The sequence below is a fragment of the Alteromonas sp. S167 genome (assembly GCF_036864375.1).
GTDB lineage: Bacteria > Pseudomonadota > Gammaproteobacteria > Enterobacterales > Alteromonadaceae > Alteromonas.
Map to the genome: position 1 here is coordinate 115343 of NZ_JAZETR010000009.1, position 57671 is coordinate 173013.

Sequence of the window (57671 nt, forward strand, 5' to 3'; positions counted from 1 at the left end):
TTTCTGATGAAGATTGGTCGGTAACCTTGTATATAGACAACTTGTTCGACAAGTATGCCTTTACATCAACTCGCCGTAATGTGGGCGATATTGGGTTAGGTCAGTTTAATGACGAACTGCAGCCTAACGGTATTGAGCTACAGCGTAACTATGGCCATTACGTGCTAACGCCACGCACAATTGGCTTGATGTTTAAGTATCAGTTCGGCATGTAATCGAGTATTTAGCTTAGGCTAAAGGCTACATATTACTTGTGATAGTATGGTGTTTTACGACATCGTACACGTAGAAATAAAAGATACGCGCAATAATAAAAGGCGCTTATGCAGTATGTATAAGCGCCTTTTTTGTCGCTACAGCACTACCGAAGAAAGTTTCTACAATATTACCCATTGAATACAAAAGCGGCTCTACAATGAATTCAAACGATACGCGTTTAAACAAGGCGGTTGAATGCCTTGCTAAGCGTGACTACAAGCAAGCTCACCAATACTGTGTTCAGGTTATCCAACAGTTTGGGCCTCATGCACATGCTTATTTTTTGCTTGGCATCATACACATTGAAATTGGGCAAATAGACAAAGCCATTACGTTGTTTGAAACGTCTAATGATGTTGAGAAAAGGCCAATTACTTTTGCCTATATGGCAAAGGGCTATGCCCTTAAAGGCGACATGCAACAAGCGCTAGATTGCGTACAAATGGCACCTGTCGATTCTCTAACTAGAGCATTAGATCTTGATACCGTAGGTGTCTCGCTTTCTCGTGTGGGCTTACATGACAATGCAAAAGCCTACTTTGAAAAAGCATTAGCGCTTTCACCTAATAACCCTCAGTACAATTACAACTATGCGGTCAGCTGTAAATTTGCAGGAAAGTTTAAGTTAGCTCGCGCTCATTTTGAAAAGGCCATAAGTATTGCGCCTGACTTTCATCAAGCCCATTTTGCCCTGTCTGATTTAGGCACTTCAGATGCCGATAAACACGATGGCGATGAAAGCACATTATCGAAGGAGCGACTACAACAGCTTACTGCACTTGCTGAAAAGGTGGAAAATAACCCAGAAGGCCGCCTTCATATTGGTCATGCACTTGCGAAAGAATATGATTTGCTGGGTGATTATGAACGCGCTTTTAAGTCGCTTCAGCATGCTAAGGCGCCGCATCACCAGCGTAGCGTTGCTGCATTAAAAGACTACCAGTCAATTTTTGAAACGCTTAAACGCAATTTACACATTCAAACACCGAAGAGTTCACAAACAAATGATGCGCCTATCTTTGTTGTAGGCATGCCGCGAAGTGGCACCACATTGGTTGAGCGTATTCTAAGTCACCACTCTACAGTGGCATCGGGCGGCGAACTCCAAGATTTCGGTGTAGCGGTAAAACAAATTGCAGGTACTGACAGTCAGCTAGTACTCGACAAGCCGACTATTGAAAAAGCCTACCGCAGTAACTTAAGCGCCATAGGCGAACGTTACTTAAAACGAACAGCATTTTTGCGGCAAGGGCACAAACACTTAGTGGATAAACTGCCTTTTAACTTCTTCTACATTGATTTAATTCGACGGGCATTACCTAACGCAAAAATTGTATGCTTACAGCGTAATGCTATGGACACCTGCGTGGGTAACTTTCGACAGCTATTTTCAATTCACAGTCCGTACTATGCATATGCCTATGATTTAGAAGTAATAGGCCAACTTTATTTAGGGTTTAATGAGTGGATAAATCTTTTTGCAGAAGCTTATCCTGAGTCAATTCATGTACAGTCGTATGAACGTTTAGCAGAAAACCCTGGGCAAGAAGTTAAATCAATGCTCGCGTTCTGCGGTTTATCTTGGGAAGCACAATGTCTTCAAGTACAAGACAATACACTACCTGTATCTACCGCAAGTAAGGTTCAAGTGCGCGAACCCATTAACACAAAGTCGATTGGGCGATGGAGACGATACGAATCACAGCTTCATCCACTAAAAGCAATTATCGGTTAGTTTAACTCAATGCATACGTATTCATTCGGCATTACATACGTATGCACCTTTAACAAGAATTAAACATCTGCCTTACTTCCTGTTCACATAATAAACAGGGAAACGCAGATGAAACCATCATCAATTACCGCAGCTGTTGCGCTTGCGTCATCGCTTATGATGAATGCCAATGCTAACGCCGCACCAACCACTTTTGTTCATTTATTTGAATGGAATTGGCAAGACATCGCCACCGAATGTGAAACATTCCTAGGCCCTGAAGGCTACGCAGCCGTTCAGGTGTCGCCACCCAACGAGCATATTACCGTGTCTAACTGGTGGGCACGCTACCAACCCGTAAGCTATGAGCTGACCAGCCGTGGTGGTAACCGAGCGCAATTCGCCGATATGGTACAGCGCTGTAAAGCCGCTGGCGTTGATATTTATGTTGATGCCGTAATTAATCATATGGCTGCGGGCAGTGGTAATGGCACAGCGGGTAACACCTTCGGTGCAAAACAATACCCCATTTATTCACCTAATGATTTTCATCCAACTTGCGCTATTAGCAGCTACAACAACCGTTATGAAGTACAGCATTGTGAGCTAGTAGGCTTAGCCGATTTAGACACCGATAGCAGCTACGTACAAGACACCATAGTAAATTATCTTAACGACCTTATTGGTCTAGGCGTTGCGGGATTTCGTTTTGATGCCAGTAAACATATGCCTAGCGGCGATATTAACAGCATTGTAAATCGTTTAAACAATTCGCCATTGGTTTTCCAAGAGGTGATTGATCAAGGCGGTGAAGCTGTTGGTGCCAACGAGTATTTTGGCAATGGACTGGTTACCGAATTTAAGTACAGCGTTGAAATTGGCAATACCTTTAGAAACGGTAGATTAGCGTGGCTAAGCAACTTCGGCGAAGGCTGGGGCTTTATGCCTAGCTCGCAAGCTGTGGTATTTGTAGATAACCACGATAATCAGCGCGGGCACGGTGGTGGCGGTAATGTTATTACCTTTGAAGACGGCAGACTTTACGACCTAGCAAACGTGTTTATGTTGGCTTATCCCTACGGCTATCCGAAGGTGATGTCGAGCTTTGATTTTGGCGGCGATACGGAAAGAGGCGGCCCAAGTGTACCGGTGCACAATAACGGTACGTTGGAATGTTTTGGCACTAACTGGAAGTGTGAACATCGTTGGTCATACATTGCTGGTGCCATGGCATTTAGAAACGCAACAGCATCGAATTTTTCACTTACTAACTGGTGGTCTAATGGCAATAACCAAATAGCATTTGGCCGAGGTGATAGAGGTTTTGTTGCCATCAATAAAGAAGACAGTGTGTTATACACGTCACTCACCTCAAGCATGCAGCCAGGTACTTATTGCAACGTGTTAAAGGGAAAGCTAAGTGCAGATGGTAGTTCGTGTTCAGGTGAGAGCGTTACGGTAAATGCCGATGGGTCGGTGAATGTAGATTTAGCGCCTTGGGATGCGATGGCTATTCATCACGAAAGCCGTGTGAATGCTACGGATAACACAGATGCAGATTGGCAGCGAACCGTCATCTTTATTGAGGCAGAGACGCAAAGTGGACAAGATATGTTTGTTCGCGGTGGTATCGATCACGGCTATGCAGCATCAGTGTTTGGTAAAACATGTACTGCTAGCAATTACGAATGTGCCATTCCTGTAAGACACAATAACTTACGCAACGCCACAACAGCACCATGGAAGCAGGGCGATAACTTCCTTGACTGGTATGGCGTTGAGTCTGCACAAAGTACTGATGCAGAGGGTAGCGCAATGGATTGGACAACCAATAACTGGCCAGCACAGTGGGGCGCAACAAAAACAGTCGCTGCAGACGGCTTTGGGCTTGAGCCATTAAATGTGTGGGGCCCGCATCAGTGGATGCTAGACGTAGAGATGGATTGCAGTAAAACGGTAAACGGTTGGTTTGAATTAAAAGCGTTTGTTAAAAATGGCCAAGGCTGGGAAGCAGATGTGAACCAAGCAAATACACCGTATTCATCGGGTAATCACTTTGCGCAGTGTGGCAAAGTAAACCGCTTTGTGTTTGGCAACAGCGCGCATACCGTTCAAAACTTCTAAGTGTTCTTATTTTAGTGTGCTTAGTACGTGAGCGCAGCGCCAACATAGCAACACGAATGTAAAAGCAGCACTTAGTGCTGCTTTTTTCGTTTACTCCATTCATTTGTTGCAACTGTGTTAAACAACGATTATGTTTATAGGTATGCAACTGGTCTAACCAGATTGGGCGGCGCCTTTTTACTTCAACGTTATTAATCACGTTATACATCAGGGTGCTTAAGCAAATTTTTGTAAGACTTCGAAAAGTCAGCGTGGACACTATGTCAAAGAACTATGTATTAAACACCTACAATAAATTTATGAAACTGCCGTTTGGGCAAAAGCTATTTAGCTGGTACTCGGCGCGAAGAGCACCCTACTTTTCAACGGTTTCACCACTTATTACTGACATTAAACCCAACTACTGCGAAGTGCTTATTAACAAACGCAAAGCAGTGCAAAACCATATTGGTACGGTTCACGTTATCGCTATTTGTAACGGTTTGGAAATGGCAATGGGCTTTATGTGTGAGGCGTCTATTCCAAAAAATTTGCGCTGGATCCCTAAAGGCATGGAAGTGAAATATCCTGCAAAAGCTGATTCAGATATTCGCTGCGTGGCCGAAGTGCCTGAAGATGCATGGAAACCTGGCGATCTGCCAATTTCGGTAAAAGCGTACAATGCTGAAGGTACGGTAGTTGTCGACGGTACTATTACCGTATGGGTAAGCGAAAAACGCAAATCTTAAATAGAAAGTCTATATTCAAAAATGGCCGCTTCGCGGCCTTTTTTATACCTTTCAATAATGATTATTTTGTTAAGTTTTTACTACCTTCACTTAATTCTTTGACAGCCTTTAAAAACCCAACTAAGAATAACGTGTACAGCGATAAGCACGCTATATCGGAAGTCTATTTCACCAAGGTTTGTTGTGGGTTATTTCTAAAGCAACGTTCGTCTTTTACCGCTTTAGCCATCAATTAATCTTGCTTGTATTACAAACATTTTGTGTTGTGGAAGAGGTTAAGATGTCAGTGATCACCAAAGAGCAAGTTACTAGAAAGCCGTTTGCTGATAAAAAGCATTATCCCTATGGCTTTGCACGTTCTGGCGATTTCTCAATAAACGAAAGTAAGCTATTGCAGGCTCACGGCAGCCTTTTCGCGGCGTTGGTCGACGGAAAGATAACGCCAGAAAACGATGAAGAGCAACAGTACTTAGAGTCGGCGTTAGGGCATCGCGAACCGTCAACGCCCCAAGAAAAAGCGTGGTTAAAGTATCAAGCACGTATCAATCGCCCTAAAACTGCCAGTATTTATGGTTCGAAGCGTGGTGCTGCGGAAGAGGTTGACGATGATGACGATATAAGCGATAACAGTGACCTCGACATCGATCTCGATGACTAAGCCTACCTACACCAAGTTACTGCCTTATTATGTTAACTTGGTGTAAATTCCTATCCTAATAAATGTAAAATACATATCTTAATCGAAAGATTTATCCTAATTATTGCGAATATTGGGATATATATCTCACTTTTGCGCGATTTGGTGTTTTATCTTCCTATTACCTTAGATATAGTCGGGGCATCGTCAACGTACGCTGACAAACACCCCAACCCATTACAGGAGATAGCACTGTGAAAATGATGTCGGGCGCAGCCATGGTGGTTGAAGCGCTAAAAGATGTAGGAGTGACACACTTGTTCGGTTACCCAGGTGGTGCCGTACTAGACATTTATGATGCGTTATTTGCGCAAGATGATGTCAAACACGTCCTCGTGCGTCATGAACAGGCAGCCGCACATATGGCGGATGGTTATGCACGTTCAACTGGCAAAACCGGCACAGTGCTCGTCACATCAGGTCCGGGTGCAACCAATACTATTACGGGTATTGCCACTGCTTACATGGACTCTATCCCAATGGTGGTACTGTCAGGTCAGGTACCGTCAATGCACATCGGTGAAGATGCGTTCCAAGAAACCGATATGGTAGGTTGTTCGCGTCCTATCGTTAAACACAGTTTCTTAGTTAAGCGTGCGGTTGATATTCCTGAAGCGATTGCGAAAGCGTATTACATTGCCAATACCGGCCGACCTGGCCCGGTAGTGGTTGATTTACCGAAAGACATCGTAAACGTAGCAGAAGAGCATCCGTATGTGTTCCCAAGCGATGTAACCATGCGCTCTTACAACCCTACAGAAAAGGGCCACCCAAAGCAGGTTAAGAAAGCGGTTGAATCGCTTCTTAAAGCGGAACGCCCTGTACTTTATGTAGGTGGTGGTGCAGTAGCCTGTGATGCATCTGAAAAAGTTATTCAGCTAGCGGAAACGCTTAACGCGCCAGTAACCTGCACCCTAATGGGCTTAGGCGCAATGCCGGGTACTCATAAGCAATTTATAGGTATGCTGGGTATGCACGGTACCCTTGAAGCGAATAAAACTATGCATAATGCCGACTGCATTATTGCACTAGGTGCTCGCTTTGACGACCGCGTAACCAACAATGTAGACAAGTTCTGCCCACATGCCGATATTATTCATGTTGATATCGACCCAGCGTCTATTTCTAAGACCGTTAACGCACACATTCCTGTGGTTGGCTCGGTTGATAAAGTGCTCGACCAAATTTTAGGTCAGGTAGAAAAGAAAGACTTGTCGGGTCAAAAAGACAAGCTAAGCGACTGGTGGCAGCAAATAGAAACATGGCGTACGCGCAAGTGCTTAAACTACAACCAAGGTGAAGAGGTTATTAAGCCTCAGCGGGTTATCGAAGCGCTTTACAAGCATACCGATGGTAAGGCCTACGTAAGCTCTGACGTAGGTCAGCACCAAATGTTTGCTGCATTGTATTACCCTTACGATAAGCCTCGCCAGTGGATTAACTCTGGTGGTCTAGGCACCATGGGCTTCGGTTTGCCTGCCGCAATGGGCGTGCAGTTTGCGCACCCAAATTCAACGTCGGTAGTGGTAACGGGTGACGGCAGTATTCAAATGAATATTCAAGAGCTGTCTACCTGCCTGCAGTACAACCTGCCAATAAAAATTATCTCGCTAAACAACCGTGCATTGGGCATGGTTCGCCAATGGCAAGACATGATTTATAAAGGCCGTCATTCGCACTCTTATATGGACTCAATGCCAGATTTTGTGAAGCTGGCTGAAGCGTACGGTCACGTGGGCATTAAGGTAGATAAACTCGACGAATTAGATGCCGCAATGGAGAAATGTTTTAGTTACACAGATCGCTTGGTGTTCATGGACATCGCAGTAGACCAAAACGAACACGTATATCCTATGCAAATTAAGTACGGCGCAATGGATGACATGCGCTTAAGCAAGACGGAGCGAACCTGATGAAACGTATTATTTCTGTATTAATGGAAAACGCCCCCGGCGCACTTTCAAGAATTGTAGGTGTATTTTCTCAGCGTGGTTACAACGTGGACTCGCTTTGCGTAGCACCTACAGATGACGAAAGCTTATCTCGTCTTACTATCATCACGCATGGCGATGACAAAGTTATCGAGCAAATTACCAAACAAGTTAATAAGCTCATTGACGTGCTTAAAGTGGTAGATTTAAGCGAAGGTGCACATATCGAGCGCGAGCTTATGCTTATCAAAGTGGCTACGCGCACCGAGTCGGTGCGCTCTGAAGTAAAGCGTAATGCTGATATCTTCCGCGCACGTATTGTTGATGTGAACGTGAATAACTACACCATTGAGATTACGGGCACTACCGATAAGCTTGACGCCTTTGCCAGCACCATGGGGCAATGTGCGGAAATTATTGAGTCATCGCGCACCGGTGTGTGCGGACTTGCTCGAGGTGATAGAGCGCTGCGACCTTAATAGTCTTAGGCGTTAAAAGGCGCATTCAAGTTAATAAAAAAGGGCGCAACGCGCCCTTTTTTAATTCTGTGACCCTTTCTAAATAGAATTGGCGTTTATTCGAATGTACCTTTAACCACAGCAATACTGTCTTTCACTAATTGTTTGCCTTTCGCCAGCACATGCACAATGTCTAGCGACGCTTTATCGCAAAGTACTAAATCGGCATCACAGCCTACTTTAATTTTGCCCTTGTGGTGCAGTTTAAGCTTGCTCGCAGGGGTAGTACTTACTACTGAAATAGCGTTTTTCAGCGACACATTGTGTTCAAGAACAAGCGCTTTAAATGCTGCAAATAAACTTCCTACTTTACCCACTTCTAAACCAACAAGCGCCCCATTTTCGTTAAACACAGGCAAACTTGCGTTGCCATCAGAGCTCATACTAAGTTGTGAAGCTGGCACACCTTGCGATAAACAATAGGCAATGGCCTGCGCCGCAGGAATTTCACCTTCTTCAATAAACTGTTCATTGGTGCTGGTGGTCATATCAATAACTCCTCCTGCACGGGTCCACGTAATTCCCGCATCAAGAAGGCTTTGATTGCGATTAATGTGCGTTGGAAAGAACTGGCTAGCAGGTATGTCGGTTTCATTAACCACATCGTGCAACACAGAAAGCTGGCGCTTTCCATCGCCTGTGTGAATGTAAACTATACCGGCTTTCCCTGAAATCATACCGCCGGTACGCGCCTGCGCAGCAACTTCAGCGAGTGCTTGAACCGTGGGTTCTGCGGCTCTATGGTCGGCAATGGCCACTTCACCAACCCCAATCATACAATCAATAAGTGCAATATCGTCTGTTACGCTACCTGTAATTGTGCGAGCGGGTAAGTGATACGAACCGGTATAGCAATACGCACTTATCCCTTCTATATTCAGCCCTTTGGCTTTAGCTAATAAGTCGGGCAAAGTACGGGTGGTTGCATCTGTTCCCAGTGCACCAATTACCGTAGTCACACCGTGAAGTGATGCCTCTGTTAACGACATCTGTGGCGTACGTGTGTGAAAGCCGCCTTCACCGCCGCCGCCAGAAATGTGCACTAAACTATCTACAAGCCCTGGAAGCGCAATTAAACCACTGCCGTCAATAACGTCTACTAGAGATTCATTAATAGCTATGTTTGCATCAATACATGCAATGGCATTGTTGGCAATAAGAATATCTACGGTGCCCATTGGCGAGGGTGCGTAGCATTCCACATTTTTAATAAGCGTAAGCATTTAAGAAAAACCTATAAGAACGGCAGTGACAACGGTAAGTGAAGCAAGCGCAAAAAGACTAGCGCAAAACTTTGCGATGAATTTTACCCATGTCGTCCAACTAACACCAGCCACGCCTAAACAGCCTATTAATGAAGCAGAGGTTGGAATAATTAAATTAGTCAGTCCGTCGCCTAATTGAAAAGCCAATACTGCTACTTGGCGAGTCACGCCAACAAGGTCAGACAGCGGTGCCATTAACGGCATAGTAATAGCCGCTTGCCCAGAACCTGAAGCAATAAAGAAATTAAACACACTTTGGAATAAAAGCATTAGCCATGCGCTCACTACCGAGCCCGTTTGCGCTAACGCCGTGCCTGTGTGATGTAACAGGGTGTTTAATACCGACGGCGAGGTTACATCGTCACCGCCAAGTACTAGCACAATACCTTTTGCCATGCCTACAATTAATGCTGCTGGCAAAAGCGACTGCGCGCCGCTTACAAATGCTGCGCTGATGTCATTCATACGCATTCGCCCGCCAAACCAAGCGATAGCACCAATAACAATGCCCATGCAGAAAAACTGTGATGCAATTTGCGGAATATAGTAAGCGTGCACGATCACACCCCACATCACCCAACAAATACTGGCAAAAAAAGCCACAAGAATAAGCTTGTCGGTAACGCTAAACGTGTGCGCAAGTTCAGTGTCTTCTTGTGGTGACTCAATCTTTGTATTAAATGTAGAAGGCGAACTATCACCTGTTTGGGGGTGAGCCTTCAGTTGTTTGGCATAGCGTAGAGTGAATACGAGCCCAAACGCCGTAAATAAAGCCCAAATTGCCATACGGAACGACTGACCTGACATGAGTGGCACGTCGGCAATGCCTTGGGCAATAGCCACCGAAAAGGGGTTCATCCAGCTGGTGGCAAAGCCTATTTGCGTAGCCACATAAGTAACAAGCACGGCCATGATGCCGTTGTAACCCATTGCCGTCATTAGGGGGACAAGCACAATACAAAACGCAATGGCTTCTTCACCCATGCCGAAAATGGCGCCGCCGAGTGAAAACAATAGAAACAAAGCGGGAAGCAGCAAGTTGTCGGCATGCTGAAAGCGGTTTATCAACGCCATAATGCCGTTATTAATGGCACCGGTTTGCATGACAATGCCAAATGCGCCGCCCACAATAAGAATAAAAGCGATTACGCCTACTGCTGCGCCCCATTTATCGCCCGACACCATACCGTCGAACGCATAGTTAGCAATACCTGTAGAGTTGCCAGTGCCGTCAAACAGCACAAAACCATGGCTCTCTTCTACGTAAGTAAAGCTATCAGCATCTAACACAGTTTTTACTGCGCCGTTCGATGTCACTATTTCTTTTGTTTCAAATGTACCTGCTGGCACAAGCCACGCCACTAGACCAGCAAGCAGTATTACAAAAAACAAGATAACGAATGCATCGGGCATTCGCGATGTTGAAGGTGAATGTTGCATTCGTTCCTCGACAATAAAAGGGGGCGTTAGGCCCCCTGTGTTGAGAGTATTCTACTTAATCAAAGTAGTAGCTGAACGATAACGTGTAGTTAGTGCCATAAGGGTCATGATTGAAGGCGTCAAACCCTCTAGCTGTTCCATATGCAACAGGGGCGTCACGGTCGAACAGGTTATCTACAGTCAAGCGAAGCTCAGCATTGTCAAAGTAATAGCCTGCGCTTAAAGTAACAGTTGTCCAACTACTTATATCTCGTTCTTGATTTTCTTCGGTTATCACGCCGTTGTCGATTAATTCATCGATTTCACGGGCACGTAGTCGAATAATATCGTCTTGATAGCTGCTTGTGAAAAACACATAGGTACCTACGTACCAGTCTTCTGCAACATAGAATAATTCAAAATTCGCGATAGTTTCAGGGTAACGGAATTGACCTGCAAGAGATTCAATTTCATCAGAGCCAGGTCTGTTGCGTTCGTACTCTAGGTAATGTGTCCCAGAGAACCCAAGCTCAACAACGCTGCTCTCTAATTCAATATCATGTGTAATATTCCAATCAAGGCCTTTGAGTTCTTGCGTGCCGGTATTATCTAATAAAATAATGTGGTCTCTGAAAAGGGGGAGGTCAACAACACGAGGCTGGATGACTCTGTCCCATTCGGCAAGAATCTCTGTTAGGTTTGCTCCGTCATCAGTGATGATCAAACCATTTGAGTCTTCGATAAATGTAAATACACGGTCGCCATTTGCATCTAGTAAGAAGTCACCGTTTTCATCTCTATCAGGGTGATCAAGGCATAGGTCTTCATCGAAAGATATACCTTGGCTTCCTTCTGGGATTACACCGCAATGACGAAGTGTCACATCATCTATAGAGCGTGCAAGCACGTCTGTCATGTTAGTGTCGACAATATCTTCGTGGTCAAACTGCCAAAAATCTAATGTAATCGTGGTATTTTCAGTTGGACTATAAGCAAGCCCTACTGATAGCGCTTCAGATTCCTCCGCTCGCAGTGCAGGGTTACCTAGTTCTAATACATTGGCTGACCTAATACGCCCTTCATTCTCACAGAAAAGCTGAGATACTGCAGCATTAGCCGAGCAGTCAAACTGTGCATTGGTTGTGCGAAGTTGAACACCTGCTTGCGTTAAAGATGGTGCACGGAAGGCGGTAGACCAAGAACCTCGAAGAACCAAGTTATCTATTGGGCGATATGTCAACCCAACTTTTGGATTGAATGTACTGCCAAAATCATTGTAGTCGTCATATCGACCAGCTAAGCTTAAGTCTACTTGATCATTTATTGGCACTAACAACTCAGCAAATATGCCTGCTTGGTTTCTATCTGCGGCGGATGCGCTAGAGCCAAAACCAAATACATCAACTAAATAATCATTTTCGGCACGAGCGCGCGCTTCTATTGAAGGATCGTCGATTATCTCTTCGCGTCTAAACTCAACACCCGCTGCTAGCATTACAGGGTTACCATTCCATTGAGTTAGTTCGCCATTAATTTTTGCATCAATGCCGAAAACTTCACTGGTGCCAGCTCTAGTTGGTTGTGCTTGAGCAAGCGCAAGGGTTGCATCATTTTGTGCATCGCCTTGTAAAAACGGATTATAAGCTGCAAGTAATTCACCGCCAGAGCAAGACAGAGTGTCAGTCGATGCATCATATTGCGCTATTGTGCCATTTGAACAGAGCTCGCCATGTGCCGCTGCCGTATAGCGATAACGATTGTAAATCCCAGCACTCGCGATTTGATCTGACTCACTTCGAGAATACAAAGCTCCAGCTTCCCATTCCCAATCATTGATATATCCAATTACCGATGAAACAAGGCGAATTGCATCGGTTTCGATATCTACTGTTCTTGGAGTGCCGAATCTTGCATCATATCTGAAGCCATCAAGCTCCCGACCAGCAACAGTGTCAAATGGGTCGATATAAATTTCATCTAGAAGAAAATTGCGTGTTTCGTCATCGAAAACGTCGAGTGCGTCAACACCAATCCATGCCCCCTCGCGATCGTCAACCTGATTGATTGGTGCGGGTGTCGAAAATGAAGTAGATTCTGTACGAGACATGAGTACATCAGTCCGCCAGGTCAAGTCGTCAAGCTCAAGTGTATAAGTTAGTCCGCCCGACAACGTCTCAAGAGGCGTTTCAAAGAAATCATCTTCATTGCCGTAGTAAGCACAAATTTCTTCACCAAACTCTGTTGTGGTCAGCTCGGTTGCACAGTTTGGTGCTCCAATTTCGTCACCGCTTTGTGTACTTCTAAAATAAATGTTTGGCGTATTTTTAGGAAGATAAGAGTAACCATTAGTAAGAATTGGATCGCGGGTTTGCGAGAAGTCAGTAGCGCGAATTTCTTTTCTGTCGTAGTAGTCGAAAAACGCCGTTAAGTTACTTCCGTTATCGAAATTCTTACCCCACAGCATTTGCACATTAAACGCACCATGGTCGTTGCTGTTGGTTGTATTTTCGTAGTTAGTTTGAAGCTCTAAGCCCTCATAATCATTTTTCAGAATGTAGTTGATTACACCGGCTACGGCATCTGCACCGTAAATAGCAGATGCGCCGGTTGCTAGAATTTCAACACGCTCAACGGCAGAAGCAGGAATGCTGTTGATATCGAAAAAGTTTTCAGTGCCAGAAGCAAAAGAACTTGCTGCAATGCGTCGTCCGTTAACCAACGTTAGGGTAGACGAAGGGCCGATACCGCGTAGCGAGGCCGCAGCTTGCCCTGGAGGGGTAGAAGTAGATGTTGCACCACTTTGTGTAGTGTCAAATGTTCCTACGCCACCGCGTGCTTGCGTTACCGTGCGCATTAATTCTGAAATGGTAGAGGCACCGGTACGTGCAATGTCTTCTGAAGTCAGTACCGTTAGCGGCTGTGAGCCTTCTAGGTTGGCACCGCGAATGTTACTTCCGGTCACTTGTATGCGTTCAACGGTCTCTTCTTCTGTGGCTTCTTGAGCGAATACAGCCCCAGAAATACAAAGAGATAGATAACTTAGCGTGCCAATAGACACACCCATTTTGTGCATTAACGTCGATTTTTTCATTGTTATGATCCCATAGCGCGCACGGTCTAATGCCGCTTCTAGCGCAATTCAACACCTGTTGTAGTTTAAGAGTTTGCTGCAGGGCGCAGCTGTGCCGCTTCAATGAATTGAAGGGCGAAGGAGCTACTCGTCGAACCACTCCGACAAGTAAAAGTTTTGATAGCGATAGTTGCCTAAATTGGCAGCTTTCTTGATCATCTAATAAACCAGTGTTGTGACGAATTATGCATTTCGTCTGAATCAAATAGCGTTGTTCGGTACTAACTTTACCGTTGACATTAATAACTTGTTAACACTACCGTGAATGAAAGTCAATCAATTAAGTGTTCTGCTGGTGCTAATGAAAGAAGTCACTTTTTGTCTAAAAAATATTCGTTTTAACGTAAGCCTTAGAATACCGATTTCTGTATTTTTTTGTTTTTATATGTCTGTATTTTATAGTTTTTCTTTTGCTTCTGCCGACTTGGTGTTGGCCGGTGGCGCTTTGAAAACATGCTCGAGTATGTCGACGAAAAACTGTTCATCGACGATGGATTTTAACAACGCAAAAGCGACTATTTTGTACGAGGTTAATCAAGAGTCGTTAGCGCGATATAAAGCATTGATGGAAATGCACGCAGTAAATAATGATTTTTTATATTCAAAATTACTGCATATAAATTCAATTGCGACTGGGCTTACAAAAAATGAATTGTTTGATGCGTTAAACGACGAAGGATTTTCAAACAGCGATATTCGAGGGCTTTCAGACGCAGAATATTTCATATTGTTAGATGCACTTGAAATGCAGCAACTAGATGAAAACGGCGCGCGTTTACAAGAAAAAGTATCGCTAGCGAGTACAAAAGAAAAAGCATCGGTTGATGTTTACACGGCTTTTATAGAAGGCGCTCGCGTAAAACATGCTTTTAAACAAGAAACTGCTGTAGATAACGCGCAAAACACACCAATAAAAATTGGTGTTGTTACCGCTTCATCTCGCGATCCATTTGAGGCGGTCGATTTTTATATTGGCGTATTTCAACAACCCAATGTAGAAGTGGTATGGCTTCCTCTTTCGCCAGCCTTTCAAAAAGCGGCGTTTGTTGAAAGTATGGGAGGCAATGGTTGTGAGCAGCTCGAAGCTTTTAGAGCACAAAACCATTTATACGACAAAGCGCGCCTTTATCCGCAGCGTACCGACATGCAGCGTCAATGGTGTGAAGATAGCAGCGTAGCTATTAATACTTTGTCTAACCTTGACGGCATTTTCTTTAACGGCGGCGATCAAAGTAAAACATTGGCAGCGCTAAGTACGCCAACGGGTCAGCCGACGCCGTTCCTCACCACATTGCGCTCAATGTGGCGTAACGATCAGATTATTGTGGGCGGTACTAGTGCAGGCACCGCAGTGCAGGCTGGCGGATACGCCAATGGTCGTCCAGTGCCAATGTTAACCAGTGGAAGCTCAAAAGGCGTACTGTCTAGCGGTGTATTTTCGGTTCCACCGGTATCAGAGCGCTGTGAAGATGAAGGCTGTGAGCAGGTTCTTGTTGATAATGCAGTAACCGTTAATCCAACCGGCGGTTTGGGTCTTTTCAACTTTGGCTTACTCGATACCCACTTTTCAGAGCGCGATAGGGAAGTGCGTCTTATTGCAGCCACTGCACAAAGCTTGCAGCAGTTTGGTTTTGGCGTTGATGAAACCACAGCATTGGTGGTCGACATGCACAATAATCAACACAATAACCAACATGGCGCAGATTTTACTGTTGTTGGAAAGTCTGGGGTGTTTATTGTCGACCTTGGTCAGGGGCGTGTGGAAGAGTTAAGAAACGGTGCTGCAGGCAATAAAGTAATCGCGGGCTCGGCAAGCTATGTTCCAACGGGCGCAAAGGGCACTATTGTTGGTGAAAAACTCACAATAGACTTAACGGCCACAACCGAGCGAACAAGTACTCAGCACAAACGCAAAAATGACGATGGCGTTTGGCGAGAGCAATCAATGCGCTTATGTCGCGATGGAATCGATGCAGCTTGGGAATTAGAGGGCACGCAGCATGTATTGAAAAAATCTGCCGACTCGGCAGTGTTGCGAAGTCATTATTGTGGCTATAGCAATGTGCCGTTTCTGGTTTATGAGCCCCAATAATAAGGATTCGAAGTGAATAACGGCCTGTCGAGGCCGTTATCGATTATGCCCGTAATACACTTCAACACGCATGGCGACCCCAAAAGAGGTATTAAAATCTTCGTCTCTTAACCAAAGTACAAAAGGTTCAACTTCAAAGAAAAGCCAGTCTCTAAGCGTGTTGTTCCGCCACCGTATTCCTGCATATACCTCTTCAATGCGATAGTTTGGTCGGCTTAGCCCCTCAACCATGGCTCGGGAAACTATGGCGTTTTGGTCATCAATGGCATAAAGGTGATTTATTTCATGGCGCCACAGCCAGTCGTTAGTGTCATCTCTGAAATAAAGTCGGTTGTTTTGTCTTATAAGGTGCTTTCTGTCTATATCGTATTGAATAGCCAGCCCAACTTCTGCGCCTAATCGGTCTCGTGAGTAGTAATACAGTTCACTATCGTATAGCGCTGACAGTTTATCGGTAAACGCGGTCGCGTCGCGATAGCGTCCTCTTACATAAAGCTGATCTCGTCTTCCTGCGCCTACGCGAAAAGAATAGTGAGAGTCTTGTTCTGGCCTAAATCGCAAAGCAATAGTGGCCTGATCCCGATCATTATTATCCGTATTTCGGGCGGCGCGAATGGTATTGTCTTGGGTTTCATCTTCGTTGTCACTTAGTAGCAAATCGACTTTGTCTTCAAGTGCTGGCAGTTTTACGCGAATTCTAAAGCGCAAATCCGTGTCGGTAAGCATGCCGTCTCGGGGTTCCCATGCAAACTGGATGCGACCTTCTGCCCTTGCTTCTTCATTACTGAAGCTACGCTCATCGTCAGAGCGAAAAAGACCATCTAATTGGCGTACAGTGAAATCCATCGAGTCAGTAAAGCTGCGCTGCCACACATCGAACCATTCATTGTGTTGATGTAAGCTGGAAGAAGTCTTTTCAGCTTTTAGTGACGTAACAGCAGTATTAGTGTTTACAGGAAGCGTGCGCGTGTCTATTTGTGGCTCAAGTGAAATGAGCATAACGGCGTAGCAGATTGTGGAAATGCACGGCAAGCTCACTAACTCCTTGTTTAAATAAGACGTATTGAGCACAATTGATTTATACTCAACGGTTAATAGAAGCATGGATTGGTGATAATGAAACGTCAATCATTATTCACCGTCACAAATATTCAGGTGAAAGCAGCGCCGCGCAATGGCATACTGTGGTAACAGATGTAAGGGAGAAAGAATTTATGGGTGGTATTAGTATTTGGCAGCTATTGATTATCTTAGTGATCGTAGTGCTACTTTTTGGTACAAAACGTTTGAAAGGAATCGGTACTGATTTAGGCGGCGCCATTAAAGGCTTTAAAAAAGCCGTTAGTGAAGAAGAGAAAGACGCTGACTTTGAACAGAAAAAGCAAGTAGAAGAGAAATCTACCGCTGACACTGTTTCAACAAAAACGCAGAGTGATGTAAAAGAAAACTCCTAATGTTTGATATTGGCTTTTGGGAGCTATTGGTCATTGGCGTGTTGGCACTTCTTATATTGGGGCCAGAAAGACTGCCAGGAGCAATGCGCTCTACCATTAACACAATTCGCAGCGTGCGCAATGTGGCAACCGGCTTTAAGCAGGAGGTTGAGCATCAGTTGCGCGTGCACGAATTGCATGAGAATTTAAAAAAAGCCGAACAGCAAGGGCTTAAAGATCTTTCACCTGAACTTGAACAAAGCGTCGACGAATTAAAAAAAGCGGCCGAATCTGTTCAAGAACCCTATAAAAAACAATAAATGTCTGACGCTAACAACTTAATATCTCACCTTATCGAGCTTCGCAGTCGCATACTTAAAGCATTATTAAGTGTGCTTATTGTGTTCTTATGCCTCGCAGCATTTGCTCAAGACTTGTATCAGCTGCTAGCAAGGCCGCTGTTAGAGGCATTGCCAGAAAACGCCAGTATGATAGCCACTGATGTGGCATCGCCGTTCTTCGCACCCTTTAAATTAACGCTAGTACTGTCGTTTTTTATCGCCATTCCTTATGTACTTTATCAAGTTTGGGGCTTCGTGGCTCCTGGGTTGTATCGTAACGAAAAGCGTTTGGTAGCACCTTTACTGCTGTCTAGTACTTTGTTGTTTTATGCAGGAATGGCGTTTGCGTACTTTGTGGTATTCCCCATCGCGTTTGCATTTTTTACCAGCGTTGCGCCGGAAGGGGTTACGGTAAGTACCGATATATCGAGCTATCTTAATTTTGTTCTGAAACTGTTTTTTGCTTTTGGGGTCTCATTCGAGATACCTATTGCCATTATTCTTATGTGTTGGACCGGCGTAACAGACGCCAAATCGCTGCGCGCCAAGCGCCCATATGTTGTTGTTGGTGCGTTTGTGGTTGGCATGTTGCTTACACCGCCTGACGTTATTTCACAAACCCTATTGGCTATTCCAATGTGGTTGTTGTTTGAAGTAGGCGTCATCATTGGTGGGCTTTACGCAAAGCGTTCAGAACGCGCAGCAGAACAACAGTCTGAAAGCTCAGACAACACATAACAGCTATAACAAAGGAATTAAAATGAAAAAACGCGCTGTTTCTCTTATTGCCCTAATATGCGCTTTAGGTGCTTCGTCAGTTCAGGCCGAGACCGTTGCGCAAGCCATTGAAAAATGCCGAAACACAGATAACAGCCTAAAACGCCTAGTGTGTTACGACAACGTAGCTAAGTCGTTGCGCCAATACGAGGGCGCTGATAGCGAGCTAAGCCAACTTCCTGCGCTTACGGTAAAGCGCCCAGCCTCTGTACCTTCAACAGCAGCACAGCCTGCTCAGCCAGTAGCGCGTAATGCAGAGCCTGAAAATGAATTCGGTTTAGAGCATAAACGCGACCTATCTAAAGAAGCTTCTGAGCTTCAAGTGACCATTGCAGAGCTATCTAAAACTGTGCGTGGAAAGCATAAACTTACTTTCAGCGATGGCTCGGTGTGGCAACAAACCGACGAAACTTACCTTAAGTTTGAAAAAGGGCAGGTTGTTACCGTTGAGCGTGGCTTGTTAGGTTCATTTTATTTGAGCGTTGAAGGCCTAAATAAGCGCATGAAAGTAAAGCGCCTAAAATAGATGGCGTGGTTTGATGCTGGCGTTAACCTTCTTGATAGTCGGTTTGACGCCAACGACATCATAGCCCGTGCCCAGCAGGCCGGTGTGAGCAAGCTTTGTGTTATTACTACGCATCCTAATGAATGGAAAAGCGCGGTTGCACTTCACAAAGCGTTCCCTGATACCTGCTGCTACACCATTGGTGTTCACCCCCACAATGCAAAAGATGTGTTGCCAGAGCATTATGACATGCTGCGCGAAATGGCAACGCAACCAGGGTGTGTGGCAATAGGCGAGTGTGGTTTAGATTTCAATCGCAACTTTTCTGCGCCTGAAATACAGCTTACTGTGTTCGAAGCACAGCTAAAATTAGCAAGCGAGCTTGAGCTGCCAGTTTATCTTCACGAACGCGACGCATTCGAGCAGCAGTTATCGTTGTTAAAACGTTACATGCCATCGCTCACCGGCGGCATAGCACATTGTTTTACGGGAACTAAAGAGCAAGTAGAAGCATACGTGGCGCTGGGGTTGTACATTGGTGTAACTGGGTGGGTGTGCGACGAAAAGCGTGGCGGCGATTTGCGAGAGGCTGTTCACAGCATCCCATTAAATAAATTGGTGTTGGAAACCGATGCTCCTTACCTTTTCCCCAAATCATTAAGACCGCGTAAGCGCAACAACGAGCCTGCATATCTTCCTCACATTGGGCAGTACCTTAGCGAGCATTTAGGCGAAACAACAGAAACTTTGCGCGATTGTAGCTATGCTAACACGTGCACTTTATTCTCACTCGGCGAGTAGCGCGTTAGATGCAAATTAATTCGAAGGTACTGAAAAATTACGATGCGGGGTTAATATTAATTACCGCTGTTGCGGTAGTGTCATTTATTTTGTTTTCGCTTAGCCTTACACCCAACAAAGGGGCTGCACCACAATACTCGCAGTTAATGTACACCATAGATAAAGATGAATCCCTTTCCTTCGACAATATCACCCGTTTAGATACCGACAAATGGCTCCCCACCACCTCGCCTGTAAATTTGGGCATGAATAAGGCTGTGCATTGGTTTTCGTTTGTCATTCCTCCAACGCAAAGCGCAAGTGATAGCTTCTTATTTCATATCGATTATCCGCTGCTAGATTACCTTGATGTAGGTGTTTACAGCCGAGTAGGCAGTACGCCCATTACACAGTTTTCCGCTGGCGATGCACAAATGCTATCAAAGCGCCCCATTGTGCATACCAAGCCCTTATTCCCACTGCCATCAAGTGCTGAATCGCAGCGAGTTATTGTGCGCGTGCAAACTTCAGGCACTATTAGGTTGCCAGTGCGTATTTGGGAAGAAAAAGCGTTCTTAAGCTTCAGTACTAGTCGCAACCTTGCGTTGGGGTTATTTTTTGGTGTGTTGGTTGCCATGGGGGTAAGCAATGCGTTTTTGACGGTTACGTCGCGCAGTACTTCTTTTATGTTTTATTCAGGGTACGTGCTAAGTTTGGCGCTTACGCTGGCAACGCTACACGGTTTTGGGTTTACCTATTTATGGGCTGACAATACGTGGTTTCAAAGTAAAGCGATTATTGTTTTTGCAAACGCAACCATCATGTTTGCCACGCTGTTTACACGAAGTTTATTGCCCGTAAAAGAGCACAGCGTTTTACTGGATAAAATTACGCTTATTGCTAGTGGTGTGTGCGCGTTAAGCATTGTGCTTGGCTTATTTTTACCCTACTACTTCATGATAAAAGCTTATTTACTGTTGCTAAGCCTTATCGTTATCTACACGCTCGCACTAGGTGTCTGGCTGTCATTAAAACGTGTTGCCGTAGCGCGTTACTTCACTATTGCATGGGCCTTTTTGTTAATAAGCGGGCTAAGCGCAAGCTTAGATAATGTAAATCTTATAAACCTGCCCATTTCTTCTAATAACCTGCTGATTATTGGTGGCGCTGTTGAAACGCTAATTTTGGCGCTCATTCTTTCTATAAGCTACAGCCACAGCCGAGACGACTTAATTGAAGCGCAGCAATTTGCACTAGAACAGGAAAAACAAGCCAACACAGCAAAGGAAAACCTGCTAAGTGTGCAGCAGCGTTATCAAGACGATCTTGAATACAAGGTGCAAGAGCGCACGCTAGAGTTAGAAATTACGCTTCGCGAGCTTTCCGAAGTAAATCAGGAGCTAGAGCGGTTAAACGCCATCGACCCGCTTACTGGCGTGCACAACCGAAGGCACTTTGATAAGCGTCTGCGAAATGAAGGGCGTCGTAGCCGCCGAGAAGAAACTCCGCTGTCATTAGCCATTATTGACGTTGACTACTTCAAGCAAATTAACGACAAATATGGTCACGACGGAGGTGATGCGTGTTTGATTCACGTTACCAAAGTCTTTCAAAAACTTATTCAGCGCCCTACAGATGACTTGTGTCGTATTGGTGGTGAAGAATTTGCCATTATATTGCCTAATACCGACTTAAACGGCGCGTATCACGTGGCCGAGAGTATGCGTGCTTCACTGGAACAATCGCCAATGACCTACGACGGTGAGCAAATACAGCTTACGGTGAGCGCTGGGGTGTCTACTACTGTTATTCAAAGTGAAGAGCACGCACAAACACTATTTCGCTATGCCGATGAGTTGCTTTATCAAGCCAAAGCGGCTGGGCGAAATATCGTAATTCACCAAAATTTACAGGACAAATCATGACGTCTTCTTCTTTTCCTCTTCGCAGAATGCGCCGCCTCCGTGCAAAAGACGCCTTACGTGGCTTGGTGGCTGAGCACGCGCTGACTACTGATGATTTGATTTACCCGGTTTTTGTATTGCCGGGTGAAAATGCACGTGAAGCCGTACCGTCGATGCAAGGTGTTGAGCGTCTGTCTATTGATTTACTCATTCAAGAAGCGGCGCGTTGGGTTGAACTAGGTATTCGTACATTTGCACTGTTTCCTGTTACCCCTATGTCGTTAAAGTCGGACTGTGCCAGTGAAGCATTTAATCCAGAAGGGTTAGCACAACAGGCTATGCGTGCAATGAAAAAGGCTTATCCTGACGTTATGCTTATGTCTGATATTGCGCTGGATCCTTTCACGTCACACGGCCAAGACGGCTTAATTGATGAGAATGGCTATGTGATGAACGATGAAACGGTAGACGTGCTAATAAAGCAAGCATTATCACATGCAGAGGCCGGCGCTGATATCGTTGCGCCTTCAGATATGATGGATGGGCGTATAGGAAGTATTCGTAAAGCCCTTGAGGACGCTGGCCACGTTAACACGTGCATTATGGCCTACTCAGCGAAATACGCCTCAGCTTACTATGGCCCGTTTAGGGATGCGGTCGGCTCAGCAGCCAATATAAAAGGCGGCAACAAGAAAACGTATCAAATGGACCCTGCTAATACTGATGAGGCTTTGCACGAAATAGCGCTGGATATAGATGAAGGTGCAGATATGGTCATGGTGAAACCTGGTATGCCGTATCTAGATGTAGTACGACGCTGCAAAGAAACGTTTAAAGTGCCTACCTTTGCCTATCAAGTAAGTGGTGAATACGCAATGCATCAGGCAGCATTCGCCAATGGCTGGCTTAATGAAGATGCAGTAGTGTTAGAGTCGCTTCTAGCGTTTAAGCGCGCAGGAGCAGACGGTATTTTAACGTATTTTGCACCTAAGGCTGCTGAACTACTTCAAACGCAAACATAGCCTAACAAGAGGTTATTTACAAATTAATTCACAGCCCGCTTTGTGCTGTAACCAGCACTCGTTGGCAAGTTCTGCATTAATTAACGGGTGCGACTTCAACCATCCCTCTGGAAAGGTAAGTGTCCAGCGGTCATCTTCACACAGCAAAGACACCTCTGGAATGTGTTTGTTCTGACGGCGAAGGCATAGCACTACTGAAATACGCAGCACGCGCATTAAGCCCTTAAGCATAGGGCGGTAGTCTTCGTGATACTTGTCGAATACGCTGGCCTTAATGTCTAGCCTGTGCTGCGCAACCAAGTCGCGTATAGCGGCACGCTGAAGCCGCGTAAAACCTGGTAGGTCAATATGGCTAAGAATGTACTCGCCGTGTTCGTGGTGTTTTTTATATTCTATATGCAGCCCAATTTCGTGTAGCTGAGCTGCTGCGCCCAATATGGTTTCTGTGTCTAAGTGGCAGATGTTGCGCTGCGCGCACAGCTGGTGGCATAGTCCAAGCGCCACCTGACGTACAGCATTGGCGTGGTTATTATCAATGTGGTAGCGCTGCTTAGCTTGGTTTAGTGTTTGTTGACGACGATCATTGTCGGTCACATTATCAAGCATGCCGTAAATGAGGCCTTCACGTAGAGCGCCACCTGAAATGTTCATGTTTTTAATTTGTAGCGCTTCAAACAAACAAATTAAAATGGCTAAACCCGATGGGAATATCGCTTTTCTATTGTCTTCAAGGCCATCTATATCAAGCGTGCTGATGTGACCGCAGTCAATGCACTGCTGTTGAAGATGATATAAATAATCTAGGCGAATGGCGTCGCTAATACCCTGAGCAACCAAAATCTCAGTAATAGCCTGTGGCGTACCTGACGCGCCCAAACAGTTTTCCCAATCGAAGCATAGAAAGGTGTCAGACACATCTTTGATAAGTGCATGGGCAGCCGCTTTTGCATTATCGAAGTTAGCTTGTGTTATTTCGCCGCCTTCAAAGTAGCGCTCCATAAAGGTAACGCAACCCATATCCAAGCTTTTCAGATGAATGGGCTGCATATCATTACCGATAATGATCTCGGTACTGGCGCCGCCAATGTCAATCACCAAGCTGTTGCCTTGGTTTGCCGACGTGTATGCTACGCCTAAGTAAATTTGGCGCGCTTCTTCTTCACCACTTATTACGTTGAGTTTGTGATTTAGAATGGCTTCAGCTTTTTTGATAAATTCGTGAGCGTTGGTAGCAAGTCGCAGCGTGGCTGTTGCTACAATTTTGATATTAGAAGGTGGGATGTCTTGTAAACGTTCTGAGAATACTTGCAGGCATTGCCAGCCGCGTTCCATGCTTTCAGTATCAAGTGCAAAATGCTCATCCAAACCGGCGGCTAATCGCACTTTCTGTTTTATCTTCCCGATAATCTGCACACTGCCGTTTACCACATGCACAATAACCATGTGAAAGCTGTTCGAGCCCAAGTCTATGGCGGCGTAATACTCGCCATAGGTTTGCGCATCGTGCTGTAATTCTGCCTGCATAGTTTCTCGTTCTTGCTATTACCGTTATGCTTTATTTTTTCGCTACGTTTTGTTCGCTATGGCATTACGCCCTGTTATTTCGATTTTGGGGCTTGCCTCGGCCTCTACCATTACCGCGACGTGAAGAGTTACGATTGTTTGGTGCACGTCTTCTGCGTGGCTTCGGCGGCGTTACGTCTTCAAGCAGAGCGCTGCGATCGTAGTCGGTCACAGGGATTGCTTGCTGAATATATTGTTCAATCGCCGGTAAGTTAAGCGCGTATTTTTCACAAGCAAAACTAATTGCAATACCGCTTTGTCCTGCTCGACCAGTGCGACCAATTCGGTGAACATAGTCTTCTGCATCGTCAGGTAAATCGTAGTTAAATACGTGCGTTACCGCATCGATATGCAAACCGCGAGCGGCGACATCTGTAGCCACTAATATGTCTGAATTACCTTTGGTAAAGTCTTCCAATATGCTTAGGCGCTTCTTCTGAGGTACATCGCCACTTAGCAAGCCTACGCGATGACCATCAGCAGTTAGCCAGTCGGTAACTTTCTCGCAGCTGTTTTTAGTGTTCGCAAAAACAATCGCTTTTTCTGGCCATTCTTCTTCCAGTAACGTTAATAGAAGCAGCATTTTATCGTCGTCAGACGGATAGAAAAGTTCTTGCGTTACACGCGTCGCTGTTGTTTGCTCGGGCGCAACCTGAACATGCGTCGGGTTATTCATGTGCTCGTAAGCCAGTTCTTGAACGCGATAGCTCAAGGTGGCCGAGAACAACATGCTTAAACGTTCTGCGGCTGGTGGCATACGGCGGAATAAGAAGCGGATATCCTTTATAAAGCCCAAATCGAACATACGATCGGCTTCATCAAGTACGGCAACCTGAATATTTTTCAGAGTAAACACGTTCTGTTTGTAGTAATCCAGAATGCGTCCTGTCGTACCAATAATAATATCTACACCTTCTTCTAACGTTTCCCGTTGACTTTGGTAACCTTCGCCCCCATAAATCAAACCAAGCGTTAAACCGGTATGTTCACTAAGCAGTTTTGCATCGTTGTAAATCTGAACAGCAAGCTCTCGGGTCGGTGCCATTATTATTGCACGCGGACCATTTGATTTGCTGTTACCTGTGTTTTCTGCTTTGCTTAGCAAATAGTGAAATGTAGCCACCAAGAAGGCAATGGTTTTGCCTGTACCCGTTTGGGCTTGACCTGCAATGTCGTGACCTTCTAATAAAGGAGGCAGTGCAAGGGCTTGTATTGGTGTACAATGTGAAAAATTAGCTGCCGTCAAGGCGTCAACAACCTTGCCGTTAATCGGCAGGTCGGAAAAATGAGTATCAGTTAAGTGAGTAGGCATAGCTTATAGCTTATCAGTGCTTGCATTAAAAAACAGTTTCTATATAACACTTATGGTCGGGCTGAGACAAATCAGCAACAGTCCAAAAATGGAGAAAAGAATGAGCGACAAAATTATCCAGTTATCTGACGATAAATTCGAAGCAGATGTTATCAATGCTGAAGGTCCTGTACTGGTTGACTTCTGGGCTGAATGGTGTGGCCCGTGTAAAATGATCGCACCAATCTTAGAAGAAGTTGCGACCGAGTTTGATGGCAAGTTAACAGTTGGCAAGTTGAATGTCGATGAAAATAACGAAACTCCGCCTAAATATGGCATTCGTGGCATTCCTACATTGTTACTTTTCAAAAACGGCAATGTAGCGGCAACTAAAGTTGGTGCGTTATCAAAAGCACAACTAACAGAGTTCCTTAACGAGAACCTGTAATCGATACACGTCAAAACCGGTGCATTTTTGCGCCGGTTTTTTCGTTTTACCTTTTCTAATAACTACGCTTTGCTTTTTTATCATCAAACGCACGCTCCAAATTATTTAACAATTCAGCAGTAAAACGCTGGACGTTGTCTAAATATAGTGCTAACTTTTGTTTAGCGCTCATCCGAGCAGCATTCTGCTTACGCCCACATCCGGGTGAAATCAAATCTAAACTAGAACAGAGTGACTATAAGTCCTGTAAGCGAAGTTCAAGCACAAAGACCCACCAGTATGAATTTAACTGAATTAAAGAACAAACCAATAAGCGAGTTGGTTGCCCTGGCCGAGGAAATGGGCCTGGAGAACATGGCGCGCGCCAGAAAACAAGACATCATTTTCTCAATCCTAAAGACGCACGCAAAAAGCGGCGAAGATATCTTTGGTGATGGGGTACTAGAAATTTTACAGGACGGCTTCGGCTTTTTGCGTTCAGCTGACTCTTCGTATCTTGCTGGTCCAGACGATATTTACGTCTCTCCAAGTCAGATTCGACGTTTCAACCTTCGCACAGGTGACACCATTGCCGGGAAGATTCGCCCGCCGAAAGACAGCGAACGTTATTTCGCTCTGTTAAAAATTCGTGAAGTAAACTTCGACAAGCCAGAAAACTCACGTAATAAAATTCTTTTCGAAAACCTTACGCCGCTTCACGCAGCAGACCGTCTTCGCATGGAACGTGGTAATGGCTCTACTGAAGACATTACTGCACGTGTACTCGACTTGGCCTCACCTATTGGTAAAGGTCAGCGTGGTCTTATTGTTGCACCACCGAAAGCGGGTAAAACGCTTCTACTTCAAAACATTGCACAGTCGATTGCCGCTAATCACCCAGAGTGTGAGTTAATGGTCCTGCTTATTGACGAGCGTCCAGAAGAAGTAACTGAAATGCACCGCCTTGTACAAGGTGAAGTCGTTGCATCAACGTTCGACGAGCCAGCAAGCCGTCACGTACAAGTTGCTGAAATGGTTATCGAGAAAGCAAAGCGCCTTGTTGAACATAAAAAAGACGTGGTTATCTTGCTTGACTCAATTACGCGTCTAGCCCGTGCATATAACACCGTTATCCCATCGTCAGGTAAAGTACTTACCGGTGGTGTTGACGCCAACGCTCTGCACAAGCCAAAGCGCTTCTTCGGTGCCGCGCGTAACGTTGAAGAAGGTGGCAGCTTAACAATTATTGCTACTGCACTTATCGATACCGGCTCTAAAATGGATGAAGTTATCTACGAAGAGTTTAAAGGTACAGGTAACATGGAATTACACCTTAACCGCAAAATTGCAGAAAAGCGTGTATTCCCAGCTATCGACTTCAACCGTTCGGGTACCCGTCGTGAAGAGCTACTTACAGCTCAGGATGAACTACAAAAAATGTGGATCCTTCGTAAAATTGTTCACGAAATGTCAGAAATTGACGCTATGGAATTCCTTATCAGTAAGCTTTCGATGACGAAAACTAACGATGAGTTCTTCGATGCAATGCGCAGACAGAAAAGCTAAGTAATTTTCTGATATTTATAAGAAAGGCACCCGTAGGTGCCTTTTTTGTTTACTTGAGAAAAAGCGGTTGTTCGCCATATACTTTAGTCTAATATTCACTGTGATGTGAATGGGGTATTTTCTGCAAACAACTAGTTTTGTGCTGCAGTGTTAGCACGCCCACCAAACGCTCTACTCTGTTCACAGCTTTAAAGGAAGATAAACCATGCACTACAACGTGTTCCGCAAATTTTTATCACTTACCTTTGTTGGAGCTGCACTCTTAAGCGCCTCTACTATCGCGAGCGCGAGTAATGCTGATGTAGAAGCGCTGGCTACAGCAGTAGAGCCAGATGTCATTAAATGGCGTCATCATTTCCACGAGTTTCCTGAATTATCTAACCGCGAGTTTAAGACCGCCGAATACGTTGCAAATTATCTAAAAAGCCTAGGGCTTGAGGTGCAAACAGGCGTAGCTAAAACGGGTGTAGTGGCTATTCTCGACTCAGGTAAACCTGGTCCCGTTGTGGCGCTTCGCGCTGATATGGACGGCTTGCCAGTAAAAGAACAAAACGATTTGCCGTATCGCTCAACACAAATAGGTGAATACAACGGCAATGAAGTGCCTGTTATGCACGCCTGTGGTCACGACACGCACATGGCTATGTTGATGGGGGCTGCAACCATACTAACCGAGATAAAAAGTGAGCTGAAAGGCAAAGTTAAGTTTATCTTTCAGCCCGCTGAAGAGGGCGCTCCGGCTGGTGAAAAAGGTGGCGCTGAAGTTATGGTACAAGAAGGCGTTTTAAAGAACCCAGACGTAGATGCTATTTTCGGTTTGCACATTAATGCCAATACTGATGTGGGCTCTGTTCGCTACAATGCAGGAGGCACAATGGCAGCGGTAGACCCGTTTAAAATTGTGATACACGGTAAACAAGCCCATGGTGCTTATCCATGGAAAAGCGTAGACCCTGTAGTTACTGCCGCACAAATGATCATGTCTATACAAACTATCGTTAGTCGCGAGCTAAAGCTAATTGACGACGCGGCGGTGGTTTCAATTGGCTCAATCCATGGCGGTAATCGTTCAAATATTATTCCTAATGAAGTGGAAATGGTGGGTACCATTCGCACCTTAAACAAGGCTGCACGTGAGCATATTTATGAAGCATTGCCACGAAAAGTAAAAGCCATTGCTGAAAGCATGGGCGCCGAGGCCGAACTTACGCTTCCGCTTGATTACTATTACCCTATTACCTACAACGACCCAGAACTTACACAAGCTATGCTACCTACCATGCAGCGTACCGCAGGTGCTGATAAAACCTTGTTATCTAAGCCTGTAACCGGTGCCGAGGACTTTTCGTTCTTTCAGGAAAAAGTACCTGGTCTTTATGTATGGGTAGGTGGCAAGCCACTTGATGTGAGTGAAGAAGATAGCCCTGCTCACCATACGCCTGAATTTTACGTTGATGATGCGGGTATGAAGCTCGGCGTTAAGCTTCTTACCAACTTTACGCTCGATTACATGGCTCAACATTAAGCGCAACCTTAGGCTAAACAGCAAGCCCGTTAGTTATGAAAAGGGCTAGGTAACTATTTTGAAATTAGGCAGTACTACTATTACGCTATCATGGGCCTTGGTTTTTCAAGCCATTCTTACGTGCTTGCTCGGCGTGGGGCTTAACGCGCTTGAAGCACCCTTTGATAGCTCCGGTATTGCTATTTTCGGCGTAAGCGCGGCTGTTTACGCGGCCATGCGCTTCCATCCTGTTATTGCTATCCCTATTACGCTTATTATTAGTGTCCCACTTTGGTTAAACGAAGGCAGTATTGTTGGTAAAGAAAGCCTCACTTTGTTGCCTATTGTATTAAGCCTTTTTGGTTATCAAAAATCGCTTAAGCAAGTGATTAAAGTTGGTGCGGGCTTTTGGTCAATTGTTTTCCTACCTATATTGCTGCTGGAGCACTCTTTAGATAATAGCGATAACATCAATATGGTGTTTTCAGGTGTGTTGGTAACCTGGGTAAGCGGTGTGTTTGGCTTGGTCACTGGGCACTTTGCCTATCTTGCAGTTCACGGCCTAAGACGCCAGACATCGTCTAAGTCAGAGCGCATTTCGCTGCATTTCTTGTTTGGCTATTTCTTTTCGGGCTGCTTTTTCGTAGCGTCTATGGCGGTTATTTATTTGTCAATAAGCCTGTTTCAGCAGCAGCAAGAGCGCCAAATTCACAGCTACATGAAACAGCGGGTGAAAGTACTTGAATTCCAGCTTTCCGACTTTATTCGCCGACATCAAAATGCCATAGCAGGCGCTGCCCAAATGCTTTCAAGTGACGTGGTAAAAAACAACAAAGATGCTGCTGCAAATACACAGTTAACAATACTGGCTACGCGTTACCCCGAATTTTTAACCTTTCTTGTGGCCGACAAACAAGGCGAGATAAAACAAGCATACCCACCCACCATGCTGGAAAAAGCGCGGGAAAGCGGTATGCTCAATGTTGCCTACCGCCCATACTTTTATGAAGTAATGCAAAGCGGTCAGCCTTTCTTATCGAACGTGTTTCAAGGCAGAGGGTTTGGAAATGATCCAATAATTGCGTTATCGGCACCAATTGTAGACGTCAACGGCGTGCCCGTTGGTATTGTGGAAGGGTCACTGTCTTTAAATAGTTTTGCCGCGGTCGATAACTTGAGCTTAGGCGGCTTCTCGATGCTGATAGAAGATCAGAAAGGCGAGGTAATCTACGCGTCAGAGCGTCTTCAAATGCAACCGTTAACAAAAGCGCCCTTTTATGGATGTGAGCCTACCTGTCCTATAGAAGTAAAAGATGTTAACGATGATAGAACGTGGCTGCGCTTTGCAGAGCCTTTATCCTTTGCCAACTGGACAGTGAGCTATTACTTCGACAAACGCCTAGTCATGGTGTTGATGAGCAGCTACTTGCTTAAAGATCTGCTTTTGCTTTTGGTCTTGTCTTTGTTTGGTAGTTTTACAGGTTATGTAGTAGCTAAAATGGTGGGAGCTCCAATACGTAGACTCGTGCGTTATATTGCAGAGTTTGACCCCAAACAGAAAGACACCGCCAAGCTTTCTCAGCGCACGTTACATATCCAAGAATTGTCATCACTAAGCGATGAATTCATGAGCCTTGAGCGCCGTTTAATGAAGGCGTTTGACGACTTAGAAGCCGCTCGTGAAACCGAGCAAAGCTTGAACGTAGAGCTGAGCGATTTGAACCAGTCGCTTGAACATCGTATAGAAGAAAAAACGCATCACCTTGCAAGCGCGTTAAAAGAAGCGGAAGCTGCAAACATAGCAAAAACGCAGTTCTTAGCTAATATGAGCCACGAAATTCGCACGCCGATGAATGGCATCATAGGGTCATGCGAGCTTATGCTAGAGAATAAGCTACCATCACGCATAGAAGCACGTGCTAAAACCATTTCTAGGTCGGCCACTAACTTACTAATGATCCTAGATAGTATTCTCGACTGGTCTAAAATTGAGTCGGGTAAAATGCTTGTCGATACCCATAACACCGATGTTAGCGAGTTAATTGACGCATCTTGCGAACTTTACCGCTATATCAGTGAAGCAAAGGGCATTGAAATTATTACTAAGATGTCTGACAACTTGCCTACGCACCTGTACTTAGACGCAGGCAAGATAAGTCAGATAGTGAATAACCTAATCAGCAATGCCATTAAATTTACCAATGAAGGTAACGTTCAAGTACTTACAGACTACGACGGCAGTGCGCTTACTGTGTCGGTCGTAGATACAGGTATAGGCATTGAAGCAGACAAGCTTGGTAGAATTTTCGAAAAGTTTGAGCAAGCAGATGCGTCTACAACGCGCCATTTTGGCGGCACGGGATTAGGGTTAGCTATCTCTAAAGGGTTAGTAGAGCTAATGGGCGGCGAACTGCATGTTGAAAGCGAAGTAGGGCAGGGCACAACGTTCCGCTTCTATATTCCATGCACAGTTGGCGATAGCGATACCGCCAATGGTGATGACACCATAGTGGCATTGCCTGACAAATTACGTGTGCTGTTGGCAGAAGATAACGATATAAACGCTGAAATCGTTATTGATATGTTTGCTTCGGAGAACATTACATGTATTCGCACTAAAAACGGCAAAGATACCGTTGAAGCCGAGAAACGTTACGATTTCGATATTATTTTGATGGACTGTCAAATGCCGGTGATGGACGGGTTTACTGCCGCGTCGATTATTCGCAAAGAAGGCAGAAATAAACAGAACATTAAAATAATTGCGTTAACGGCCAACGCGTTTACCGAAGACAAAAATGCCTGCATAGAAGCAGGCATGAATGCGCATTTAAGTAAGCCTATTCGCAAAAAAGTGTTATTTGACAGTATTGCCCGTGAACTTAGTCGCGTTTAGTGCAACGCCTTTATCATTATTCTTACCGTCACTTACAATACGCAGCACCAGATAACCTAGGCAGGCCGACACCAACGAGCCTGCTAAAATACCCACTCGCTCATCAAATATCTGATTAATGCCCGTTTGTTCGAATGCCAGACCACCTATGAATAAACTCATGGTAAACCCTACACCGCATAAAAGGGCACAGCCATAAATGTGCTTTAAGTTTAGGTCATGAGGTAACGAGGCTAGTTTCAGTTTTACCATTAGTAAACAACAGCCAAATACGCCCAGCTGTTTACCTACGACAAGGCCTAAAAAGATACCAAAGGTCACTGGATGAAAAATACCCTCTGGGCTGATATTGCCAAAGCTAATACCGGCATTTGCAAAGGCAAACAACGGCAAAATGGCAAAGCTCACCGACCCATTTAGACTGTGCTCTAATCGGGTGACAGGGGAATAAGTCGTATCGTTAGGGTCACGCATGGGTATAAATGCCGCTAAAACAACGCCGGCTAACGTTGCATGCACGCCCGACTTCAGCATAGCTACCCATAATACTATGCCCACAAGTACGTAAGCAGGTATATCTACTACGTTGCGTTTATTCATTTGCCATAACAGCAGTAAGCATGCAGCAGCTATGTAAAGCGCACCAGCTGTGATGTTATCCGTATAAAACAGCGCAATAATTACAATAGCGCCGATATCGTCAATGATGGCAAGGGTAACAAGGAACACCTTCAAGCTCGTGGGCACACGGCTACCTAACAGTGCAAGCACACCAAGTGCAAAGGCAATGTCGGTTGCCGCGGGAATAGCCCAGCCAGCCACTGCCACGGGGTTGTCCCAATTAATACTTACGTAAATAAGCGCAGGGACTACCATGCCGCCAATGGCCCCGCTAGTGGGCAGTATAATATTACTAGGGTTTGATAACTCGCCTTCGCAAATTTCACGTTTCAACTCTAGTCCTACGTGAAAAAAGAAAATCGCCATTAGACCATCGTTTATCCAAAGCAAAAGCGGTTTATCAATTGCCCAAGAGCCAGCGGAAATTTGTACCGGCATAGTAATAAGCTGGTCGTAAACGGTATCAAGCGGTGAATTTGCAATAATAAGTGCCAGCACGGTCGCTAACATTAACAATATACCGGGCGCCGCTTGGCGATTGAGAAAGTCTGAAACAACGTCATGAACCTCTTCAATCACGTCATCGATGACATCGGGTTCGTGCTTGTGTGTCATGGTTATTCTCCTGCGTCCGTTATAAAAAGCCATTTTCCATGGCGGCTTTATGTTCTTTATTTATAGGCCCTTATTACCTTGCGATAAAATATTTAAAGGCTGTATTGAAGACACTATATCGTCTTAAAAATAGTTTATTAATTTTAGTTCATACGGCTGTTTTGCGAGTCGAAGATCACATTAAGGCATAAGCGGTATATTGGCTGAAAGGGGTATTTAAGTGGGTTTTGCGGTGGGATTTTAAACTGTTTTAGGCTACAATCGCGGCCTTTCCAAGGTTGTCCACTTTACCTACCCCGAGGATCTCTAGATGGCAAAAGTCGCGATTGTAATGGGTTCAACTTCAGACTGGCCTACCATGCAGCAGGCCGCGAAAATGCTGAAGTCGTTTGGTGTTGAATTTGAAGCGAAGGTGGTGTCGGCACACCGCACACCTAACTTGCTAGTAGAGTTTGCCGAGCAAGCCGCAGATGAAGGCTTCAGCGCCATTATTGCAGGTGCTGGCGGCGCAGCGCATTTGCCAGGAATGATTGCAGCCCACACACACCTACCAGTGTTCGGTTGCCCGGTTAAATCCAAAGCGTTAAATGGTTTAGATTCACTGTTGTCTATTGTACAAATGCCAAAAGGCGTAGCAGTTGGTACGCTAGCTATTGGTGAGGCGGGTGCAGCAAATGCAGGCCTTCTTGCTGCGCAGGTTGTTGCCCTTCAAGACGAAAGTGTTCGCAACGCTGTTATTGCATTTAGACAGTCTCAAACTGACACAGTTTTGGCTTCAAGCAACACGTTGGAGCTAGATGAATGAGAGTAGTAGTTTACGGCGCAGGCCAACTTGCACAAATGATGTACCTTGCGGGTAGCCCTCTAGGTATAGACGTACAAGCTGTTGACGTAAACAACGACACCGTTGTCCACCCCGTCAGCAAAACACCGTTAGACACAACGCTAGAGCAAGCGCTTGAAGCGGCTGATGCATTAACCGTTGAGTTTGAACACGTGCCTGAGCGTCTGCTTGAGCAGGCGGCGCAAACCAATAAGCTAATGCCTAACATCGATAGTATCTTAGTAGGTGCTGACCGCGTTAGAGAGAAAAAGCTGCTTGAAAAAATGGGCGTGGCGAATTGCGAACATCGTATTGTTACGCATCTAGATCAGCTTGACGATTGCGTAACCGCATTGGGAAGTAAGCTTATTCTGAAAGCTAGCCGCGATGGTTACGATGGCTACGGTCAGTGGCGTTTGGCCGAAGAAGCCGACCTACCAGAGCTTAAAAATGCGCTAACAGGATTAGATCTTGAAAACGTACCGCTAGTGGTTGAGAAAATGGTGGCTTTCGATAGAGAGCTATCACTTATCGGCGTACGTAACGCCAAAGGCGATATTCGCACCTATCCGCTTGCAGAAAACTTGCATCATCAAGGACAGCTGCACGTGTCGGTGGCACCTGCAACTAACGTTGACGATGCATTGCAGGCTCAAGCTCACGACATTTTCTCAAAACTTGCTGAAGGCATGGACTACGTTGGCGTGTTAGCCGTTGAGTTATTCCAAGTTGGCGACAAGCTGCTGGTTAATGAACTTGCACCTCGTGTTCATAATTCGGGGCACTGGAGTCAGTCTGGCGCCGTTACTAGCCAATTTGAAAACCATTTGCGCGCCGTGTGTGGATTGCCGCTTGGCGACACTAGCGCAATCGGTCCAAGTGCAATGGTAAATGTTATTGGTTGCAGTAGCTTCTCTCGCGATTTACTGAGTATAGATGGTAGCCACCTTCACTGGTACGGTAAATCGGTACGTGAAAAACGCAAGATGGGGCATATCAATGTGACAACTAATAGTTATGAAAGCCTAGGCGAAAAGCTAATGGCGCTTAGCCAATACTTACCGCTTGAGTACTTCCCTAAATTAGTTGGTGAAGCAACGCGATTAAAAGGTTGACACCAACGCGTTTATCGCTAGAATACGCATCCGCTGTCTAGGCAGCGGTTGTACTTAGTGTGCCGACTTAGCTCAGTTGGTAGAGCAACTGACTTGTAATCAGTAGGTCGCCAGTTCGATTCCGGCAGTCGGCACCATTTCTCTTTTTTCTAAAAGCGATATTACGTACACTAGCTTTGTTTACTAAAACGGAGCGTAAGTATGTTTTTCCCCTCATCGCGTTATCTAAAGTCATTGTTACTCAGCAGCGTATTAGCACTTAGTGTTACTGGTACCGCTTTCGCACATCAACACAAACAGCATCAACACGAGCAGCACCAGCAGCACAAACACGACGCGCACGACAACCATCAAACAATTATGGTGATGGACGGGTACGCGCGCGCTACCTTTGCGTTAGCCAAAACCGGCGCGGTGTATTTTACCTTACACAACAGCAGCACTAGCCCAATTACGCTTACAGGCGTAGACGTTGATAGCAGCGTAGCCGACGATGCCCAAATTCATACCACGGTAATGCAAGACGAGATGATGCAAATGCGCGAAGTGTCTGAAGGTGTTGTGGTAAAACCAAACGAGAAGGTTATGTTTAAGCCTGGTGGTTACCATGTCATGTTGCTAGGGCTTAGCAAAGGGCTTGAAGAAGGTAGTGAAGTGCCGCTTACACTGCATTTTAAAGAAGGCGAAACTATGGAAATCGAATTGGAAATAGTATTGCCAGTAAAAAAAGACGGTGAAGCAAACCACCATCATCACAAAGACCATCATTAATACAAAGACCAGTATTAATATAAAATGCATTTCACAAACGATCTATTTTGAGTGCTTGTGCTTCATTTCTACTGCTTTATCGCTTCTTTATGTAGGTCAACTACACCGCAGTTGCTCTGCATTGTATAAACGAAGCACAAACCTCTGCAAAATTGCATAGAAAAGGTTAACAGACTCTATAATCAAAAGGTTTATGAACTAATATCAAAAGGTTTTCGTTGTAATTAGCATGCTAAAGATAACGTTGCGTTAATCAGGGTTCATTGAGCTAGTCGATGAACCCAATCAATTTATTGCGACAGCTTTTCTGCGCGAATGTGTATATCATTTAATTAGATTAAAAATTTGGTTTTTAATTCTTTTGGTGAATTTGAAAACATCTGGATTAGATAAGGGAGTTTGACATGAGCAAGATTGATATTGGTATTTCTGAGAGTGATCGTAACGCAGTAGCAGAAGGATTGAAAAAACTGCTGGCCGATTCGTACACCCTTTACCTTCAAACGCACAATTTTCATTGGAATGTTGAAGGGCCGCAGTTCCGTGAGCTTCACTTGATGTTTGAAGAGCACTACACCGAACTTGCTACGGCAGTTGATGAAATAGCCGAGCGCATTCGCACACTGGGTGTTGCCGCGCCGGGTACGTATAAATCTTTTGCTGCATTAAGTTCAATTGAAGAAGTGGAAGGTGTGCCAGAGGCCATTGAAATGGTAAGGCTGCTTACGCACGGTCACGAGCAGGTGGTAAAAACCTGTCGCGCGTCACTTAAGTTAGCACAAGACGCAGATGATGAGTCGTCAGCAGCCCTAATTGGCGATCGCATGCGTGTGCATGAAAAAACCGCATGGATGCTACGCGCTACGCTTCCAAAGTAAAAGCGTTTAGCGTACCCAATGGGTAACCTGTCTTAAAGGGTACAGCACTGCTGTGCCCTTTTTTGTATACTCGTGTGTATTACAATTCTTAAATGCTGGCTATTATTTATAGGTAATCAGCTATTTAAACCCAATAAGCATGGATTGATGTAACGAACCATCGTTGCATAACACACGTTGAGGCTACCAATGACAACTAAGACCACCCTGTTACTCAGCGCTGCAGCGCTTACCGCAGCACTTAATCAAAATGCCGTTGCGCATGGCGGACATCACGACGACGGCTCACATTCCGACATTAAGGTAACCATTTTAGCAGAAGGCTTAGAGCATCCATGGGGAATGGCCTTTTTACCAAACGGCGATTTGCTTGTAACCGAGCGTGCGGGTGGCATTCAGCGTTTATCGAAAGACGGTAAGTTATCTGGGCGCCTTGCCAACGTGCCTGAGGTAGTAGCGCAAAATCAGGGCGGTATGTTAGATATTATCATCGATCCAGACTTTGCTACCAACAACACTATCTATTTTTGTTACAGCAGAGAAACTGATGTAGAAGGCAAAAGTGGAAGCAGCAGTAGCGTTGCTAAAGCAACGCTTACCGACAACGGGCTAGAAAACGTAAACGTCATTTTTAGCGCCGATTCAATTGTTGATAATGGCTTTCACTTTGGCTGCCGTCTAGTCTTCGATGCCGACAAGCACCTATATATCACAATGGGCGACCGCTATAAGTATATGCAAGAGGCGCAAAACACGAATAACCACTACGGTAAAATTGTTCGTATTAATCGCGACGGCAGCGTACCGAAAAGCAACCCATTTGTAGACGGTGATGCGCCTGAAGTGTTCAGCTACGGTCATCGCAACGTACAAGGGGTTACGCTTCATCCTGAAACCGGTGACGTTTGGGCTATGGAGCATGGTCCGAAAGGCGGTGACGAAATCAATGAAATTAAAGCGGGCGCTAACTATGGTTGGCCAGTTATTACCTACGGTATTGATTACAGCGGTGAAATCATCAGTGATAAAACCCATATGGAAGGCATGGAACAACCGTGGTTGTACTGGGACCCGTCAATTGCGCCAAGCGGTCTTACTTTCTACACCGGCGATATGTTTAAAGAGTGGCAGGGCGACATTCTAGTAGGCAGCTTGAAGTTTACACATCTTCGTCGCGTAAGTGTTGAAGACGGTAAACCTGCCGAGCAATTTGAATATGTCCGCGATATGCAGGCGCGTATTCGTGACGTTGAAGTGGCGCCTGATGGCTCTATTTATCTTTTAACCGACGCGACTAACGGTAAGGTTGTGAAACTGTCTAAATAACGTGTTGCGTTAAATTTATTGTCAGAAGCAATAAAGCTAAATGCAAAAAGCCGAGCAATTAACAGAGCTCGGCTTTTTTTGTACCTGAATGAATGCTTCCTTTAAGAGCTATTCGCTCTCTTCTGGCTTGGTTTTGTATCGCTCAAACCACGCTATTATGTTGCCTACTTTTTGAATTAAGCGTGAAGGGCGACTGGCAATACCGTGCGATGCGCCAGGAATTCTTACCATGGCGGCATCAATGTTTTGCAATTTCAATGCTTGGTAATACTGCTCTGACTCGCTAATTGGCGTGCGGTAATCAGCTTCACCGGTAAGTAGCATTGTAGGAGTTTTTACGTTACCCACTAGCGACAGCGGACTGCGCTTCCAAAGTTTATCCGCAATGTTCCACGGCATATCGGCCATCCAGTATTGGCTAAAGTACGGATAGGCATCGGCGGTTAACGCAAAGCTTACCCAGTTGATAACGGGTTTTGCCACTACAGCAGCGGCAAAGCGGTCTGTCTTGCCAATAGACCATGCGGTAAGCACGCCACCACCAGAACCACCTGTAATAAATAGGTTGTCAGTATCTACGTAACCTTTGGCAATTACTGCATCCACTACGTCCATCAGGTCATTGTAGTCTTCAGACGGATAGTTATGGTGAATGGTGTTACCAAAATCTTCACCGTAAGAGCTACTGCCTCTAGGGTTGGCCCATACCACCACATAACCTTGCGCAGCCATTAACTGAATTTCCATGGCAAAGTGCGGGCCGTAAGCCGCGTGAGGTCCGCCGTGGATTTCTAAAATAAGCGGGTATTTTTTCGTACTATCAAAGCCTAGAGGCAAAGCTACCCAAGCGCCAATGTCGCGCTGGTCCACCGAGCTTTTAACGTTAACATCTTTCACTTCTGCTAAGGTTTTATGCCCTAGCGCATCGGTATTAAGCTGGGTAAGAAGCGTAGGTGATTTGCCTTTGCGAAATAGCGCCAAGTCGCCTGGAGTAGTGCGCGAAGCCGTGGTAAAAACAATATCGCCCTTTTTACTAAGTGCAAAGTCGCCCGATGTATATGGGCGTCCAAGTGCTTGCCCACCAATAGCCACGTCAATGGGCTTAACATCACCTTTTAAGTTAACGGCGGCTAGCTTTGTTTCACCTTTATCAAGGTACGAAAACACCAAGCCACGGCTATCTTGACGCCAAACAAACTTACCTAACGATCTATCAAGCGATGACGTTAATCGCGTAATGTCACCCGACTCCAGCTCCATCATTACTAAATCACTATTTTGATACGAAAGCTTTCTGTCGTTTAGCTGGCTAAAAGCAAGGTATTTACCATTAGGACTTAACGTTGGCCTGCTTTCTGGACCATCCATATCGGTAACTTGAACAAGCTCTCCTGTGTTTACGCTTACTTTGTAGATATCGCTAAACAGCGGGTTAAGTGCGTAGTCTTCGCGATGTGGTGTTGCAAAGTAAATCCAGTCGTTGTCAGGCGAGAAAGAAAGCGTGCCACCGCTTGGAAATTTACCCGAGGTTAGCTGACGCGGCGTACCACCTTCTACAGGAAGCACATAAATTTGATTATAGCCTTCGCGCAAGTAGCCTCGACCGTCGCCACGATACTGAGTTGAATCGATGTATTTCGCCGTTTCTGCCCATTTTGCCCCTTTGGGCTTAGCAGGCATGCCGGTGAACAGTGGTTTTTGCTTTTCAGGTGTAAACAGCGTAAACGCTAAGGTTTTGCTGTCGTTCGACCATGTTATTTGGCGCGGTGTTTCGCTTAAGTTAGTCAGTCGGACTGACTGTTTACTGTCAACGTAATAAAGATGAAGCTGGGCGCGCCCTTTCACCGATTTTGTGTAAGCAATATATTTGCCGTTAGGTGAAAGCGTTGCCTGCGATAGATTTACATCATCGCCGATAAATGGGCGGTGTTCACCCGACTTGATATTTACCTGCCACAGCCTGCTTTGACGACTGTCGGTCATAATATCCATGCTTTGGCGACTATAGATAACCGTATCACTGCTAATAAACTGCGGGCTAGCAACAAATTCTAGGTTAAACGTGTCTTCGTACTTAAGCGGTGATATGGCTGCTTTTGCTTCAGTGTTACTCGGTTCGCTTTGTAGCGCGAACGCTGTATTGGCAGTAAAAAGTAAAGCAAGGGCAGCTGCAGGTGCACTCAAGTGCTGTCGGTTGAGTAAAGTAGACGCGAGCATATAAAAGTCCTTTATTATTTTTCGTTGTTATTACTTACAGCGTAATAGGGTCAGGTGTTCACCATATCGCTTTATTTTTCAACTTGTAGACAGTATGCGGTGATGTGCAGGTGGAACGCGATAACAAATCGCTCTTTTAGTTTATTCGCGCTTCAAACTTACTTTGCCCACAAGGATATCTTTGAACATAACCCAGTCGCCAAGCAAACTGTAAAAAGGATGTTTGAATGTCGCCGGTTTATTTTTTTCAAAGAAAAAATGGCCCACCCATGCAAAGCCGTAACCGATGACAGGAATTAACCACAACAGCGCCCAGTTAGTGGTATAAACGGCCATAGCAATAACACCTAATACCAACCAAGAACCCACAAAGTGTAAAGTTCGACAGGTTGGATTGCTGTGTTCAGCTAAATAATACGGATAAAACTGACTGAATGAAGTAAACGGACTTGCGGGCTTGGCTTGCGTTGCCTTTTCTTCTGTTGACTTAGCTTCTGTTGTCATAGGTTATCCTCGAATTTCATCTTATGAAACTGCTTCTTATATTACTGCGTCGTTAACAATACGTTAACACCTTTGCGTTAGCTTAAATGTCGTCAATTTGACAGTTTGAGGGTAATAGCACTGCCTAGGCCTTGTTCAAGCTAGGTAAGCCTTCGTGAAGCCCTTGTATTTTTTGAAGATGTACCCCATATTCCAAGGCATACAGCAAAGTGTAAAGGCGCGAGTTATGGAAAATTTAGTTGCTAATCATCAAGCAACCATTGTTGATATTACCGTAGAGAATTTTCAGCAAGTTATCGTAGAGGCATCGCAAGAAAAGCTGGTGCTAATCGACTTTTGGGCAGACTGGTGTGAGCCTTGTAAAGACTTGATGCCCATTTTAGAAAAGTTAGCGGGCGAGTACAGTCAGCATTTAATTTTGGCAAAAGTCGACTGCGAGGCGCAGCAAGAAGTGGCTGCGCAGTTTGGTATTCGTAGCTTACCTACCGTAATGGTAGTGCAAAACGGGCAACCAGTAGACGGCTTTGCTGGCGTTCAGCCAGAGCAGCAAATAAGAGAAATGCTGGCGAAGTATTTACCTAACCCGGAAGATGACTTACTTGCCACAGCCGGTAAAGCAATTCAGCAGGGCGATTACGCCACTGCGCTACCTGCTGCTAAAGAGGCGCTTGAGTTAAGCCCTGATAACGTGAACGCCAAATACATGCTTATCGACTGCTTCATTGAAACGGGGTCGATTGACGTTGCGAAAACGCTTCTTGAAGAGATTAAGCTAGTCGATCAAGACTCTCGCTATAAGTCGCTTGCAGGCAAAATAGAGCTTGCTGAACAAGCGGCAGACACGCCTGAAATTAGGCAGCTTACCGCTGCTGTACAGGAAAACCCTGACGACCTACAGTTGAAGGTTGACTTAGCGGTGCAGTTGCAACAAGCAAATAAAGCACAAGACGCGCTAGAATTACTTTACGGTGTGTTGAAGAAAGAACTAGGTTTTGGCGATGCGAGAAAGCTGATGATGGACATGATGAACGCGCTGCCAGATGGTGACCCGCTAAAATCAGAATATCGTCGTAAGGTTTACAGCCTTTTATATTAGTACTGCTATTGCAGCGCGTACGTTATTCGATGTCATGCTAAAAAGCCGGCGAGTGCCGGCTTTTCTTTATCTTTAAATTCGTTATACCGCTTGTGCGCTATTTGGTTACTTCGTGTTTAAGGGCGAATACCCTTCGGTATGAAGCCAGTTGAGCGCAGAAAAATATTTCTCAAAATATTCACGCTCGTATTGAGGAAATTCAACCTCTCGCTGTTTTGCAGGGTGGGTTCGCTCAAGCTGTGCACGTTTCACCATGCCGCTATCTAGCACATAAGCACTGCGGCACAAACCTCGGGATATATTGGTTTTAATGGCATCGGCCAAACAGGTTTGGCATTCAGGGGTTGAGAGTACCCATCTACGGCCATCCATCAGTGCGGCCCAGGGTTTGTCGTCGAACTTACTAATAAGGTCGTGCATTTCCTCAACAAATAGTTCGGTCGTTCTTAAATTCCACGCACCTGTAGCAAACACCTCAAGCACATTGCCCGAGATATCCAAAGAGTAATTTCCGTATTTTGGGAAGCGCATAGTGAACCCTACCAGTAGAGCGCGTATGTATAGCCATACACTAATTAACAGTTTATAGCAGACTTTAAGTAAATTGCAGCATCAATAGGTATAAAAAAATATACTCAGCTTGGTAAGGTAACAAGTTAAAACACGCGCTATGGGCAAAACTATTTACACTTAAGTGTAACTAATTGTAATTCGTGAGCATGCTTACCCATGCTATACACCGCTATTTTTGGTAGGGTTTAGACGGTTTTATATTAGGGTATTGGTGTTATGTCGTATCAGCAGTTTTATCAAGGTTTTCTTTCTGCAAACACTCACAACCAGCATTATGCGTGTCATAGCCATTACTTTTGGCCCGACTGCACGCGCGATGCCATGTTGCAGTACTGGGACGACAGCGCAAAATACGTTGACCACAAATGGGGTTACTTTTTCGAAACGCTGGTACCTCAGCTGCAAACGAAAATAAGCAACATATTAAACACATTAGCGCCTCAGCAAATCGTGTTTGCACCCAATACTCATGAACTGCTTTATCGCATTATGAGCTGTTTCGACAGTACTAAGCCATTTAAAGTGGTGTCTACCGACAGCGAGTTTCATAGTTTTCAGCGCCAGGCCAGCCGCTTGCAAGAACAAGGCAGCATAGAACTCATTACGGTACCTACTCAGCCTTTTGCGACGTTTTCTGAGCGGTTCAAAGCTGCCATTGCTCAGCATAACCCTGAACTGGTGTTCTTTAGTCAGGTATTTTTTAATTCAGGCTATGTGGTGAGCGATGTTAATGACATCGTGAATAGTGTGACAAACGACGACACGCTTGTTGTTATAGACGGCTACCACGGCTTTATGGCAAAGCCCACCGATTTAAGCGAAATCGCCCATCGCGCCTTTTACTTAGCGGGCAGCTATAAATACGCGCAGGCAGGCGAAGGAGCATGCTTTGCACATGTGCCAACTGGGTGTACCTTGCGTCCGGCTTACACTGGCTGGTTTGCCGAGTTTGGCGATTTAGATAAGCCTCGCCAAATAGACGGCAAGGCGGCAGTGCAGTATAGCCAAGACGGCATGCGCTTCGCCGGCGCAACTATGGACTTTACGGCGTTATACAGATTGCGCGCCGTGCTGAATTTGTTTGAAGAAAACAACATTAGCATTACTACGGTTAACGATTATGTGATGCAAATGCAGCAGCATTTCTTAGAACAGCTGAGTGCTCAGCAGCACCCCATGCTTAATGCATCAAACCTTGTGGTAAAAGACGCATCTGAGCGGGGGCATTTCTTAACGTTTGAATTAGAAAGTGCTGATATTACCCAACAGCTATCTGCTGCATTAAAAGAGCAAGGTATCCTTACTGACTCTCGTGGTAACCGACTGCGTTTCGGTTTTGGGCTTTACCATACTAAGGACTACATGGATTTAAGCGCTATTAGCGGCTTGTAGCATAAGCTCTTGTAAAATAGAAAGGTAAATAAATAATGGATTGGCTACTACCAGCGCTTGCGCTTGTGCTGATTGTTGAAGGCATTGGTCCTTTGTTATTCCCTAACAAGTGGCGAAATTATCTACTACAGGTAAGTCAACAGCCCAGTAATCAGCTTCGACAAATGGGCGGAGTGCTGGTGATTATTGGCACACTACTTTTATTGTATTTTAATTAGTCGTTGCGTGTGGCTCGACCATTTGTTCAGTTTTCTTATGCCACCTCTTGCGTTATACCTTTCAAATTAAGGTGTTACTGGCACGTAGCCATTATTCGGGGAAAAGCAGGTTTTCAAAAAACAGCACTTTGCTTAACGTGTAAAATAATTTCGTTGTATTTTTGTTCGAAAAGGGGGTGATCCTTGCTCTAGAATTTTGTAGAATCCCCGCCTAATTTTCTTACACATATGATTCATGGCAAAGAACGTTGTGGTACTCGGCACTCAATGGGGTGACGAGGGTAAAGGCAAGGTCGTAGACCTACTCACAGATCGCGCAAAATATGTTGTTCGCTACCAAGGCGGGCACAATGCAGGTCACACTCTAGTAATCGACGGTGAAAAAACCGTTCTTCACTTAATCCCATCAGGCATCCTACGCGACAATGTTACCTGTATTATCGGTAACGGTGTGGTACTTAGCCCTGACGCACTAATGAAAGAAATGACTATGCTTGAAGAGCGTGGCGTTCCAGTGCGTGAGCGATTGAAAATAAGTGAAGCATGTCCGCTTATTCTTCCTTATCACATTGCCCTAGATGTGGCGCGTGAAAAAGCACGTGGCGCAAAAGCAATTGGTACAACAGGTCGTGGCATTGGTCCGGCTTACGAAGATAAGGTAGCGCGCCGCGGTTTACGCGTAGGCGACCTTTTCAACGCTGAAGACTTCGCAGCAAAGCTTAAAGAAGTACTAGACGTACACAACTTTACGCTTACACAGTATTACGGCGAAGAAGCGGTAGATTACGATGAAACCTTAAAATGCGCGATGGAAGTTGCTGACATTCTTAAGGCGATGGTAGTTGATGTAACCGACGAGTTAGATAAAGCGCACAACGCTGGTTTGCCTATCATGTTTGAAGGCGCGCAAGGTACGCTTCTAGATATCGACCACGGTACATACCCTTATGTTACGTCGTCTAACACTACCGTTGGTGGTGTAGCAACAGGCGCTGGTTTTGGCCCGCTTAAGCTAGATTACGTGCTAGGTATTGTCAAAGCATATACCACTCGTGTTGGTTCTGGTCCTTTCCCAACTGAGCTTGAATGTGAAGTGGGTCAACACCTAGGTGTTAAAGGTCACGAGTTTGGTGCTACTACAGGTCGTAAACGCCGTACTGGTTGGTTTGACGCCGTTGCAATGAAGCGTGCAGTGCAAATTAACTCTGTGACGGGTTTCTGCCTAACTAAGCTAGACGTACTAGACGGTCTTGAAAGCCTGCAAATTTGTGTAGGTTATAAAGACGCAGACGGCAATGTGAAAGACGTACCACCTATGGCGGCTGACGGTTACGAAAAAGTAACGCCAGTATATGAAGAAATGCCGGGCTGGAATGACAACACATTTGGCGTAACCGAGTTTGACGCGCTTCCACAAGCTGCAAAGAATTACATCAAGCGCCTTGAAGAGCTTACTGGTGTACCTATTGATATTGTATCAACAGGCCCAGACAGAAACGAAACTATTGTGCTACGTAACCCTTACGATGCGTAATAAATAGTGAATTGTTTGAAAAGCCCAGCACATGCTGGGCTTTTTTTATATCTGCATGTTTTTCCACGCGCGTTAAACATTAATTAACAATTTAGTTGCGTTGAACACGAACATCCCTATTAATATAAGATATCGAGATTAATGTTTCGCGTTACCAAAACGCTATCGGAGCCTTCTTATGCCAAATAGACCTTCTCTTCATGCAGTGGAATCGGGTATTTGTTATGTTGATACCGTTCAAAAGCTAAATAACAGCTACATGACCGGTAAAACCCAATCTCTAGAGTGGCGTAAAACACAGCTGCTAGCGCTTAAGCGAATGCTGGAAGAAAACCAGCACGACATCCTCCAGGCATTGAAGAAAGATTTAGGTAAATGTGAAACCGAGGCGATGGTAGCCGAGCAGGGCTTCTTACTTTCTGATATCGATCATACGCTTAAACATTTAGATAAGTGGGTGAAACCACGCAAGGTGTCTACGCCTATTGTGGCGTGGCCCGGTAAAAGCTTTCAGCAGCCCGAACCGCTAGGTACGGTACTGATTATTGGCGCATGGAATTATCCACTTCAGCTTTTACTTGCGCCTTATATTGCTGCGCTAGCGGCGGGTAACTGCGCTGTATTAAAACCATCTGAACTAGCCGAAGAGACCTCATCGTTAGTGGCCAGGCTTATTCCGCAATATATGGATGTATCTTGTGTTGAGGTTATAGAGGGCGGAAAAGAAGAGTCTACGGCGCTTCTGGCGTGCAAGTGGGATCACATTTTCTACACAGGCGGTGAAACGGTTGGCAAAATTGTAATGAGCGCTGCAGCACGCCATCTAACGCCTGTTACGTTAGAACTCGGCGGTAAAAGCCCGTGCTTTGTCGATAAAAATACCAATCTTAAAGTAACAGCCAGACGTTTGGTGTGGGGTAAGTGGATGAATGCAGGGCAAACCTGTATTGCACCCGACTATGTCATTGTCGAAAAAGGCTTCGAGCACAAGTTTATTGATGCAGTGAAAAAAGAGCTTAAAAAGCAATATGGCAAGTCGGCGTTAATGTCGCGAGATTACGGCAACATTATCAATCATCGTCACTTCAAGCGCTTAGAAAGCTACCTTGATAGGGTGAATGTGGTGTACGGCGGTGAAATTGATGAAACACGACCCGCTATGGCGCCAACGCTTGTACTAGAGCCGTCGCTAGACAGCCCTATTATGAAAGAAGAGATTTTTGGTCCTATTCTGCCCATTATTACCGTAAATAATATGGATGAAGGCATTGCGTTTGTGAACGAACGCGCGAAACCGCTAGCACTATATGCCTTTAGCGATAGCGATGAAGTGCTAGACCATATTATTAGCCGCACTAGCTCTGGCAGCGTGTGCACAAACGACACCATGATGTTTATGACAAACCCAGAACTGCCGTTTGGTGGTGTGGGCAACAGCGGCATGGGTAGCTATCACGGTCGCCATGGCTTCGATACGTTTAGTCACCTAAAAACAGTTATGAAGCGTTCGTTTGCCTTAGATGTTCCATTTAGGTATGCGCCGTTTTCTAAGCTTAAATTGTCGTTATTGAAAAAGTTTTTATAAAGGAAACGTTATGCCGCAGCCTTTTCATTTAGCCATTCCCGTTACTAACTTGCACGATGCAGATGCGTTTTATGGCGAACTGTTAGGCTGTGAGAAAGGAAGAAGCGATACGCAGTGGATAGATTGGAACTTCTTTGGACATCAACTGGTAACCCATTGTGTGGCTGAAATGCCCTCGGCTCCTGCGCACAACGGCGTGGACAATCACGCTGTTCCTGTGCCGCACTTTGGTGTGGTGCTAGATATGCAAACCTGGCAAGCGTTAGCGAAAAAGCTTGAAGCGGCAGGCACGCATTTTGTTATTGCGCCTTATGTGCGCTTTAAAGGTCAGCCCGGTGAACAGGCCACCATGTTCTTTAACGACCCGTTCGGTAATGCTCTTGAATTCAAAGCCTTTGCCGATATTAATGAGCTGTTTGCTACCTAGGTAACCTTCAATGCGCTGCGCTTTTTGTTATCTAGCGTTGGCGCGCTTCTTAAAACGACTGGCCTTTGAAAATGCTGCGACGGCGACGGGGTTTAAATCGTCTATACAGCAACACCACGCCGGTTAAGGTAAATAAAAACGCACTTGCAGAAAACGCAATTAACAGCGGGCTATTAAAATTGCTTCTGTCCTTATAGTCCATAATGTGCAGCATCCACATAAAGTCGAACAGGCGCCATGTGTTGGTACGAACACGTGTTACTGCGCCCGTATTGGGGTCGATATAAAATCGTGTTTCTAAATCGTCATCAAAGGTCACTTGCCACAGCGGTGCCGACAAGTTCTGAACTTCTTGCGGCAATGTAGAAAGCAATACGGTATCTACAATTGCACCTTCGCCTTGGTATTGAGCTTCAGCCAACGAGGCAATAGTGCTCTTTTCTAGCGGTAATAGCGCCTCACCGTTTACAGCATTAAAACGAAACAGGGTGTCGTTACTGTTCACTTGATAAACCGGGGTACTAAGAAGGGCTGAGGGCGTAGTCTGAAGTCGATGCGTTAAGCGAAGCGTTGCATTGTCATCAAACGTTGATAACACTTGTTGTGGACTAACGGTGGCTTGCTGCCACGGCGTGTTAACGCGCTGTCGTAAATGGTTACCACGAACCTCTTCTATGGGAAGGTAGGCCATTACCAATCCACTTAAAAACCAAAGACCTATTTGAATAAACAAAATAAGGCCCAAGTAGTTATGTAGCGCGCGCATAAACTTGTGCATAGTGTCAGTTCTATTTTTATTAGCATTGTTATTATAGTTATTAGTTTATAGAAGCAGAATGACAGCGAATACGCAACTATTAAACGCTGTTCGTGTTAATGTAGCCGCCGTTACATTATGCGTTTAAAAGACGCTTTACACTATGAGAAGGGCAACTACGTGCACAAAACATTAATACTCGTAGACGTACAAAACGTGTATTACACGTGTCGTCAGGCTTATAAGCACAACTTCAATTACAATGCCTTCTGGCAACAAATACAGCAGCGTAGCCATATTGAAAAAGCCTTTGCCTATGCTATTGCGCGAAACGACACCAAGCAGCGCGAGTTTCAGAATATTTTGCGCGCTATTGGTTTTGACGTAAAGCTAAAGCCTTTTATTCAACGAAGCGATGGTTCCGCTAAAGGTGACTGGGATGTAGGTATTACGGTTGATGCACTTGAGCACGCAAGCGAGGTCGATGAAGTTGTACTTGTATCGGGCGATGGCGATTTTGATATTTTGGTTAACGCACTTAAACGCAAACGAAAAACCGTAACGGTTTATGGTGTGCCATCATTAACCGCAGAGAGCTTACAAAAAGCAGCATCGAACTATGTTGCTATTGATGCTGCGCTGCTTCTATAAAGGCTCTGCTTTTGCAGTCACTAAACTTGCCCTGTCGTAGTTAATTCTTATTTTGCTACGAAGCGTTGCCCTGCATTTTGATGTTGAGCTTAGTACTTGGTTTTAAAATTTATAAGGCAATTTTAGTTAGTTGCGGCTTCAACAATGCTTTTGCCTCTGCCACTTTTCTCGCTTGCTGCTTCAACGCTGTCGCCATTGCGCTTGATAAGGTGTACATCGCCAAACCTGCGGTTATCGAGAGTGTAGCCCATGGCTTCTAGCGCCTTTAATTTTTCAGGGCAAAAGCCATCATGCATGCGTATTTTATCTTTGGGCAGAAGCTGGTGGTGAAAGCGCGGGGCATTTACGGCTTCTTCAGCGCTCATATTAAACAACAACGCATTTAACAGCGACTGGGCCACCGATGAAATAATGGTGGTGCCGCCCGGTGAACCTGTTACCAGTACCACTTCATTGTTTTTTGTGACCAGCGTTGGTGTCATAGAAGACAACATGCGTTTATAGGGCGCAATGGCGTTAGCTTCACCGCCTACTGCGCCAAAGAAGTTTGGTACGCCTGGCTTGGCACTAAAATCGTCCATCTCATCATTTAATAAGAAGCCTGCCCCTGTTACCACTACGCCACTGCCAAAGGTAAGGTTAATAGTAGTGGTATTGGCAACGGCATTGCCCCACTTATCAAGTACAGAGAAGTGCGTAGTGTCTTCACTTTCTTTAAGCCCTGGCGTTACATTGACCGTTTCAGAAATGGTTTTACTATTTATTTCTTTGGCTCGCGCGGCAGTGTAATCGGCATGGGTTAGCGCAGCTACAGGCACGTCAATAAAGTCTGGATCGCCCATGTATTCGGCGCGATCGGCGAATACACGTTTACCAATTTCAGACATAACATGAATATACTCAACGCTATTGTGAGAAGGTAAATCTTTTGTTGCAGTATACGCTTCAAGCATGCCAATCCACTGCGCTACCGCAACGCCGCCCGAGCTTGGCGGCGGCGCAGTTACCAGCTGGTAACCTTGCCATGGTAAGTGCAGTGGCTCTCTAAATACTGCTTTGTATGCAAGCAGGTCGTCGTGGGTAATAAGCCCGCCATTTTGCTGCATGAAACTGACAATCTGATCTGCCACCTTACCTTGGTAAAAACCGTCTTTACCATTTTGCTGAATGGCTTTTAACGTATTGGCAAGTTCAGGCTGCTTAAACAGGGTGTTGGCTTTAGCATCAGCAAAATAGTCTGCGAAGTTGCTTTTTACTGGCTTGTTTGTGCCTTGAGTTTCTTGTTTAGCAGCTTGTTTAGCTTCTTGTTTAGAGATGTAGCGAGTAACATTGTTGGCCAGCTTTTCATGAACAATAAAGCCGCCTTCAGCAAGTGTTACGGCGGGTTCAAGCAAACGCGACCAGCTTAATGTGCCATACTTTTGATGGGCAGCCCACATGCCTGCTACTGTGCCGGGAATGCCTGAAGCTTTAGCGCCAAACAACAGTTCATGTGCTTTCACATTGCCTTCGTCGTCTAAGTACATATCGCGGTGTGCACTTTTAGGTGCCATTTCGCGGTAGTCTAGAAAGTCTGTGGTATCTTCAAACTTTATCGTCATAAAGCCACCGCCGCCTACATTGCCAGCCTCTGGTAACGTAACCGCTAATACAAATTGCGCTGTAATGGCGGCATCTATAGCGTTGCCGCCTTCTTTTAGTACCTGCATTGCAGCATCGGCGCTGTAGCTGTCTGGCATTGCTACAGCGTGTTGTGACTGTGCTGAATTTATCGAATGCGCAGAAGAAGTGGTATCCGTTGCTTGTACACTGGTTTCGTTGCTTTTATTTGGGCTACAGGCCGATAGAATACACGTTGCTAAAAATGCGCTGGCTATTGCCACAATTGCTTTTTTTACGCCCCTCGAACCTTTACAACGAGCGTCGGTATATATTGATTTCTCAATCGTCCATTTCATTAATGCAATGTCCTTGTGTATTTGTTTTTTTCTTAAGGCTTTTTCTTACTCTTTCTTGCCTTTATACCTTGAGCATATGCTTTGCCCAAAAAGCTAACTCAACGTTTTAAGCGAGTTAGCCAAGCATTACCAAACTGGCAACGACGTAAGCGACTAATGTTAAACCGCCTGCTAGAAGCGCATAAGGAAATTGGGTTTTAACGTGGGTTAGCACATCGCAGCCTGCGGCCAGTGACGACACAGCCGTAGTGTCGGAAATAGGTGAACAGTGATCGCCAAAGATACCGCCACCTAAAATTGCACCTATTACCAAAGAAGGTGGCAAGCCTAAACTTTGAATTAGCGGCACGCCAATAGGAATAAGAATAGCGAACGTACCCCACGATGTGCCGGTGGTAAACGACATTACAGCACCTGCAATAAACAGCATGGGCACAATGAGCACCATCGGCAAATACTCACCTACTATACCCGCAACAAATACGCCCGTGCCTAGCACTTTTAAGCTATTACCTAAAGTCAGCGACAGCAGTACGATGGTAACCAGAGGCAGCAGCTCTCCCATGCCTTTAAAGCCAATTTCTACCGCTTGCTGGTGCGTAAAACGTTTGTGCACCAGCAACAAACCGTAGGCAATGGCTGTAGCAAGCGCCGTTGCATACAACACACTTTTGCTACCGCTACCCTGCGAAAGCACACCGTTCCCTGTCCAAAACATAAAGCCCACCATGCTAAGTACCATTACTAGAAGTGGTACTAACATAAAGCGGGCTTTGGTAGCGGGCTCTGTATGTTGTGTTTCAGAGGTGCTCGACAGTAGCTTTTCTTCCTCTGCCATAGGGCCGTGCACTTTGTCGGCTGAAATGGTGTAAGCCACAATAAGTAGGGTGAAAATAGCATAAAAGTTAAAAAATACGCTGCCCCACAAAATAGAGGCAGAAGACGCGGGAAGCTCGTAAGAATCTAACAAGCTCAAAATAAATGCGCCCCAACCATTTAATAATATAAGAATACAAACAGGCGCACTGGTAGAGTCGATAATATAAGCCAAACGCGCGCGGCTCATACCAAACCTGTCAAAAAGGCCACGTGCAAAAATACCTGCGGTCAGCACGCTTAAATTCGATTCTATAAACACGGCAACGCCGGTAAACATGGTAAGCCCACCTACTTGTTTACGGCTTTTGGCAACGCCTTTATTCACTAAGTAGTTCACGGTGGCCGTTACACCACCGGAATCTCGAATAAAAGCGAGTAACGCACCTACTAAAACAGAGAAAATAAGTACCCTTGTATTGCCTGGGCTGGCTGCGGTATCTACTACACGCTCTATGGCGTTAATAGGCGCTAGATAGCTGGTGGTAACATCGGCACTAAATAGAATAAGCGCTTCGGCACAAAGCACGGCCAGTGCAAGCGCAAGAATGACTTCTTTTTTCCAAAAAACAACGATAATCGCTACAAGAGGGGGGATGACCGACATCCAATCCATACTTCTTTCCAATCTTATTTTTAAGCAATGTGCTTAACGGTATTTATACAAGCTTGTAAGGTTGCGCCGTATAGTCAAATACGAATGTGTAAAAACAGGTTCAGCAACAGAGCGCATTTCAAGGCTATCTGGGCAGTTCACCATCGGCGAAACCGCTAATTTGTGGTAGCGTACCGTATTGTGTGCTGTGTTACCAAGGATAAGATCAACATTGCAAGTCTTCGCATTCTCCAAGGTTTTTAGAAACCTACTACTTTTTATCTTTATCAATGCTATTACCGCGGTATCTGCTGTTGGCTCAGCTAGCGCGTTCGCTGCCGTTCAATCGTCAACTAATGCACCTGCTAACACAGCTACTAATGTTCCTACTTATGCGCCTAGTGCCAGTGATAAACTAGCAAAGACAAAAGCCATGGTCGGGCAAAAGGTTATTCTCGACTTTCGGTATTTCTGTCACGACGGCACAGCGTCAAAAGCGTGCAGAACGCCAATGACAAGTATTCCAGATGCATTGCTTCAAGTACTTAGTCGCAACAATATTGGTGGTGTTATTCTTTTTGCAGAAAACATACAAAGCGCTCCGCAGTTAATAACGCTTAATCACACTATGCAGCAACACATGACCCAACACGGCAAAGCGCCGCTTTTCATTGCTGTAGACCAAGAAGGTGGACGAGTATCACGCCTGCCATACAGTATGCTGGCACCGTTTGCGGGTAACATGGCAATTGGTGCCAGTTTTCACAAACACGGTACCGCGTTTTCTACTAACGTTGCAGAGCATATTGGCCAAACGTTATTGCCTCTTGGCATTAATACCAATTTCGCACCATCGGTAGACGTTAATAGCGAACCTAAAAACCCAGTTATTAATGTGCGTAGTTTTTCACAGTATCCACAGCAGGTGGCTGCATTAGGCGAAGCCTTTGTATCTGCCATGCAGCGAAGTGGTGTTATAAGCGCAATAAAACACTTTCCAGGCCATGGTGATACGCATGTAGACAGTCATAGCGGATTGCCCAACGTGGCTCATTCAAAAACTCATGCGCTAGCTACCGACATTTTGCCATTTGCCAACATTATTAACAGCAACACGCCACCGGCTATGATAATGAGTGCGCACATTCAGTACCCATCGCTTGATAGCTCAACGCTTATCGATAAAAACGGTAACGCACAGATAGTGCCTGCCACATTATCTAAACGTATTTTGACCGACCTATTAAGAACGCAGCTTGGCTATCAGGGGCTTGTCGTTACCGATGCATTAGATATGGCAGGCATTGCACAGTTTTTTACTCCTGAAGACGCCATGGTAAATGCATTTAAAGCGGGGGCTGATATTGCGCTAATGCCATTTACTATTCGCACCCCTAACGACATTGCCGATTTTGAAAAATTGCTGAGTAATGTGAGTAACGCAGTAGCGAAAGACGAGCAGCTTTATGCAAAAGTTCAGCGCTCCAATAATAGGATTGCCAGTGCAAAGCAGCAATTTGAACTGCATAAATTTGTCGCCAAACCTGCATCGTGGTGGTTAAGCGAAGCCGCTGAAATTAACGATAAGCAGCACGGGAACGGTACAATAAAAAAGGGAGTGCAACTTCAGAAAGCGCTTTCTGAAGCGGCTGTTACGGTGCTTCATGGCAAACAAAACTTACCGGTGCGCGCAATGCGCTATGTTGCATTTATGCCAGACAGTGCACGTTGTTTAGCGTTAGAGCACGCGCTTTCTGCCAGTGCTAAAAAAGCCTTAAGCGATATGAAAGCCATAAGTAAACAAAACGCCCTGCAAAGTGAATCGCTTCAATTTGTTTGTTTGCCCTTACTCACATTACCAAAACAGGCTTTAGTAAAACGCTTAATAAACGACACCGATGCTATTATTGTTGGTGACATAAGCCCAAGACATGCTAACTACGAGTTAGGCGGTTTAGATAATGCCGACGTAGTGAAGCAGCGTGCGCCGCTTTCTACTATCCATGCGTTCATGAAAGATGTTATGCACTATGCAAAAGGGCAGGGGAAGCGTGTTGTTTTTGCGCCAATGCGTATGCCGTATGTAGCACAAGAGATGGCAGAGGCGTCTGATATAATCATTGCAACATTTAGTTATGTAGTTAACGTAAACCCAGATAAAGATGTGGCGGTTAAAGCAACCAGTCACGTACTTCAGGCGTTTACCGATGTGCTGATGGGCAACATCGAAGCGCACGGGCGCTCACCCGTTAACGTAAACATAAAACCAAACCGTTCGTTATTACAAGAAGGACATTAGTGTGGAACCATCAAAGGCTTTGCAATGGGTGCAGCAGCTTGTTGACCCTTTCCTACCGTTGATCATTGCCATTGTGTTTGTGGTTGCCGTGCTTACCACCATGCATTATTTGCTGCTAAGAAAGCAAAGCCACCTTAGCAGCGAACAAAAATTACCGCGTCAAGTAAGTATGTTAGTGCTTACTATAATTGGGGCGGTCATTATCGCCATGTCACTTCCCGTTAGCGAAAGTACACGTAATCAAGTTATTGCACTAATTGGCGTACTTATATCTGGTGTCATCGCTTTTTCGTCGACCACCATCGTTGGTAACTTAATGGCAGGTATTGTGCTTAGAGTTAACCGCCCGTTCAAAGTGGGCGACTTTGTGAAGGTCGACGGTTATAGCGGCCGCGTTGCTGAAATGGGGTTGTTAGACACTGAAATACAAACCGAGAGTCGTGAGCTTATTGCATTTTCAAATACGTTAATGGTTAATTCGCCCGTAACGGTTACCCGCGCGTCGGGAGCAATAGTGAGTGTGGATGTTAGCTTAGGGTACGACATCCATCATAGTGTAATAGAGAAGTACCTTTTGCAGGCAGCTGACAATGCCAACCTTACCGAGCCTTTTGTGCAGGTAATTGGGCTTGGTGATTTCTCAGTTAGCTATCGTGTTTCTGGGTTGTTGTTGGAAGTGAAAAGCTTACTGTCGGCTCGCTCTCGTTTACATAAAGCCGTGCTCGATTCGCTTCACAACGCAGACATTGAAATAGTATCGCCAGGTTTTATAAATCAGCGGCCACAACCCGACGGTTTAAAAATGATGGCTAAATCGCCGGTTGAAAATAGCGAGAAAGTAAATAGCAATGGCCATAGTGAAAACAGTGATGACAGTAAAATGCCATCGCCAGAGGATGTTATTTTTGACAAGGCAGAACATGCTGAGCAGCACGAAAATAATAAAGCCCTACTGGTTCAAGAAATTGCAGAAATAGATGTGCAAATTAGCGAGTCTAGCGGCGAGCAAAAAGACAAATTGAAGCAACGAAAAGCCAATTTAGAGCTGCAGCTTTCAACACTGGTTGAACAAAATAATGCAAACCCTTCTGAGTAGTGGGAAAATTTAACTACCCATTAATAGCTGTTTTTAACAGTGTGTGAGTATTTACTTTTCAGCATCGCAGCCTTTGCAGCGATACGTGTTCAACAAGCAAGTTTACCAAACAAAATGGAAGATCAATCTTTGTGTATGTAAGTGTTCACTTACTCAGTGCTTTCGACATCTGGATACAGTAAGTAAGGGCGGCGCTGCGCTTTAAATTTTTGCAAATCTGCAGCCCAACTTTGCTTAATTTCCTCAGCACTTTTTCCATTTTTTATCATCTCTCGTAATGTGTTAGTGCCTGCTAACTTATCGAAAAATTCTGGGCGAGTGAAAAATAGTGAAGATGTTGATTTATCGTTTTTTGCCTGTTGAAAAGCTTGATAAGTATTTATGAGTAACTGCACATTAATACCGCTTTCTGTACTCACCTTTGTCAGTGCATCATGCGTTTCAAATACAGCAGAAAGTAAAACCTGATCTTCGTGTTTAGGGTAAGGCGCTGCCGCATTGGCTTTAACTGTTATTTTGTTACCACCAAGTTCTATTGAAGGGTGCCCAATAAGCTGAAAAGGAAGGTTAGTGCCACGACCTACACTTACGTCAGTGCCCTCAAAAAAGCACAGGGTTGGGTACAAGGCTACCGCTACGTCATTAGGTAAGTTAGGACTTGGCGCAACAGGAAGTGAATAATGCATAGTGCGAAGGTAATGGGAAATGGGAACAACAGTAAGCTGCGATGTTGTCGCTGCTGAGTGTGTCACCCAATTTTCACCCACCATCATTTTTGCAAGTTCACCTAACGTCATACCGTGTAGCACAGGAATAGGGTGTATACCTATAAAAGATGAGAAAGCGCTTTCTAGAATAGGGCCATCAACGTGTTTTCCATTGGGGTTGGGTCGGTCTAAAACCACTACGTCAATGTTGTGTTCAAACGCCGCTTCTATTACATAGTGCAGCGTACTTAGGTACGTATAAAAACGCACGCCTACATCTTGGATGTCAAACACCAGCACATCGATATTTTCTAGCATCTCCGGCGTGGGCTTTTTCGTTTTGCCGTAAAGTGAATGAATAGGAAGGCCTGTTTTTGCATCAACGCTGCTTGTTATTTTTTCTCCAGCCCCTTTATTTCCGCGAAAGCCATGCTCTGGCGAAAATACTGCCTTTACATCTACCTTCTGCGCTAACAATGCATCAAGTAAATGTGTGTCTGGTTCGTCAGATGTTGTAAGCGTATTGGTGCCAGTATTATTTAATGAATCTGTGCGAACGCGCGCGCTTTGATTTACCACTAAGCCAACACGTTTTCCATCGAGTAAATGAAGGTATTGTGGAAATCGCTCGGCGCCCACCCTCAAATTTGCCGCATCAAACTGCTCAACAGAGTAATCATCAAGGCTTGCAGAAACTGCAGTAGGTGAAGATGAGGTTAGCTTTGATGTTGAAGTGCACCCGAATGCTACGCCAAGCAATAATACAACGCTAAGAAAGCGGATGGCACGAGTTATAGCTGTGCGCTTACTGTGTGTTCTGCAACCTTCTATAAGCGTGATATAACCTTGGTTGTTCATAAACTGCATGCTTTTACCTGAACTGCTTTATTCGACGGAGTGTTTTCAGAGCTTTATTCAACTTACGCTTTTGTAAAGTCAGCTCATTCATTAGTGCCAGCATTAAGCGCTTTACGTAAAAAACCACTGTTTTCGGCCAGTTGCTTGGTGGCCTGTTCTGCGCTTGCGCCCGTTAACACCATCAAAATTGCGGTTTTAGCGCTGTTGTTACTGGCGTTCAGTGCAGCCTCAGCCGTACTTTCGTCGCAGTCTGTTGCCTGCATCACAATGCGAAGCGCTCTTGCCTTTAGTTTG

General features: G+C 45.2%; 48 protein-coding genes and 1 tRNA gene (2 of these 49 running past the window's edge). 34 read left to right on the forward strand and 15 right to left on the reverse strand.

Going from position 1 to position 57671, the window contains the following annotated elements; genetic code table 11:
• From V7R35_RS14395 to ilvN, 7 genes are all read left to right on the forward strand, one after another.
• Nucleotides 1–215: the final stretch of a TonB-dependent receptor gene (locus V7R35_RS14395; RefSeq protein WP_334015605.1), read on the forward strand. Its footprint begins 2257 nt before the window's first position; 215 of the gene's 2472 nt are visible here — the last part of the coding sequence; its start codon lies off the left edge, out of view; its stop codon occupies nucleotides 213–215.
• A 200-nt stretch (nucleotides 216–415) separates the two neighbouring features.
• On the forward strand, nucleotides 416–1993 hold the full coding sequence (locus V7R35_RS14400; RefSeq protein ID WP_334015606.1) for a tetratricopeptide repeat-containing sulfotransferase family protein: 1578 nt from the start codon (nucleotides 416–418) through the stop codon (nucleotides 1991–1993).
• A 108-nt stretch (nucleotides 1994–2101) separates the two neighbouring features.
• Nucleotides 2102–4096: an alpha-amylase gene (locus V7R35_RS14405; protein ID WP_334015607.1), complete on the forward strand. Its 1995-nt coding sequence runs from the start codon at nucleotides 2102–2104 to the stop codon at nucleotides 4094–4096.
• Nucleotides 4097–4356: 260 nt separating this feature from the next.
• Entirely contained in the window at nucleotides 4357–4824 is a 468-nt protein-coding gene (locus tag V7R35_RS14410) for a hotdog fold domain-containing protein (RefSeq protein WP_334015608.1), read from the forward strand.
• Between the two features lie 280 nt (nucleotides 4825–5104).
• Nucleotides 5105–5482, forward strand: a complete 378-nt coding sequence (gene maoP, locus V7R35_RS14415; RefSeq protein WP_334015609.1) for a DUF413 domain-containing protein — start codon at nucleotides 5105–5107, stop codon at nucleotides 5480–5482.
• Between the two features lie 233 nt (nucleotides 5483–5715).
• Nucleotides 5716–7434, forward strand: coding sequence for an acetolactate synthase 3 large subunit (locus V7R35_RS14420; RefSeq protein WP_334015610.1), 1719 nt, complete (start codon nucleotides 5716–5718; stop codon nucleotides 7432–7434).
• Nucleotides 7434–7931, forward strand: a complete 498-nt coding sequence (ilvN, locus tag V7R35_RS14425) for an acetolactate synthase small subunit (RefSeq protein ID WP_334015612.1) — start codon at nucleotides 7434–7436, stop codon at nucleotides 7929–7931. The genes V7R35_RS14420 and ilvN overlap by 1 nt, the downstream gene beginning before the upstream one ends.
• 95 nt (nucleotides 7932–8026) lie before the next feature.
• Here ilvN and iadA read toward each other — a convergent pair whose 3' ends face one another.
• Genes iadA through V7R35_RS14440 form a run of 3 tightly spaced genes read right to left on the reverse strand, consistent with a single transcriptional unit; the run spans nucleotide 8027 to nucleotide 13745 of the window.
• The gene (gene iadA, locus V7R35_RS14430; RefSeq protein ID WP_334015613.1) at nucleotides 8027–9193 is read right to left on the reverse strand and encodes a beta-aspartyl-peptidase; all 1167 of its coding nucleotides are present in this window, start codon (nucleotides 9191–9193) and stop codon (nucleotides 8027–8029) included.
• A complete protein-coding gene (gene yfcC / locus V7R35_RS14435; protein WP_334015615.1) occupies nucleotides 9194–10675 on the reverse strand; it encodes a putative basic amino acid antiporter YfcC in 1482 nt (493 codons plus the stop codon).
• Between the two features lie 55 nt (nucleotides 10676–10730).
• Entirely contained in the window at nucleotides 10731–13745 is a 3015-nt protein-coding gene (locus tag V7R35_RS14440) for a TonB-dependent receptor domain-containing protein (RefSeq protein ID WP_334015616.1), read from the reverse strand.
• Between the two features lie 424 nt (nucleotides 13746–14169).
• Here V7R35_RS14440 and V7R35_RS14445 point away from each other — a divergent pair, with 424 nt between their 5' ends.
• Nucleotides 14170–15876 (forward strand): cyanophycinase, encoded by a 1707-nt coding sequence (locus V7R35_RS14445; RefSeq protein WP_334015617.1) that lies wholly within the window; start codon nucleotides 14170–14172, stop codon nucleotides 15874–15876.
• 36 nt (nucleotides 15877–15912) lie between these two features.
• Here V7R35_RS14445 and V7R35_RS14450 read toward each other — a convergent pair whose 3' ends face one another.
• A complete protein-coding gene (locus tag V7R35_RS14450; RefSeq protein ID WP_334015618.1) occupies nucleotides 15913–16914 on the reverse strand; it encodes a hypothetical protein in 1002 nt (333 codons plus the stop codon).
• A 176-nt stretch (nucleotides 16915–17090) separates the two neighbouring features.
• Between V7R35_RS14450 and tatA the strand changes: the two genes are divergently transcribed.
• From tatA to hemB, 7 genes are read left to right on the forward strand one after another with little or no spacing between them, the layout of a single operon-like run.
• Nucleotides 17091–17330, forward strand: a complete 240-nt coding sequence (tatA, locus tag V7R35_RS14455) for a Sec-independent protein translocase subunit TatA (RefSeq protein ID WP_334015683.1) — start codon at nucleotides 17091–17093, stop codon at nucleotides 17328–17330.
• A complete protein-coding gene (gene tatB, locus V7R35_RS14460; protein WP_014948087.1) occupies nucleotides 17330–17629 on the forward strand; it encodes a Sec-independent protein translocase protein TatB in 300 nt (99 codons plus the stop codon). Before tatA ends, tatB begins: the two co-directional genes overlap by 1 nt.
• Complete coding sequence (gene tatC, locus V7R35_RS14465) at nucleotides 17630–18388, forward strand: twin-arginine translocase subunit TatC (protein WP_334015619.1); 759 nt, start codon at nucleotides 17630–17632, stop codon at nucleotides 18386–18388.
• Nucleotides 18389–18410: 22 nt separating this feature from the next.
• Entirely contained in the window at nucleotides 18411–18953 is a 543-nt protein-coding gene (locus tag V7R35_RS14470) for a hypothetical protein (RefSeq protein WP_334015620.1), read from the forward strand.
• Complete coding sequence (locus V7R35_RS14475; protein ID WP_334015621.1) at nucleotides 18954–19733, forward strand: TatD family hydrolase; 780 nt, start codon at nucleotides 18954–18956, stop codon at nucleotides 19731–19733.
• A gap of 8 nt (nucleotides 19734–19741) precedes the next feature.
• Nucleotides 19742–21637 (forward strand): sensor domain-containing diguanylate cyclase, encoded by a 1896-nt coding sequence (locus V7R35_RS14480; RefSeq protein ID WP_334015622.1) that lies wholly within the window; start codon nucleotides 19742–19744, stop codon nucleotides 21635–21637.
• Nucleotides 21634–22638 carry a porphobilinogen synthase gene (gene hemB, locus V7R35_RS14485; protein ID WP_334015623.1) on the forward strand — a complete coding sequence of 335 codons (1005 nt, stop codon included), beginning with the start codon at nucleotides 21634–21636 and terminating at the stop codon, nucleotides 22636–22638. Before V7R35_RS14480 ends, hemB begins: the two co-directional genes overlap by 4 nt.
• A 12-nt stretch (nucleotides 22639–22650) precedes the next feature.
• On the opposite strand, the gene V7R35_RS14490 is transcribed toward hemB, so the two are convergent.
• Together V7R35_RS14490 and rhlB are read right to left on the reverse strand one after the other, a co-directional pair.
• Entirely contained in the window at nucleotides 22651–24162 is a 1512-nt protein-coding gene (locus V7R35_RS14490; RefSeq protein WP_334015624.1) for a Ppx/GppA phosphatase family protein, read from the reverse strand.
• A 64-nt stretch (nucleotides 24163–24226) separates the two neighbouring features.
• Nucleotides 24227–25513, reverse strand: coding sequence for an ATP-dependent RNA helicase RhlB (gene rhlB / locus V7R35_RS14495; protein WP_334015625.1), 1287 nt, complete (start codon nucleotides 25511–25513; stop codon nucleotides 24227–24229).
• Nucleotides 25514–25613: 100 nt separating this feature from the next.
• On the opposite strand from rhlB, the gene trxA (V7R35_RS14500) reads away from it, so the two are divergent.
• The 4 genes from trxA (V7R35_RS14500) (at nucleotide 25614) to V7R35_RS14515 (ending at nucleotide 31885) form a co-directional block, all read left to right on the forward strand.
• The gene (gene trxA / locus V7R35_RS14500; RefSeq protein WP_012517074.1) at nucleotides 25614–25940 is read left to right on the forward strand and encodes a thioredoxin TrxA; all 327 of its coding nucleotides are present in this window, start codon (nucleotides 25614–25616) and stop codon (nucleotides 25938–25940) included.
• A 279-nt stretch (nucleotides 25941–26219) separates the two neighbouring features.
• Nucleotides 26220–27485: a transcription termination factor Rho gene (rho, locus tag V7R35_RS14505; RefSeq protein ID WP_014997165.1), complete on the forward strand. Its 1266-nt coding sequence runs from the start codon at nucleotides 26220–26222 to the stop codon at nucleotides 27483–27485.
• 217 nt (nucleotides 27486–27702) lie between these two features.
• The gene (locus V7R35_RS14510) at nucleotides 27703–29010 is read left to right on the forward strand and encodes an amidohydrolase (RefSeq protein ID WP_334015684.1); all 1308 of its coding nucleotides are present in this window, start codon (nucleotides 27703–27705) and stop codon (nucleotides 29008–29010) included.
• Between the two features lie 58 nt (nucleotides 29011–29068).
• A complete protein-coding gene (locus tag V7R35_RS14515; protein WP_334015626.1) occupies nucleotides 29069–31885 on the forward strand; it encodes an ATP-binding protein in 2817 nt (938 codons plus the stop codon).
• Here V7R35_RS14515 and nhaA read toward each other — a convergent pair.
• Nucleotides 31847–33121, reverse strand: a complete 1275-nt coding sequence (gene nhaA / locus V7R35_RS14520; protein ID WP_334015627.1) for a Na+/H+ antiporter NhaA — start codon at nucleotides 33119–33121, stop codon at nucleotides 31847–31849. The two genes, V7R35_RS14515 and nhaA, sit on opposite strands and share 39 nt — an antisense overlap.
• Nucleotides 33122–33431: 310 nt before the next feature.
• Between nhaA and purE the strand changes: the two genes are divergently transcribed.
• The 6 genes from purE (at nucleotide 33432) to V7R35_RS14550 (ending at nucleotide 38034) form a co-directional block, all read left to right on the forward strand.
• Nucleotides 33432–33926 (forward strand): 5-(carboxyamino)imidazole ribonucleotide mutase, encoded by a 495-nt coding sequence (gene purE / locus V7R35_RS14525; protein WP_334015628.1) that lies wholly within the window; start codon nucleotides 33432–33434, stop codon nucleotides 33924–33926.
• Nucleotides 33923–35059 (forward strand): 5-(carboxyamino)imidazole ribonucleotide synthase, encoded by a 1137-nt coding sequence (locus V7R35_RS14530; protein ID WP_334015629.1) that lies wholly within the window; start codon nucleotides 33923–33925, stop codon nucleotides 35057–35059. The genes purE and V7R35_RS14530 overlap by 4 nt, the downstream gene beginning before the upstream one ends.
• Before the next feature lie 61 nt (nucleotides 35060–35120).
• Nucleotides 35121–35196 (forward strand) — tRNA-Thr (locus V7R35_RS14535).
• 64 nt (nucleotides 35197–35260) lie between these two features.
• A complete protein-coding gene (locus V7R35_RS14540) occupies nucleotides 35261–35830 on the forward strand; it encodes a copper chaperone PCu(A)C (protein ID WP_334015631.1) in 570 nt (189 codons plus the stop codon).
• Between the two features lie 404 nt (nucleotides 35831–36234).
• Nucleotides 36235–36708 (forward strand): Dps family protein, encoded by a 474-nt coding sequence (locus V7R35_RS14545; protein ID WP_334015632.1) that lies wholly within the window; start codon nucleotides 36235–36237, stop codon nucleotides 36706–36708.
• Nucleotides 36709–36897: 189 nt separating this feature from the next.
• A complete protein-coding gene (locus tag V7R35_RS14550) occupies nucleotides 36898–38034 on the forward strand; it encodes a PQQ-dependent sugar dehydrogenase (RefSeq protein ID WP_334015633.1) in 1137 nt (378 codons plus the stop codon).
• A 108-nt stretch (nucleotides 38035–38142) separates the two neighbouring features.
• Here the strand turns inward: V7R35_RS14550 and V7R35_RS14555 are convergent, their stop codons facing one another.
• Together V7R35_RS14555 and V7R35_RS14560 are read right to left on the reverse strand one after the other, a co-directional pair.
• A complete protein-coding gene (locus V7R35_RS14555; protein WP_334015634.1) occupies nucleotides 38143–40251 on the reverse strand; it encodes a S9 family peptidase in 2109 nt (702 codons plus the stop codon).
• A 141-nt stretch (nucleotides 40252–40392) separates the two neighbouring features.
• The gene (locus tag V7R35_RS14560) at nucleotides 40393–40755 is read right to left on the reverse strand and encodes a DUF962 domain-containing protein (RefSeq protein ID WP_334015635.1); all 363 of its coding nucleotides are present in this window, start codon (nucleotides 40753–40755) and stop codon (nucleotides 40393–40395) included.
• 226 nt (nucleotides 40756–40981) lie between these two features.
• Here V7R35_RS14560 and trxA (V7R35_RS14565) point away from each other — a divergent pair, with 226 nt between their 5' ends.
• Nucleotides 40982–41851 carry a thioredoxin gene (gene trxA, locus V7R35_RS14565; protein WP_334015636.1) on the forward strand — a complete coding sequence of 290 codons (870 nt, stop codon included), beginning with the start codon at nucleotides 40982–40984 and terminating at the stop codon, nucleotides 41849–41851.
• A gap of 105 nt (nucleotides 41852–41956) precedes the next feature.
• Here trxA (V7R35_RS14565) and V7R35_RS14570 read toward each other — a convergent pair whose 3' ends face one another.
• A complete protein-coding gene (locus tag V7R35_RS14570) occupies nucleotides 41957–42382 on the reverse strand; it encodes a hypothetical protein (protein WP_334015637.1) in 426 nt (141 codons plus the stop codon).
• A gap of 258 nt (nucleotides 42383–42640) precedes the next feature.
• On the opposite strand from V7R35_RS14570, the gene V7R35_RS14575 reads away from it, so the two are divergent.
• The 5 genes from V7R35_RS14575 (at nucleotide 42641) to V7R35_RS14595 (ending at nucleotide 47580) form a co-directional block, all read left to right on the forward strand.
• Nucleotides 42641–43816 (forward strand): aminotransferase class V-fold PLP-dependent enzyme, encoded by a 1176-nt coding sequence (locus tag V7R35_RS14575; RefSeq protein ID WP_334015638.1) that lies wholly within the window; start codon nucleotides 42641–42643, stop codon nucleotides 43814–43816.
• Between the two features lie 35 nt (nucleotides 43817–43851).
• Nucleotides 43852–44034 carry a DUF2065 domain-containing protein gene (locus V7R35_RS14580; protein ID WP_334015639.1) on the forward strand — a complete coding sequence of 61 codons (183 nt, stop codon included), beginning with the start codon at nucleotides 43852–43854 and terminating at the stop codon, nucleotides 44032–44034.
• Nucleotides 44035–44269: 235 nt separating this feature from the next.
• Nucleotides 44270–45568 (forward strand): adenylosuccinate synthase, encoded by a 1299-nt coding sequence (locus V7R35_RS14585; RefSeq protein ID WP_334015640.1) that lies wholly within the window; start codon nucleotides 44270–44272, stop codon nucleotides 45566–45568.
• 178 nt (nucleotides 45569–45746) lie between these two features.
• Nucleotides 45747–47153, forward strand: coding sequence for an aldehyde dehydrogenase family protein (locus V7R35_RS14590; protein WP_334015641.1), 1407 nt, complete (start codon nucleotides 45747–45749; stop codon nucleotides 47151–47153).
• A gap of 10 nt (nucleotides 47154–47163) precedes the next feature.
• The gene (locus V7R35_RS14595) at nucleotides 47164–47580 is read left to right on the forward strand and encodes a VOC family protein (RefSeq protein ID WP_334015642.1); all 417 of its coding nucleotides are present in this window, start codon (nucleotides 47164–47166) and stop codon (nucleotides 47578–47580) included.
• A gap of 49 nt (nucleotides 47581–47629) precedes the next feature.
• Here the strand turns inward: V7R35_RS14595 and V7R35_RS14600 are convergent, their stop codons facing one another.
• Complete coding sequence (locus V7R35_RS14600; protein ID WP_334015643.1) at nucleotides 47630–48358, reverse strand: PepSY domain-containing protein; 729 nt, start codon at nucleotides 48356–48358, stop codon at nucleotides 47630–47632.
• Between the two features lie 159 nt (nucleotides 48359–48517).
• Between V7R35_RS14600 and V7R35_RS14605 the strand changes: the two genes are divergently transcribed.
• Nucleotides 48518–48988 carry a LabA-like NYN domain-containing protein gene (locus tag V7R35_RS14605; protein WP_334015644.1) on the forward strand — a complete coding sequence of 157 codons (471 nt, stop codon included), beginning with the start codon at nucleotides 48518–48520 and terminating at the stop codon, nucleotides 48986–48988.
• A gap of 122 nt (nucleotides 48989–49110) precedes the next feature.
• Here V7R35_RS14605 and ggt read toward each other — a convergent pair whose 3' ends face one another.
• Complete coding sequence (gene ggt, locus V7R35_RS14610) at nucleotides 49111–50946, reverse strand: gamma-glutamyltransferase (RefSeq protein WP_334015645.1); 1836 nt, start codon at nucleotides 50944–50946, stop codon at nucleotides 49111–49113.
• A 115-nt stretch (nucleotides 50947–51061) separates the two neighbouring features.
• Nucleotides 51062–52438 (reverse strand): Na+/H+ antiporter NhaC family protein, encoded by a 1377-nt coding sequence (locus tag V7R35_RS14615; protein WP_334015647.1) that lies wholly within the window; start codon nucleotides 52436–52438, stop codon nucleotides 51062–51064.
• Nucleotides 52439–52649: 211 nt separating this feature from the next.
• Between V7R35_RS14615 and V7R35_RS14620 the strand changes: the two genes are divergently transcribed.
• On the forward strand, nucleotides 52650–54716 hold the full coding sequence (locus V7R35_RS14620; protein ID WP_334015649.1) for a glycoside hydrolase family 3 N-terminal domain-containing protein: 2067 nt from the start codon (nucleotides 52650–52652) through the stop codon (nucleotides 54714–54716).
• A 1-nt stretch (nucleotide 54717) separates the two neighbouring features.
• Nucleotides 54718–55812, forward strand: a complete 1095-nt coding sequence (locus V7R35_RS14625; RefSeq protein WP_334015650.1) for a mechanosensitive ion channel family protein — start codon at nucleotides 54718–54720, stop codon at nucleotides 55810–55812.
• Nucleotides 55813–55961: 149 nt separating this feature from the next.
• On the opposite strand, the gene V7R35_RS14630 is transcribed toward V7R35_RS14625, so the two are convergent.
• Both V7R35_RS14630 and murQ read right to left on the reverse strand, forming a co-directional pair.
• Entirely contained in the window at nucleotides 55962–57386 is a 1425-nt protein-coding gene (locus tag V7R35_RS14630) for an exo-beta-N-acetylmuramidase NamZ family protein (RefSeq protein WP_334015651.1), read from the reverse strand.
• A 74-nt stretch (nucleotides 57387–57460) separates the two neighbouring features.
• On the reverse strand, nucleotides 57461–57671 hold the final stretch of the coding sequence (murQ, locus tag V7R35_RS14635) for an N-acetylmuramic acid 6-phosphate etherase (protein WP_334015652.1). 731 nt of this gene lie beyond the right edge of the window; only the last 211 of its 942 coding nucleotides appear in the window; its start codon lies off the right edge, out of view — the gene reads right to left on this strand; the stop codon is at nucleotides 57461–57463.

What these genes read in the sequence shown, in the direction of transcription:
- V7R35_RS14400 (WP_334015606.1), top strand. Translation starts at nt 416, where the DNA reads ATGAATTCAAACGATACGCGTTTAAACAAGGCGGTTGAATGCCTTGCT.
- V7R35_RS14405 (WP_334015607.1), top strand. Translation starts at nt 2,102, where the DNA reads ATGAAACCATCATCAATTACCGCAGCTGTTGCGCTTGCGTCATCGCTT.
- V7R35_RS14410 (WP_334015608.1), top strand. Translation starts at nt 4,357, where the DNA reads ATGTCAAAGAACTATGTATTAAACACCTACAATAAATTTATGAAACTG.
- maoP (WP_334015609.1), top strand. Translation starts at nt 5,105, where the DNA reads ATGTCAGTGATCACCAAAGAGCAAGTTACTAGAAAGCCGTTTGCTGAT.
- ilvN (WP_334015612.1), top strand. Translation starts at nt 7,434, where the DNA reads ATGAAACGTATTATTTCTGTATTAATGGAAAACGCCCCCGGCGCACTT.
- iadA (WP_334015613.1), bottom strand. Translation starts at nt 9,193, where the DNA reads ATGCTTACGCTTATTAAAAATGTGGAATGCTACGCACCCTCGCCAATG.
- yfcC (WP_334015615.1), bottom strand. Translation starts at nt 10,675, where the DNA reads ATGCAACATTCACCTTCAACATCGCGAATGCCCGATGCATTCGTTATC.
- V7R35_RS14440 (WP_334015616.1), bottom strand. Translation starts at nt 13,745, where the DNA reads ATGAAAAAATCGACGTTAATGCACAAAATGGGTGTGTCTATTGGCACG.
- V7R35_RS14445 (WP_334015617.1), top strand. Translation starts at nt 14,170, where the DNA reads ATGTCTGTATTTTATAGTTTTTCTTTTGCTTCTGCCGACTTGGTGTTG.
- tatA (WP_334015683.1), top strand. Translation starts at nt 17,091, where the DNA reads ATGGGTGGTATTAGTATTTGGCAGCTATTGATTATCTTAGTGATCGTA.
- tatB (WP_014948087.1), top strand. Translation starts at nt 17,330, where the DNA reads ATGTTTGATATTGGCTTTTGGGAGCTATTGGTCATTGGCGTGTTGGCA.
- tatC (WP_334015619.1), top strand. Translation starts at nt 17,630, where the DNA reads ATGTCTGACGCTAACAACTTAATATCTCACCTTATCGAGCTTCGCAGT.
- V7R35_RS14470 (WP_334015620.1), top strand. Translation starts at nt 18,411, where the DNA reads ATGAAAAAACGCGCTGTTTCTCTTATTGCCCTAATATGCGCTTTAGGT.
- V7R35_RS14475 (WP_334015621.1), top strand. Translation starts at nt 18,954, where the DNA reads ATGGCGTGGTTTGATGCTGGCGTTAACCTTCTTGATAGTCGGTTTGAC.
- V7R35_RS14480 (WP_334015622.1), top strand. Translation starts at nt 19,742, where the DNA reads ATGCAAATTAATTCGAAGGTACTGAAAAATTACGATGCGGGGTTAATA.
- hemB (WP_334015623.1), top strand. Translation starts at nt 21,634, where the DNA reads ATGACGTCTTCTTCTTTTCCTCTTCGCAGAATGCGCCGCCTCCGTGCA.
- V7R35_RS14490 (WP_334015624.1), bottom strand. Translation starts at nt 24,162, where the DNA reads ATGCAGGCAGAATTACAGCACGATGCGCAAACCTATGGCGAGTATTAC.
- rhlB (WP_334015625.1), bottom strand. Translation starts at nt 25,513, where the DNA reads ATGCCTACTCACTTAACTGATACTCATTTTTCCGACCTGCCGATTAAC.
- trxA (WP_012517074.1), top strand. Translation starts at nt 25,614, where the DNA reads ATGAGCGACAAAATTATCCAGTTATCTGACGATAAATTCGAAGCAGAT.
- rho (WP_014997165.1), top strand. Translation starts at nt 26,220, where the DNA reads ATGAATTTAACTGAATTAAAGAACAAACCAATAAGCGAGTTGGTTGCC.
- nhaA (WP_334015627.1), bottom strand. Translation starts at nt 33,121, where the DNA reads ATGACACACAAGCACGAACCCGATGTCATCGATGACGTGATTGAAGAG.
- purE (WP_334015628.1), top strand. Translation starts at nt 33,432, where the DNA reads ATGGCAAAAGTCGCGATTGTAATGGGTTCAACTTCAGACTGGCCTACC.
- V7R35_RS14530 (WP_334015629.1), top strand. Translation starts at nt 33,923, where the DNA reads ATGAGAGTAGTAGTTTACGGCGCAGGCCAACTTGCACAAATGATGTAC.
- V7R35_RS14540 (WP_334015631.1), top strand. Translation starts at nt 35,261, where the DNA reads ATGTTTTTCCCCTCATCGCGTTATCTAAAGTCATTGTTACTCAGCAGC.
- V7R35_RS14545 (WP_334015632.1), top strand. Translation starts at nt 36,235, where the DNA reads ATGAGCAAGATTGATATTGGTATTTCTGAGAGTGATCGTAACGCAGTA.
- V7R35_RS14550 (WP_334015633.1), top strand. Translation starts at nt 36,898, where the DNA reads ATGACAACTAAGACCACCCTGTTACTCAGCGCTGCAGCGCTTACCGCA.
- V7R35_RS14555 (WP_334015634.1), bottom strand. Translation starts at nt 40,251, where the DNA reads ATGCTCGCGTCTACTTTACTCAACCGACAGCACTTGAGTGCACCTGCA.
- V7R35_RS14560 (WP_334015635.1), bottom strand. Translation starts at nt 40,755, where the DNA reads ATGACAACAGAAGCTAAGTCAACAGAAGAAAAGGCAACGCAAGCCAAG.
- trxA (WP_334015636.1), top strand. Translation starts at nt 40,982, where the DNA reads ATGGAAAATTTAGTTGCTAATCATCAAGCAACCATTGTTGATATTACC.
- V7R35_RS14570 (WP_334015637.1), bottom strand. Translation starts at nt 42,382, where the DNA reads ATGCGCTTCCCAAAATACGGAAATTACTCTTTGGATATCTCGGGCAAT.
- V7R35_RS14575 (WP_334015638.1), top strand. Translation starts at nt 42,641, where the DNA reads ATGTCGTATCAGCAGTTTTATCAAGGTTTTCTTTCTGCAAACACTCAC.
- V7R35_RS14580 (WP_334015639.1), top strand. Translation starts at nt 43,852, where the DNA reads ATGGATTGGCTACTACCAGCGCTTGCGCTTGTGCTGATTGTTGAAGGC.
- V7R35_RS14585 (WP_334015640.1), top strand. Translation starts at nt 44,270, where the DNA reads ATGGCAAAGAACGTTGTGGTACTCGGCACTCAATGGGGTGACGAGGGT.
- V7R35_RS14590 (WP_334015641.1), top strand. Translation starts at nt 45,747, where the DNA reads ATGCCAAATAGACCTTCTCTTCATGCAGTGGAATCGGGTATTTGTTAT.
- V7R35_RS14595 (WP_334015642.1), top strand. Translation starts at nt 47,164, where the DNA reads ATGCCGCAGCCTTTTCATTTAGCCATTCCCGTTACTAACTTGCACGAT.
- V7R35_RS14600 (WP_334015643.1), bottom strand. Translation starts at nt 48,358, where the DNA reads ATGCACAAGTTTATGCGCGCGCTACATAACTACTTGGGCCTTATTTTG.
- ggt (WP_334015645.1), bottom strand. Translation starts at nt 50,946, where the DNA reads ATGAAATGGACGATTGAGAAATCAATATATACCGACGCTCGTTGTAAA.
- V7R35_RS14615 (WP_334015647.1), bottom strand. Translation starts at nt 52,438, where the DNA reads ATGGATTGGATGTCGGTCATCCCCCCTCTTGTAGCGATTATCGTTGTT.
- V7R35_RS14630 (WP_334015651.1), bottom strand. Translation starts at nt 57,386, where the DNA reads ATGCAGTTTATGAACAACCAAGGTTATATCACGCTTATAGAAGGTTGC.